Below are 57,671 nucleotides of genomic sequence, written 5' to 3'. Positions count from 1 at the left end.
GCGACGATCGGGGTCTCCGGGTCGGCGGTGGCGGCACCGATCGCGGCCGGGATGGTCCAGCCGAGCGGGCCGGCCTGGCCGCAGTTGATCCAGTTGCGCGGCTTGTAGACGTGCAGCATCTGCGCGCCGGCGATCTGGGAGAGGCCGATGGTGGTGACGTAGCGCGTCTCCGGGCCGAAGGCCTTGTTCATCTCCTCGTACACGCGCTGCGGCTTCATCGGGATGTTCTCGAAGTGCGTGCGGCGCTGCAGGGTGGCCTTGCGCGCCTGGGCGGAGTCGGCCCAGGCGCTGAAGTCGGGCAGCTTGCCCTCGGCCTTGAGGTCCTTGGCGACCTCGATGAAGAGCTCCAGCGCGGCCTTGGCGTCGGAGGCGATGCCGAAGTCCGGGGCGAAGATCTTGCCGATCTGGGTGGGCTCGATGTCGACGTGAACGAACTTGCGGCCCTTGGTGTAGGCGTCCAGGTTGTAACCGGTGTGACGGTTGGCCCAGCGGTTGCCGATGCCGAGGACGAAGTCCGACTCCAGGAAGGTCGCGTTGCCGTAGCGGTGCGAGGTCTGGACGCCGACCATGCCCGCGCTCAGCTCGTGGTCGTCCGGGATGGTGCCCCAGCCCATGAGGGTGGAGATGACCGGGACGCCGGTCAGCTCGGCGAACTCGACCAGCAGGTCGGAGGCGTCGGCGTTGATGATGCCGCCGCCGGAGACGATCAGCGGGCGCTCGGACTCCAGCAGGAACCGGATGGCCTTCTCGGCCTGGGCGCGGGTGGCGCGCGGCTTGTAGACCGGCAGCGGCGCGTAGGTCTCCGGGTCGAACTCGATCTCGGTCAGCTGGACGTCGATCGGGAGGTCGATCAGGACCGGGCCGGGGCGGCCGGAGCGCATCAGGTGGAAGGCCTCCTGGAACACGCCCGGAACCTGGGCGGCTTCCAGGACGGTGGTGGCCTTCTTCGTGACCGGCTTGGCGATCGAGGCGATGTCGACGGCCTGGAAGTCCTCCTTGTGGAGCTTCGCGACCGGAGCCTGACCGGTGATGCACAGGATCGGGATCGAGTCCGCGATCGCGGAGTACAGGCCGGTGATCATGTCGGTGCCGGCCGGGCCCGAGGTGCCGATGCAGACACCGATGTTGCCCGCCTTGGCACGCGTGTAGCCCTCGGCCATGTGCGATGCGCCCTCGACGTGGCGGGCCAGCGTGTGCTTGACGCCGCCCACGTTCTTGAGCTCGCGGTAGAACGGGTTGATCGCAGCACCGGGCACGCCGAACGCTTGTTCGACACCCTCGAGCTTGAGGATCTCTACTGCGGCGGCGGCGGCTGTCATACGAGGCATCAGGTTCTCCTGCGGGTCTGGCGGTCAGGCTTTTCCGTAATCCGGAAGTATTGTTCTGCTATACGGAACAAGCTAAGCGGCGGCTCCGCACACGTCAAGGCGGTACGGGACCCCGGAAGCCACCAAAAGCCGCGTCTCACTCGGTGTGTTGTACAAAAACCGGGATCCTCGACGGGATTCGCCGGGCGCTCTCGCCCGTACGGTCGCCGGTGGTGGAGCATGGACCCACGCACAGCGACGGAGGGGGTCGGTGTCCATGGCCGAAGCGGTACCGGTGCGCTGCCCGGTGTGCCTGCGGGAGAACGGCTTCACCGCCCCGGTCTTCCCCTGCGCCTGCGGGAGCCCGGTCACCCCGCCCCTCGATCTGACGGCTCCGCCCGAGCCGCTGGCCCACCGCACCTGGGCGGACAGCTGGGTGACGGTGCGGTGCGCGGCCTGCGGGCGGGAGGGCGAGTGGCCGCGGCCCGAGCTGGGGTGCTGCTCGTGCGGCACGGTGGTCCGGATCCCCGTGATCCCCGTACGTCCGCCGCGGGCGGCGGACACCAGCGGCCCGGCCGGTACCGGCGGCCCGGCCGGTCAGCCGGGGCCCGGGGCGCGGCGGGATCCGCGACGCGACGGGCGCCCGGCGCACATACCGCTGCCGCCGACCGCCCCGCTGCCGCGGCCCGCGTTCCGCCCGGTGACCATCCGTACGGCCCGCGACGCGGTGGCCACGGCCGCGCTGTACCTGCGCTGGCTCGGCTTCCAGGACGTACGGCAGCCCGACGCGCGGCCCGTACCGGCGGTGGCGGTGGACCTGCGGGCTCCGGGGCTGGTCGCGCAGGTGGACCCGACCACGGCGCCGGCCGGGCTGCGGGCGGTGGAGTGCGTCTGGCTGACCGGCCTCACGGCCTCGGCGACCAGCGTCTACTTCTCGCTCGCCGGGTACACGGAGGACGCCCGCAGCCGCGCGGACGACCTCGGGATCCCGCTGTTCGTGATGGACCTCACCGGCGTACCGCAGCCGGTCAACGACCCGGCGGACGAACTGATCGGCACGGGGGCCTAGGCTCGGAGGCGTTGACCATCACGTGCCAGCCTTCCCGCCGAGGAGTGCCAGATGAGCCTGTACGACATCCCGCTGACGACCCTGTCCGACGAGCCCACGAGCCTCGCGGCCCACAAGGGCAAGGCGATCCTGCTGGTGAACACGGCCTCGCAGTGCGGGCTCACCCCGCAGTACTCGGGGCTGGCCCGCCTGCAGTTCGCGTACGAGGCGAAGGGCTTCACCGTCGTCGGCGTGCCCTGCAACCAGTTCGGCGGCCAGGAGCCCGGTAACGCCGAGGACATCCAGACGTTCTGCGCGGCCGGCTTCGGCGTCACCTTCCCCATGATGGAGAAGTCCGACGTCAACGGCGAGAACCGGCACCCCCTCTACCAGGAGCTGGTGAAGACCCCGGACGCCGAGGGAGAGGCCGGCGACGTCCAGTGGAACTTCGAGAAGTTCCTCATCTCCCCCGCCGGCGAGGTCGTGGCCCGCTTCCGCCCGCGCACCGAGCCCGAGGCTCCCGAGGTCGTGGCGGCGATCGAGGCGCACCTGCCGGCGTAACGACGGCGGTGCCCGTACGGCGGCCCGTACGGCGGCCGAGCCCGAACGGCGGGGGAGCCGTACGGCGTCCCGTACGGGCCCGCGGCTCAGGTGGTCGGCCCGTACGGGCCCGCGCGGCTCAGGTCAGGTCGGCCTCGTCGTACTCCCCCGCCGAGCCGGCCGCCGTCAGCTCCCGCAGCTCCACCCGGCGGATCTTGCCTGAGACCGTCTTGGGGAGCTCCCCGAACTCGATCCGGCGGATCCTCTTGTACGGGGACAGCACCGCGCGGGAGTGCTCGAACAGCGCCCGGGCCGTATCCGGCCCGGCCTCCCAGCCGGCGGCGAGCGTGACGTACGCCTTCGGCACGGCCAGGCGCAGCGCGTCCGGGGCCGGCACGACGGCCGCCTCGGCGACGGCATCGTGCTCCAGCAGGGCGCTCTCCAGCTCGAACGGGCTGATCTTGTAGTCGGAGGCCTTGAAGACGTCGTCGGAACGCCCGATGTAGGTGAGGTACCCGTCGGCGTCGCGCGCGGCGATGTCCCCCGTGCGGTAGAGCCCGTCCGCCATCGCCTCGGCGGTGCGCTCCGGGTCGTCGCGGTAGCCGGTCGTCACCCCGGCGGGCCGGGTCCGCAGGTCGACGCACAGCTCGCCCTCGTCGGGGGACTCCTTGCCGGTGACCGGGTCCAGCAGCACGATCGTGTATCCGGGCGCCGGGCGGCCCATGGAGCCGGGCTTGACCGGGACCCCGGGGAAGTTGCCGACCTGGAGGGTGGTCTCGGTCTGGCCGAACCCGTCGCGGATGGTGACGCCCCAGGCCTCGCGGACCTTCTCGATGACCTCCGGGTTGAGCGGCTCGCCGGCGGCGACGGCCTCGCGCGGGGGCCGGGCCAGCCCGGTCAGATCGGACTGGATCAACATCCGCCACACCGTGGGCGGGGCGCAGAAGGTGGTCACGCCGTGCCGGTCCATCTCGCCCATCAGCCGCTCGGCGTCGAAGCGGGCGTAGTTGTGGACGAAGACGGTCGCGCCGGCGTTCCAGGGGGCGAAGAGGTTGGACCAGGCGTGCTTGGCCCAGCCGGGCGAGGCGATGTTGAGGTGGACGTCGCCGGGGCGCAGGCCGAGCCAGTACATGGTGGAGAGGTGCCCGATGGGGTACGAGGCGTGCGTGTGCTCGACGAGCTTGGGGCGGTCGGTGGTGCCGGAGGTGAAGTACAGCATCAGCGGGTCGGTGGCGAGGGTCTCGCCGTCGGGGGTGAAGGGGTCCCGGGAGGCGTACATGTCCGCGAGCCGGCGCCAGCCGGCCGGGGCGTCCGGGCCGGCTGCGATCCGGGTGTAGGTGCCGGGCACCGCGTCGAACTTGGCCGTGTCCTCGGTGCGCGCGACGACGTGCCGCACGCGGCCCCGCTCGATCCGGTCGTGCAGGTCGGCCGCGCCGAGCAGCGGGGTGGCGGGGATGACCACGGCGCGCAGCTTCATCGCGCCGAGCATGACCTCCCACAGCTCGCGCTGGTTGCCGAGCATGACCAGCAGCCGGTCGCCCGGGGCTACGCCCTGGTCGCGGAGCCAGTTGGCGGCGGCGTCGGACCGTACGGCCAGTTCCGCGAAGGAGAGGGCTTCGCTGCTGCCGTCCTCCTCGACGATGCGCAGGGCGTCGGCGTCGTTGCCCGCGGCGATGTGGTCGAACCAGTCCAGGGCCCAGTTGAAGCGGTGGGGGCGGGGCCAGGTGAAGCCGGTGCGGGCGGCCTCGTAGTCCCCCCGGCGCTCGAGCAGGAAGTCCCGCGCGGCCAGGAACTGGGCGGTGGCGCTGTTCTGCCTACGGTCCGTGCTGTCGCTCGTCATGAAGGCATCGTGCCGCGTTCGCCGTGGGGACCACCAGAGCAGCGTCAGCCGTGGATTGACCCGAAGCGCACGGAGGCGCTCCCGCCCTCCCCCATGGCGGCGACCAGCAGCTCCGCTTCGGCGGCGATCTCCACCTTCTCCGCGGCCGAGGCCTTCCGGAAGAGTTCGACGGTGACGGCGGCCCCCTCCGTCTTCCCCTCCGCCCCCCTCTCCATCTTCCACAGCCCGGCCAGGAACCCGTCGACGAGCAGGGTGCAGTGGGCCTGGTTGCCGGTCCACGTACGCCCCTTGATCGCGGGGTCGACGACGCGGGAGCGGTCGGCGTGCGAGAGGAGGAGGTTGTCGAACTCCGGGAGGAAGCGGGGCGGCGCCGGGGTGCCGGGGTCGGGGCGGGGTGCGTCGGGCAGGTCGAACAGCTCCACGCCGTTCTCGTCCTGGAACACGTCCAGTTCCGGCCGCAGCCGCTCGAAGGCGTCCTTCAGGCGGGTCAGGCCGGCCCAGAGCTGCATGTCCTTGCCGGAGGCGGGCCCGAAGGCGGCGAGGTAGCGCCGTACGACGTCGTCCACGGGCTGCGCCGGGGCGGCGGGCCTGCCGAGCCAGCTCTCGACGGTGGTGAGCCGCACCTGGCCGCTGCGCCCCCATACCCCGCGGGGCGTGACCTGGACCAGGGGCAGCAGGCACCGGGCGGCGACGGACAGCGACTGCGGGTCGGCGTCCGGCCAGTGCCGGAGCAGTTCCCCCCGGATCTCCCCCATCGTGCGGGGCTCGGCCTCGACGAAGACCCGGGAGCGCTCGGCGAGGGAGTCGAGGTCGACCCCGACGAGGCCCTTGCGGAAGTACGCGACCTCCCGGTCCCGGGCGGGCTGGACGAGGGGCCGCAGCGTCAGGGCGTCGTGCGCGGTGTGCGTGTGGATCGTGGAGCGCATGGTGACCATGCGGACCACGTCGCGGGACTCCATCAGCCCGGCCAGCTCGGCGGGGCGGAACCCGGCGAGGCGGGCGTGGAGCTGGAAGTAGGGGGGCTTCACGTTCTGCGCCTGAAGCCCGAGGAGGTGACCGACCGCGTCCCGCGCGGACATCTCGGCGCGGCTCAGCAGCAACTGACGGGCGAGCGTGGCACGGTTCAGTGCGCGGGTGTCGAGCACGGGGTGCGTCGTCCTGGAGGCCATGCCCTCACGCTAACCCTGCTTGCGGACAGCATCTGTCCGCAAGCTGACGATCTAGAAGGCGGGGGCGGGAACGGATACGGGCACGACTACGACTACGACCACGAGCACGAACAGCCAGAACCAGATTCCAGAAACACCAGAGACCGAAAAGCCGACAAGGGAGCGGGCCCCGAAACCGAACACCAACAGACACGGACAAACCCAAATGCACGCTTCCCCCAGATATCCTGCCCCTTGCCTGTAAACACACGTTCGACCGGGAGCTGACCTGCGATGCCGGAGCGCCCAGACCACGGCCCGACCCCGTCCGACGCCAAGCGCACGGGCTGGCGCCGCACCGCCGCACCACCGGCCACGCCCCCGGCGAACCCGCCGGCAGCCCCCCGGCCGGCGCCCCCGGCCCCACCGCCCGCGGATCACCGCAGCGTGGTCGACTCGGCCGTCTACCGCGACGGCCGCCGCATCGCCTCCCCCATCACCCTGGCCGACACCTTCCGCCAGCTGCGCGAGGAACCCGACGGCATGGCCTGGATCGGCCTGCACCGTCCCACCGAATCCGAACTGCACTCCCTGGCGGCCGAGTTCAACCTTCACGAACTCGCCGTCGAGGACGCCTTGGAGGCCCACCAACGCCCCAAGCTGGAGCGCTACGGCAGCACCCTCTTCGTCGTCCTGAGGGCCGCCCGCTACCTCGACGCCCAGGAAGAGGTCGAGTTCGGCGAACTCCACGTCTTCGTCGGCCCGGACTTCCTGATCACCGTCCGCCACGGCGCCGCCCCGGACCTCTCCCGGGTCCGCCGCCGCATGGAGCAGACCCCGGAACTCCTCTCCCTCGGCCCAGAGGCCGCCCTGTACGCCATCCTCGACGCGGTCGTGGACGGCTACGCCCCGGTCGTCGAGGGCGTCCAGACGGACATCGACGAGATCGAGACGGAGGTCTTCCGAGGCGACCCGTCGGTCTCCCGCCGGATCTACGAACTCTCCCGCGAGACAGTCGAGTTCCAACGGGCGACCCGCCCCCTGGTCGGCATGCTCCACAGCCTGATGGCAGGCTTCGCGAAGTACCGCACGGACGAGGAACTCCAGCGCTACCTCCGCGACGTGGCGGACCACGTCACCCACACCAGCGAGCGCGTCGACGGCTTCCGCCAGGCCCTCACCGAGATCCTCACGGTGAACGCGACCCTGGTCTCCCAACAGCAGAACGCAGAAATGCGAGCCCTGGCCGAAGCCGGCTTCGAACAGAACGAGGAGATCAAGAAGATCTCCTCCTGGGCCGCCATTTTGTTTGCTCCCACACTCGTCGGAACCATCTACGGCATGAACTTCGAGTCCATGCCCGAGTTGGGGTGGACCTTCGGATACCCCCTTGCGATCTGCCTCATGGGGATGGTTTGCATCAGTTTGTACGTAATTTTCAAGCGCCGGGACTGGCTCTAAGCCTCTCGCATCACGCTCAGTCATCCTTCGCACTTCGCTTTCGCATCACTCACAGATCGACCCAGAAGCGGCCGTGGGGGGTCCCTGGGGGGAATGGATGCGGGTGATCTCCTCGCCCTGCCCCGGCAAGCCTGTGACCAGCCCGCGCGCAGGCGTCGGCGACCTCGGCGACCAGCCGCCAGTAGACGTACATGAACTCCACCAGGCCGCGGTGATCCAGGAACTCGTCCCGGAACAGCAAATCGACCATCGCCGCGGCGGGCATCGCACCGTGCTCGGCCAAGGCCTGGCGCATCTCCTCTACTTCGCGCGCCCGTCGCTTCGCCCCGTCCAGCGACATGATCCGATCGCACACGTACTGCGCCAGCTCCATCAGCACGCCGACGGGGTCGATGACGAAGGTGACTGTCGGCTTGCCGTCCGTCTCGTAAGCAGGCTCACCGAAGCGCACAGAGCCGGCGCACACCTTCCCCCGGCGCGTTTCGAAGACCAGCGCGCCGAGCGGATCATCTGTGGCAGGCAGCACGTGGGACACGACCAGCATGACCGAGCCCGAGGCCTCCGCCGCCTCCCGCCACCCTGGCGGCCTTTCCGGGTCGAGGTCGTGCACGAAGTGGGCACCGTCAGGGTCGAGGACGGACAGCACACCTTCTTCGTCTTGCATGACACACCAACGGGGTGCGAGAGGGTGACTGAACGGCAATTCGTCCAGTGACAGGAGCGCTGGGAGGCCCCGCGCGTACGCGCGGGTGAACAGGCTGCCTCCCACCCCGCCACCCGTGGTGAACGGGCTGATGCCGGCCAGACCGACGGCCAGGCCGGCATGCCGGACACCCTCCACATCGGCGATGAACGCCCACCCGGTGACCTCCCGTGACAGTCGCACGCCATCCCCCTTCGCGCCGCCGGTCATCGACAGGCTCAACGGTGGCACAGACAACGGCTGGACCAGCCCGCTTCCCGGGCACGGGAAGGTGATCTCAAGGGCGACAACGTGCGCGCCACGCTGTGCGCTCGTCCTTACCGCCGGCCTCCCGGGCGTCAGGCCGGACGCAACGCCCCACGGGCGGGCCGACCGTGGCGGTGGCGGTCGCGCGTTGCTTTCGGGAAGCGGGGCACGTCAGCATCGGTCCGTGAGTGACAACGGGGATGACATATCAGGGCCTGAACGGGTGTCGAGGCTTCTGGAGTTGACCGATTGGCCCGCTTCGGAGGAGGCGGCCGCACCGAACGCGGCCTCCGTACCGGCGGGAGAGCCGTCGGCGGATGACACGTTGGCTACCGCGAGGCGTGGGTTCGCCCGGCTGCTGGGCGAATTCCGGCGCACGGCGGTGCTCGTTCCGTTCGACCCTTACGGAAGTCTGTGGACGGCCGACCGGGACGGTGTGCGCTGGATTTGCGCGTTCTCGGACGAGGCGGCCCTGGCCCGCTTCGCCCGTGCGCAAGGCGACGGCGCGCGGGAGTGGACCTACCGGACGGTTCTGGGCGCACGGCTGCTGGACGTGATGGTGCCGATGGCGCCGGTACCGGCAGGCGTGGCGCTCGACGCCGGCAGCGAGGACGGCATGTTGTTCCCGCCGGTCGAGGGCATCGTTCCCGACGCGGCGGCAGTGGATCTCGGGGAGACGCGATGAGCGGGAACGAGCCCGGCCTGGAAGCGCCGGCGTGGGCGCTGGTCGCGATCGCACGGGGCATCAACAAGGCTCACGCCGAGCTGAAGGAGCTCGGCACGATCGGTGAGGCGTCGACCGGACGTGGTTTCTCCGACCTCGCGCTGTCGGGGCTGGAGTTGGGGCACGACGGCCTGACGTCCGAGTTCGAGCAGTTCTGCAAGCGGTGGGAGTGGGGCGTGCGGGCGCTCACCCTGCGCGGAAACGTCTTCGCGCAGGGCGTGGGTCTGTCGGCGGGTTCGTTCGCCGAACAGGACCAGTACGTCAAGGACTCGTTCAAGATCGGCGTCAACTCCCTCAACGGCAATCCCCACCTGTCGGAGGACGAGGTCAAGGAGATGAGCTGGTCCAAGGTCCGGGACCAGCACATGTGGGACGGTGCCGACTGGAGCGGGGAATCGTTCTCCGAAGCCCACACGGAGGTCGAGCAGACCTGGAAGAACACGACGTACGACGTCATGGACGCGCAGATGGACTCCATGGAGCGCTCCGGCCTCATCGACCCGGCTGTCCGGGACCGGCTGGACGAACAGCTGAAGGACGACCTGGATCCCTCCCGGCAGATCATCGAGCAGGCCGAGCAGCCTCGCTGGGGGGAGAACCGCTGATGGTGGACTTCGGTGGCCTGACCGACAGGTTGATCGACAAAGTCGACAGCGGGATCGACAAGGGCAAGGAACTGCTGGGTGAGGGAGTCGACTGGGCCACCGACAAGGCCGGCGACGCCCTGGAAACGGTCGGCGCGGACGACTGGGCGGACGCGGTCGAGGACTGGGGCGACGAGACCGCCTCTTCGCTCGGCGCGAAGGTGGGCGAGCAGCAGCTCGGGCAGACCGAGGAGGCCAATGAGCTGATCCATGGAAACCCGGCGAGGATCGCCTCGACCGTGAGCCACCTTCGGGACTTCCAGGCGGCGTTTGACCTGGTCGGCGACGGTATGAAGCAGCTCGATGCCAGCAACTGGCAGGGCGCGGCCGCCAATGCCTTCCGGGAGGAGTTCGCCACGCTGCCGACGGACTGGCTCCGGGCGGCCGACGCGTTCGAGGACGCGGCCAAGACCCTGGAGGCGTACTCCAAGGCGATCACCACCGCACAGGGGAAGGCCAAGGAGGCCGTCGCCCTGTACAAGGAAGGTGACAGCGACTCCAAGACGGCCGCCGACGCGTACAACAAGAAGGTCCATGCCTACAACGCCGCTCGGACCGGCCCCAGCCCGCTACCGGACCCGGGCGAGTTCACCGACCCGGGCCAGTCCAAGCGCGCCCATGCCCGCGAGATCCTGACCGACGCCCGGCGCGCGCGCAACGAGGCCGCCGAATCGGCGAAGAGCGCTGTCGCGGCGGCGATGACGTACGCGCCGAAGGAACCCACAGGCCGCGACAAGCTCAAGAACGAGTTCATCGACCAGAGCCTGAGCGTGGGCGTGGAAGGCCTTCACCTGGCCGGCGGAATCGTCAAGGGAGGCGCCGGCCTGGTCAACTTCGTCCGGTCGGTCAATCCCCTGGACCCTTACAACCTGACCCACCCGGCCGAGTTCTACAAGGGCATCAACACGACACTCGCCGGCCTCGTCTCCACCGCGGCCAACCCCGACCGCGCGCTGAAGAACGCCTGGGAGGCCGCAAAGGGCGACCCGATGGAGTTTTTCGGGCGCCTCATCCCCGAGGCCATCGGCACCAAGGGGGCAGGCGTCGTGCGAGGCGGCTTGCGGGCCGGCTTGCGGCCCGGGCAGTTGGCCGACGGTGACAGGCCGTCAGGCTCGCGCGGAGATCACGAGAAGAATCCCGACAGCAACGGCAAGCGGTGCGGCGACACGGTCTGCAAGAAGGACCCGATCGACATCGCCACCGGACGCATGCTTCTGCCCCAGACGGACGTCACCCTCCCGGGCTCCATGCCCTTGGTGTTCCGGCGGACCTTCGACTCCGCCCGTCGCTCCGGCCGTTGGTTCGGCCCGACGTGGTCGTCCACGGTCGATCAGCGTCTGGACATCGACTCCGAGGGGGTCGTCTTCAGCTGCGACGAGGGCAGCCTGCTCGCTTACCCCCATCCCGCGCCCGGTGTACCGGTCGTGCCCACCCACGGACGGTTGTGGCCACTCGACCGGGTCGACGCCGGGTACACGATCACCGACCCCGACACGGGCACGGTCCGGCACTTCGCCGACCACGGTGACACCTGCGCGCTCCTGACGCAGATCGACGACCGCAACGGCCGCTGGATCACCTTCGAGTACGACGAGCACGGCGCACCGACATCGATCGTTCACCACGGCGGCTACCACCTGAAGCTGGAAACCGCCGACGGCAGGGTCACCGCTCTTCGTCTGGCGGGTGCGTCCCCTGACGGCAAGGACGCGGAGATCGTGCGCTACGGATACGTCGAGGGGAGGCTGGGCGAGGTCTTCGACTCCGTCGGCCGCCCGTTGCTCCACGGCTACGACGACCACGGCCGCATCACCTCATGGACCGACTCCAACGGCAGCCGTTTCGTCTACGAGTACGACGACCAGGACCGCTGCACGTACCAGGCGGGTGTGAACGGCCACCTCGAAACCCGTTTCACCTGGGACGGCACCGATCCCGAAACCGGCCTTCGCGTCACCGCGCTCACGGACGGCCTGGGCAACACCGAACGTTTCGTCGTCAACGGCCGGTCCCAGGTCGTCGCCGAGATCGACGCCCTGGGAGCGGTCACCCGCTTCGAGTACGACCGGCGTGACCGCCTACTCGCCCGCACCGACCCCCTCGGCCAGGTCAGCCGGTACACCTACGACGCACACGGGCGGCTCACGGCGGTCGAACGACCGGACGGCCGGCAGTCGCGTGCCGAGTACGACGCGCTGGGAATGCCGGTGCGCATCATCGGCACGGACGGCAACGTGACGCGCCAGACCTTCGACGCGCGGGGAAACCGGACGTCCGTCACCGATCCGTCAGGGGCGACGACCCGCTTCGGCTACGACGAGGCGGGCAACCTCGAAGTGATCACGGACGCCCTCGGCCGGAGCACCACCGTGTGGCGGGACAAGGCGGGGCTGCCCGTCACCGTCACCGATCCACTGGGGGCGATTACGCGGTACGAACGCGATGCCTTCAACCGCCCCGTCGCGATAACCGACCCGCTCGGAGCGACCGTCCACCTGCGATGGGGAGCGGAGAACAGGCTGTCGACCCGTACGGAAGCCGACGGTACCCAGCAGTCGTGGACCTATGACGGCGAGGGAAACTGCGTCGGTCACAGGGACGCGATGGGAGGCGTCTCGACCTACGAGTACACCGACTTCGACCTCCTGATTGCGCGCACCGGGCCGGACGGCGTGCGCTACGAGTTCACCCACGACACGAACCTGCGACTCACCCAGGTCACCAACCCGCAGGGCCTGACGTGGAACTACGCGTACGATCCGGTCGGCCGACTCATATCCGAGACGGACTTCGATGGCCGGACGCTCTCCTATTCCTACGACGCTGCCGGCCGTCTCGTCACCCGGACGAACGGACTCGGCCAGCGCGTCCGGTACGAACACAACGAACTCGGCCAGGTCCTTCGCAAGGACGCCGCGGGTGCGGTCACCACGTACGAGTACGACATCTTCGACGAACTCGCCGTGGCCGCGGCTCCCGACGCCGTGACGACCCGGTTGCGCGACCGCTTCGGGCGGGTCGTATCCGAGACGGTGAACGGCCGCACACTCGATTTCACCCACGACGCCCTGGGGCGCCGGACCGGCAGGACGACCCCGAGCGGGGTACGCAGCACCTGGGCGTACGACGCGGCCGGTCGACGGTCGGAGCTCACCACCTCCGGCCGCACCTTGACGTTCGAGCACGACGCGGCCGGCCGTGAACTCACGCGCCACATCGGCCAGACCCTCACTCTCCGGCACCAGTTCGACGTGCGGGGGCGGCTCGCCGATCAGCAGATCAGTGGTGGGGGCGGCGTCCTTCAGCGCCGCGCGTACACCTATCGCGCGGACGGCAACCTGTCCGCAGTCGACGACCGGCTCTCCGGCAGCCGCAGCTTCGACCTCGACGAGGCGGGGCGGGTCACCGCGGTCCACGCGGCGAACTGGACCGAGCGCTACGCCTACGACGAAGCCGGCAACCAGACCGAGGCCTCCTGGCCCCGCACCCACCCGGTCCAAGAGGCAACCGGAAGCCGGTCCTACACCGGTACTCGGATCACCCGGGCCGGGAACGTGCGCTACGAGCACGATGCGCAAGGGCGCGTCGTCCTGCGCCAGAAGACCCGGCTGTCACGCAAGCCGGACACGTGGCGCTACGAGTGGGACGCCCAGGACCGGCTCGTCATGGTGACGACACCGGACGGTGCGGTATGGCGCTACTTGTACGACGGACTGGGCCGCCGCATCGCGAAGCGACGCCTCGCCGCCGACGGCCGGAGCGTTCTGGAGCAGGTGTCCTTCACCTGGGACGCCACCATCCTCTGCGAACAGACGACCGAATCGCAGGACCTGCCGCATGCCGTGACACTCACCTGGGACCACAGCGGCCTCCGGCCGCTGGCCCAGACGGTGCGGCTCTTCCGGGCGGACGCCCCGCAGGAGGCTATCGACGAGCGTTTCTTCGCGATAGTCACCGATCTCGTCGGCACACCGCGCGAACTCATCGATGAGTCGGGAACACTTGCCTGGCGGGCCCGCGGCACGCTGTGGGGAACGACGGCCTGGGCGGCGTCGAGCACGACCTACACCCCCCTTCGATTCCCCGGTCAGTACTTCGATCCGGAAACCGGCCTGCACTACAACTTCCACCGCCACTACGACCCGGAGGCGTGCCGCTACCTCAGTGTGGACCCGCTCGGTCTGGGTCCGGCGCCCAATGCCACGGCCTATGTCCACAACCCACTGACATGGGCGGACCCGCTGGGGCTTTCCCCCTGCCCGCAGGTCGACCCCATCTCCCAGAACATCGCGGACCATTCCCGGAAGCGGTTCAACGATCCGGGCGGCTTCGAACACTACGTGAAGGACGTCGACCCGAAGGCCTTGGAGTTCTACGTCGACGGGGTCATCAACGGGGACGTGCCCACGGTGCTGCAACCGAAGTTCCTGGAACGGGGCCGAGTGGCGTACTGGGACACGGACAAGAACGCCGTGGTCATCGAGGAGGGGGACAAGGGTACGGTCTTCACACCGAAGGAAGGGAAGACGTACTTCGATGAGCTGGAATGACGGGATGAGGCATCAGGAAGTGCGCAGCAGTACGCCCGACGTGACGATGACCGCGCAGCAGTTCAAAATCGTCTTCCAGGTGACGAAGGAGTTCGGCAGCATCCCCGAGGAGCGACTGGCGGCGGCCGGGATCCCGCCGCACTGCTCCGTCGACGTCCTGGAGTTGGCACGCGACATCAAGAAGAGCGTTGCCGTCGGCCCGGTGGATGTGCGCATCGTCTCGCCGGACTTCCCGGACGGGCGAACCCTGCGCGTTTCGGGCCCAGCGGAAGCGGGAGACGGGACGGAAGCCCGCAGGGAATTCCCTGCCGCGACCGCGAGGTGCTGGCGGCCATTGATCGGCTTGGCGGTCGAATCGCTGGGCGCGGAGGAGTTGCGGTTCAGGACCGGGTACAGCGGGGACGAGGTCGATTCGGCCTCGGCGCTGCTCGACGGCCTGTTCGCCACCTGATCGGCCCGGTCGTCGGAGGTTTGATCACGGCGGTGGAGACACCCGGGGCGCGAGAACGCCTCAACCGGGCCGTGGAGGAGCTCCGCGCGTGCCTGCGCCTAGGCTGCGCCACAGCCCTGGGCGTCGGGGAGCGCAGCGGTTGTCCCCTGTGAACGAGCAGCCGTACCCAGTCAGGAGCTACCGCCAAGCGATTGACGGCCACCTACTCCTGCCTCGCTGCCGCTACGTCGCGCAGCCGGTCACGCCAGGCGGTTCGCGGTCCCGACCAGAGGCGATCCGTCTTCAGAGGCAGTCGCGGCTGGGGAGAACCTGGGGAGAACGAAGCCCCGTTGGGGAGCGGCTGGGGAGGATCGGCCGTACAAACGGGCAGCACGGTGAAAGGGACGGAAAGGCTGATCGCCGCAGATCAGAGGGCCTCTCCGGGCGATTTCCGCAGGTCAGCGGTGTGAGGGTGGCGACTTCAAGAAGATCTCCTCGTGGGCTGCCATTTTGTTTGCTCCCACACTCGTCGGAACCATCTACGGCATGAACTTCGAGTCCATGCCTGAGTTGGGTTGGAGCTTCGGATACCCCCTTGCGATCTGCCTCATGGGGATGGTTTGCCTCAGTTTGTACGTAATTTTCAAGCGGCGCGACTGGCTCTAAGCCCCCTCTCATCACACTCAGTCATCATTCGCACTTCACTTTCGCATCGCTCACAGATCGCCCCAGAAGCGGCCGTGGGGAGTCCCTGGGGGGAATAGATGCTGAAATCGTTGCCGGTCGCAAGCGACCACCGTCCGTCTCGCGGCCGCATCGGAGATCCCGTATCGCACGTCTACTGTCCCTGTCGGCGTCAGGTGGGGCCACGACCGCCGGAGCCGTCGACGGTGTCCGGATCCAAAGACAAGCCCTCAGGCGCGTACTCGGGCAGCGTTGCCCACACCGGGCATCACCAACTCAAGATGTCGATGGGAGTCCACTCGTGCTCCAGGATCGAGTCTCGCCAGGCTCCGTGAACGAAGACGTGATCGCGGATCCGCCCGTCCGCGGTCATGCCCGCTCGCAGGAGGGTGCGCGCGGGTGCCTCGTTGAGCGGCGAGCGCGCAGCCCCTATGCGGTGCAGACCCAGGCTCGGGGCCGTGCCGGCCCGGAACTCCGGTCCGTTCACGCCGCAGGAGCGCGAGTTGCTCCGACTGCTGTGGCAGAGGACGACTACGACGACATCAGTGGGCCGCTGTTCGGATCCGTCTTCCTGGCAGCCGTCTCCGGACAGGCAGTCTCCTACTGCGTCCGCGGGTTGCCCTTCTTCGGACCGGTCCGACTCCCGAACTGGCCACGAGGTTCTTGGCCTGAGCACACCCAGGGGACGTAGAGGGAAGCTCACTCGTCCAGGCGTTGCAGCGCGATGGCAATTGGATGCTGCGCGAGAGCGAGACCGTCCACCACCGCCTAGCAGTGCGGCTGGACCTCGGCAGTCAATTGCGGGTGCAGGTCCTGGAGCCATTACGTCAGGGAGAGCCCGGCGCCGTCGAGCCGGTGCTATCGACACACAGCTCTCGCACCCACCGCAGGCCGGGATCGACCCGTTCATGGACGGGCTGGGACGGACAGAACTTCGCCAATTGGTCGACACCTCACACAACGAGGAGCCCCGACTCTATGGCCCGAACAACCGCAAGAGTCCGATTTGGGCAGTTGAGCTTGGCCAAAATAATGCCGACCATGCGTTTAACTCCATGTTCAGAGATGCTCAGCGATCCAGCGACTTGCCGGTTACTTTGCCCCTCGGCAATCAGGCGCAGCACCTGGTGTTCACGTGCCGTCAGTGCAATCATCGACGCGCGCTTCGAGGTGGTGTCATCGCCTGCTTGGTCGGGTGCCATTACGGATCGTCGCACCAGAGTCGCCGACACATGAAATCGTCCAGCCTCCACGTCGACGATCGCTTCGCGCAGTGTCTCGGGACGGAGATCCGCCCAGTCCAGGAAACCGTTTGCATGATCGACCCAGGATTGCTCAACAACGTCTGCCGAATCCACCAGGACCAGTACATGCATGTTATGGATACGCAGCTTTTCAGCGATCTCGGCAGGTACAGGCTCCAAAGCGTCGCTGGATGAAATGATCAGCTGGCCGTTGCGGAATGTCGAGAGATCTTCGACAGCCGCGCTGAATTGCACTGTCCACCCGATGTCAATTGAACGAAGCATTCCCTCGATACTGTATCGACGAATGTCGTCTTGGATTATCAGCATGATCTGGAGTTTGGTATCGAGGGTGCCGGTCGGCACCGCGATCTCAGTTTGCAACGGGGATCGCCCAACCCACGGGGAAGCTCGGCCGTCACGTGTATCGACACTGCTCAAGCTCGGTTGCCACGTCAACCTGTCGTTCACGCTACCCATATAAGCGATCCCCCATTTCCCCACGTAAAATCTCAAGGGTCCGACCCCTGCAGGTGAAAGGCCCGACCCAGATAGATGAGCATGGCACCGAGTTGCGGGGACTGTCCACCCCGGAATAGGGCCTGTCCCGTAATCCCACGAGGCTGAGGGTCACGCCGGGTCCGGGCCGGTTCCGATGCACCGGCCGAACGAAGCGAACGCCCGAGGTCCCTGGCGAGGATGCGTGGGTGGCGCCGCCACCACCACAGGTCGGGGCCGGGCAGCCTGTGGAACTGATCGAGTGCATGGCCGTCGTCGTCGATGGTCATGGCCTCGTACTGGTCGTCCAGAGCTTTGATCCGCGGTCCAGAGCTGGACGACGTGGTCCAGCAGAAGCCACACCTCGCGCAGCTAGTTCGTCCGCCAGCCACGCCGGTGCAACAGCTCTCGCACCTCGGCTTCAGTACGGGTGTGAGGCTCTGGTCCGTGCCCGCGTCGAGCCGATAGACGAGCGGATCCCGCGACGGCCGAGCCGAGGTAGCTCGGAGATCATTTACGGGACGCCCCTCAGCCTCGCATGTGGCTGGGGAGCGGACCCCTGGCGTACGGAAACGGCATCTGCCGGATCCGTACGAACCGTTCGTCGAGTACGTGACTGCCCGGCTCGCCCGAGGACCGCACTTGGGGGCGCAGACGTTGATGGACGAACTGGAACCGCTGAGGTTTCCCCTTGTCGTATCAGTCGCGACTGGCAGCCGAGCCGTACAACAGCCGTCGATATATGTCGTGTGAGTACGACTACTTCGCCACCGTGAAGCAGTCGGCCGGGTCAAGGGCATTGAGCACGATCCACCGCTGCGGCAATGCCGCGGTGGGGCCACGGGCGGTGAGGCGGCGAAGCCTTGTCCCGTAACTGCCGGTAACGCGTGAGATGATCTTGCGGTGGCTGGTGTGATCACGGCGTCGGAGCCGTCCTGGATAGCCCCGTTCACGGGGCTGAGCCCGCGCTGCTTCGGAAAGCTGGTGACCGTGCTGCGGCGTGAGGGTGCGGACGCGGTCCGCAAGGGCCGGCCGTGGAGCCTTCCTCTGGAGGACCGTGCACTGCTCGTCGCGGCGTACTGGCGGACCGACCTGACCATGCGCCAGCTCGCTCCGCTGTTCGGGGTGTCCAAGTCGGCGGCGGACCGCATCATCGACCACCTCGGGCCGATGCTCGCGCTCCAGCCCCGCAAACGGTTTGCCAAGGACACCGTGCTCATCGTGGACGGCACCCTGGTCCCCACCCCCGACCCCACCCCCGACCACACCATCGCCGCACAGTCGAAGAACTACCGGTCCTCCACCGACCACCAGGTCGTCATCGACGCCGACACCCGCCTGGTCGTCGTGGTCGGCCGATCCCTCGCCGGAAACGGCAACGACTGCAAGGCATCGGAAGAATCCGGCGCCAAAGCCCCTGTCGGCACGACCATGACCATCGCCGACGGCGGCTACCCGGGCACCGGGCTCGTCATGCCGCACCGCCGACGCAAAGGCGAAGAACTGCCCGACTGGAAGCAGGCCCGCAACAAGTCCCACAAGCAAGCACGCGCCCGCGTCGTGCACGTCTTCGCCCGCGTGAAGACCTGGAAGGCCCTCCGCGACTGCCGCCTCAAGCGCGCCGGAGTCCACCACGCCATGCTCGGCATCGCCCGCATGCACGACCTCGCCCTCGCCCTCGCCCTCGCCGGATAAACGACCGGCCCGACCACGACCGCCCGGCCCCCGGCGACTCAGAGATCACTTACGGGACAAGCCTGAGCAGCCCCATGCGCGCGGGCCGGTGTCCGTACCGCGCCGGGTGCGCCCGCGGCGACGACGCGGGCGCCGAGTCTTCAGGCGGGCTGGACGGTGATGGTGCAGAGGCGCTTGGTGGCCCGGGTCAGGGCCACGTACAAGTCCCTTTCTCCACCGGGGCGGGTCGTGATGATTTCCTCGGGGTTCATGACGACGACGCCATCGAATTCCAGGCCGCGTGCTTCGGACGCCGGCACGATGCGTGCGTGGTGAGCGATGCCCTGGGCCGTCAGCTCGCTCACCCTGGTGTCCGCGCAGATCACTCCCAAAAGCTCGCCCGGGTGCGCGGTGCTCTGGGCGCGGAGTTCCTGAACGACGGCGGTGACCAACCCGTCCGGAGGTGTGGTCACGGTGCGAGGGCTCTCACCGCTACGCAGTGACCGGGTGGGCTTCTGGTCCGGAGCGATCCGCGTGAGCAGGTCCCGAACGCTCTCCAGGATCTCCTGCGTGGTGCGGTAACTGACGGTCAGGTTGTGCAGTTTGAACCGCGATCCGACATGCGGGCTCAGTGCTTCCTTCCAGTCGCGTGCTGTCGCGACCGGGCCTGCCTGGGCGAAGTCACCCACCAGCGTCATCGCCCTTGCCGGGCAGCGGCGGACGATCATCCGCCACTGCATGGCGGTCAGTTCCTGCGCCTCGTCGACGACGACATGCCCATACGTCCGCTCGGGGGGGCCGTCGACCAGGCTCGCCGCCTCATCCAGCAACGGCACATCGGCATCGGTCCACGGGTCGTCCGGACCCCGCAGCAGAAGGGACCTCTCCTGCGCGGTCAGGCGGGGCAGGCGCTCGGCGAGAGCGCCGGCGTTCGTCAGGAGCGCCTTCACGAGGTCGGCGGGTACCAGCCGCGGCCACAGCACCTCGACCGCTCGGTCGACGCCGGCGTCGTCGAGGAGATCGGCTCGGATGGCGTCCAGGTCCAGCTCGTGGACCGGACCCGAGTCGGCCGCACCTTCGGCACGGCGCTGGGCGGCTCCCGTGAACCGGTCGAGGTTGATGCCCGTCATCCTTTCGGCATCGGCGTCGATCTGCTCCAGGAGGTCACCCATATCTCGTTGCATCGCGTCGGTGACGGCGTCGACCAAGAGCTCCCTGAACACCTGGCGCGCGGGGTTGTGCCCCGGTGCGGCTGCCACGGCGGCGTCGCGTGCCGTGGCGACTTCTTCGCCGGAGAGGTGAACCAGTTCCTGTCCGACCCGCACGGTGAAGTCACCGGCGGGGGCTTGGTGGACGCGCAGCAGGCCAGCCAAGGCGTCGGCGAGGTCGGAGCTGCCCTTGAGACGCGCCGTATCGAACGGGTCCACCGTGTCCGTGGACGCTCCGGCCAGTTCCCGGCAAGTCGCCAGAACGACATCGTTCTCTCCGAGCGAGGGAAGGACCTGGGAGATGTAGTCGAGGAACCGGCCGTTCGGGCCCACCACCAGGACACCCTCCTCCGCGGCGCGCGGGAACGCGTACAGGACATAGGCCGCCCGGTGCAGGGCAACCACCGTCTTGCCGGTGCCGGGCCCGCCCTGCACAACGGTCACCCCGCGGTGGGCGGAGCGGACGATCTCGTCCTGCTCGGCCTGCAGCGTCGCGACGGCCGCGCGCATCCTGCCCGTGCGCCGTGCCGACAGAGCCTCGGTCAATGGGCCGTCCCCCACGATGTCCTCGTCGGTCGGGGCAGTCCCGTCCAGCAGCTCGTCGCTCACCGAGATGACCGTGCGCTCCTCGAGGCGCAGGTGCCGGCGCCGCCGCAGGTCCATCGGGTGGACCGGTGTCGCCTCGTAGAAGGGCCGCGCCGCGTTCGCGCGCCAGTCCACGAGCAGAGGCAGGTCGTCTTCCTCCGTATGCAGTCCGATCCGCCCGATGCGCAGCGCCGTGCCGTCCGTCCAGTCGATGCGCCCGAAGACCAGCCCCTTTTCGGCGCCCTCCAGCCGACCGATTTCCTTGGCCAGACGCTCGGCGGCGATTTCTCTCTCGTATGCCTCAGCGGCGCTTTCCGCCGGTGCCTTCAGCACACCCGCTCGGTGGACTCGCGCCTCGGAAATCCGCTCGGTGAGCAACTCATACAAGGAGGACACATAATCCCGCTCCGATTCAACCGCACGCACAGCGGGATCATTCTTTTTCGACAACAGAGGGCTCCTTGGTGAAGTTTGCCGCTGCTGCCAAGCGGACCGCCCGGCCCACGGCAGGCAGCTGGAGATCATCGCCGCATGGGTCAAGTTAACGCTCACTCGATACTCGGCGGATCCACATCAGACCTTCATTTGCCCAGTTCGAGGGCGTAGGGACGGCATCATGACCCTACGACTGAATCCATGACGGCTGACCGTATAGCACGTCACGCATTCCGCCGTTGTTCCACCACTGCCCGACCCGTGCCGACGGCCCCGTCTCAGGACCGCAGCACCACGCCGCCGTCGGTCGCGGCCGACCCAGAGAATGCATCGGTGAACTCTCACCCCGTTCGCCGCCGCGACGCCCGGCGGCAGGCCCGTCCGTGCCCGGGGCATCCGACCCGGAACCACCCAACCTGGATCCGCGACAGCCTCTCACGCGGTGGATCGAGGCTCGGAGCTGCGGGCCTCTTCGTAGTCCGGCTCCGCTGTCGGACTCTTCTTCTTTCCGGCAGCAGGCAAGGTAATGAGCAGCACAACCGCTCCGAGGAGTGCGATAGCCGCGATCCAGCCCGCGCCGACGTGCATAGCATGGATAAACGCATTATCAGCAGCCTGAGCAAGACTGGGCCGGTGCATAGTGGCGGCGACGTGGCGGGCTTGTTCGGCGGAAACTCGCGCCTGATCCTGCACCGGACCGGGTACACCCTCCAGCGAAGGTTCGATCGCACGTCGGTACATGATCGACATGATCGTGCCGCCTACTGCGATTCCGATCACACTGCCGGTTTGTCGCACGGTGTTGGTGACGGCCGATCCCGCACCGGCCTGTTCCAACGGCAGGTCGCTAATCAATGCGGCCGTAACGGGGCCGATCACCATGCCGATCGAGAAACCTTGTATCAACAACAGGATCTCGATCCAGACGAGTGGAGTCTGGAGTCCGAGGAACCCGTACCCGCCCATGGTCAGCGCAGCCACGGTTAGCGCGGGCGCGGTGACAAGGCGTAGCGGCAGGCGGCGAACCAGGCGCGAGGCAAGGGGCGCCCCCGCGAGCGCGCCGAATGCGGTCGGGATATTGGCCAAACCCGCCTTCATCGGCGAAAACCCGAGCGCGCCTTGCAGGTAGAACGCGTTATAGAAGGTGATGGCGGCCACACCGAAGAGCAGCAATCCGAGCGCCACATTGCCGCCACCGAAGGTGCGTTGCGCGAACAGTCGCGGGTCAAAGCCGGGCACCTTGACACGCAGTTCGACGAGTACGAAAACGGCCAGCAGAACCAGACCGACAACGATCGGCGCCCAGACGTCGGTACGAGTCCACACCGTCACCTGCCCCGCCCGGATCAGCCCGTAGGCCAACGCCACGAGCCCACTGATCGACAGCAACATTCCAGCGGGGTCCATTGGTCGAACAGTGGGGCTGCGGAAATTCGGAACCAGCACAGCGAGCCCGACCAACGCCAATGCCGCGACCGGGACATTGATCAGAAAGACCGAGCCCCACCAGAAATGATCGAGCAGGAACCCCGCCAGCACCGGGCCGGCAGCCATTCCGACCCCGGCCGACGTCGAGAAAATGCCGATCGCGGCAGCCCGCGCGGGGCCAGTAAAAGTCCACATAAGGATGGCCATCATGGCGGGCGTGATCAGCGCGCTGCCCACCCCCATCGCAGCTCGTGCTGCAATCAGCTGGCCCGCATCGCTTGCGTACGCCGCCCACAGCGAGGACCCCGCGAAGATCACCAAGCCACTGGAAAACACAGTCCGGTGACCGAACCGATCGCCCAGTGCGCCTGCAGCGAACATCAATGTAGCGAAGGCCAGAGTGTACGAACCGGTCGCCCATTGCAGCTGACCGGGATTGGCCCCCAGTCCACGGACCGGGTCTGCAAGGGTCTCCAGCGTAGTGCTCAGGACAGTATTGTCCAGCCAAATCAGCAGCGAACACAACATAAGAATGGCAAGAATCAACTGCTGCCTGGACTTCGGCAACGTTGGCGGCGCGGTCATGAACACCTTCGGATATCGATCGGCAGGAACTTGAACGACTGGACCATAAGCAAACTCCACGACGCTGTCAAGCTTAGAATTTCTCGTTAAGACTGTTGCGACCGAACGGAATATGTGCCCCTCTGCCGCATTTGCGGACCGATTAATTTTGTGCCTCTGTCGAATTTGCGAGTGAGCGGATTTCATGCCCTCCAGTGAGCTGTCGCACCGCGTCCTGCGACGACGCCCGTTCGTGCAGTTTGTTCAGCACGGTTGTGTGGTTGACGCCGCGGTGATCGCCGACTCGCGCCAGGGACCAGCCAGCCGGGGTTGTAGAGGGGGATGGCGTCGTCGACCTGCTCGAGCGAGAGTCCCGCGCATCACAGCCGGCCCCCGACCTTGTGATCAGTGCCCACGCCCCCGCTCGCGGTCCAGGTAGTCACCGACCGCACTGAAGTACTGCGCAGGGACGGGTATCAGGCGCTGGTGCCCGCCCTTGCCCTCGCTGATGAATACCCGACGCTCACCCGGTGAGAGGTCACACGGGCGCAGACCGAGGACTTCGCAGTGGCGCAGTCCGCCCAGCAGCATCGCCAGGACCATTGCCCGGTCGCGCGCGGTGTTCAGCGCGCCGAGGACCAATTCGACCTCGCCCGGTCCGAGGGCCCGCGGGAGAGTTCGGGGTGTGCGCAGGAGCGGTGCCCCGCGATTTCCGCTGCGGCGGAGACGCTGGCGAGTCGGCGCTTGATGGTCCGGGCCGAGAGACCCCTTTCACCGTCTTCGAACCGGACGGCCTTGGGTCATCGGCGGCCCTCCCGGAGTGATCCCGGCCGCCTCCGCCAGCGCCAGCTGCTTCTTGCCGTCCGGTGTGTCCGTCGGCCTCTCGGAGCCGTCGAGGGACCTCGACGGCTCCGAGAGGCCAGAACCCTCAACCCGGGCACCGGCATCAGGCTGGTTCGAGCGTGGCCAACGGCGTGATCAACGCTCAGCGCCCCGCTGGGGGTCGTGACCACAGGGGTGGGGATTTACCTGACCGTCGACACGGGGCCGTGCCCCAAGTAGCGGCGGACCGCGTGAACGTCGTCGAATGCTCGGCGCAGGCGCCCGAGCACGCCGCGCGGGCGACCGGGCTCGTCCAGGGGTGTCATGTGTCCTCGTTCCTTGACTCTGTCGGTTCGGACATCAATGGCCGCTGAGTGAATCGAGCCAGCGCCGGAGGTGCGCGGCGGTCTCTGCCGCCTGTTCCTCGATGATCGAGAAGTGATCTGACTCGATGCGCTCGATCGGTCCGCGGTGTTGCCAGTCGGGGACGGGGTCGGCGTCTCCGAAGCTGCTCAGCGTCTCGGTGGCCCGCAGATTCAGCGTCGGCGCGGCGATCGGCTTGGCCTCGCGCTCGGGATATATCCGCACATAGCCGCCCAAGGCGACCAGGCCGTGGTCGTCGACGGGGGTCAGTGCGTTGTCCCGGGACAAGATCTGCCCCAGCGCGTCGGTGAGCACGAGGCGCTTGAGTTCGAGATCTTCCGGGGAGTAGGTGTCGATCATCGCGACGCCCGCGAGCTCGCCGCCGTCGTCTTCGAGCCGCCGGGCGACCGCATGGGCGAGCGCACCACCGATCGAATAGCCGATGAGCGCCACCGGGCTTCGCTCCAGTTCCGACGCGACGGCCGCGGCGAGGCTCTCGATCGCCGCCGCCCATGTCGCCGGCAGGTCGTCGCTTGCGCGCATGCCGGGCAGCCGCAACGCACTGACCTGCCGCTCGCCGCCCAGTTCGCGGGCCAGGCGGGCGAACTGGTGTGGGCCCGATCCCGGCAGGAACGAGGGGATGCAGATCAGTGCCGGTGCCGCGGCGCCGCGCGCCAGGAGCTGCGCCGCCGGGCGCTGTGCGGCGGCCTGGTCGGCGGGGTACGTGGTCATCAGAGCTGAGCTCGCGATCAGCAGGGGCATCGCCCCTGCCAGCTCACCGCGGCGATGCGCCGCCGACACCAGGTCGGTGATCGTGCCGCGCACGCCGGCCGGTGCCTGCTCGACCACGCCGGTGTCGGATTCCTCGATCAGCGATCGCACCAGTTTCGCCACATCGGTGGCGGTCGGGTGGTCGAAGGCCAGCGTCGATGGCAACGTCAGCCCGGTCAGCTTTGCGAGCCGGTTCCGGAATTCGATGGCACCGAGGGAGTCGAAACCGAGCTCGGTGAACGGCGCGTGCGGGTCGATCGCGTCGCCGGACAGGTGGCCGAGGACCGCCGCGGCGACGTTGCGCACCTCTCGCACGATCGCACCGTCGCGGTCGGCGTCGGGCAGTGCGGCCAGCTGCCGCGCCAGGCTGACACCGGCACTCGCGGCGGCCGGGGGAACCCGGATCATGCCGCGCAGTACCGCGGGTAGTGTGCCGCCGCGCGCCAGGGCGGTGAGCGCCGCCGTGTCCAGCAGTGCCGTCGTCAGTGTCGCCCGATCGGTCGCGAGTGCGTTGTCGAACAGCGCCATCCCGGACTCCGGGTCGATCGGGATCAGGCCCAGCCTGGCCCGGATCTGGCGGGCGTACTGCTCGGCGCCGTCCCCGGTGAGTATCCCTGCCATGCCGACGGTCCACAGTCCCCAGGCCAGTGAGTGCGCGGGCAGGCCCGCGCTGCGCCGCACGCGTGCCAGCGCGTCCAGCACGCTGTTCGCGGCGGCGTAGTTGCCCTGTCCTTGTCCGCCGAGCAACGGCGCCGCGGACGAGAACAGCACGAACGCCGACAGATCCAGGTCCCGGGTCAGCTCGTGCAGGTGCAGTGCCGCATCGACTTTCGGTGCCAGCACCCGTGTCGTCTGCGCGGTGGTGAGGGTGTCGAGCGTGCCGTCGTCCAGGACGCCCGCCGCATGGATGACGGCGGTCAGCGGGGCGTCGGTGTCGATGCCGGCCAGCAGGGCGTGGACCGCGGTGCGTTCGGTGACGTCGCACGCCACGACCCGGACGTGGGCGCCGAGGTCGGTCAGCTCGGCGACCAGTTCGGCGGCGCCGTCCGCGGCGGCACCGCGCCGCGATGCCAGCAGCAGCCGTCGTGCGCCGTGCGCTGCGACCAGATGCCGGGCGACGATCGCGCCGATGCCGCCGGTGCCGCCAGTGATGAGCACCGTGCCGTGGTCGAACGACAGTGGCACGCCCGGTTCGGTGGCGGGCAGCGACTGCAATCGCGGTGCCAGGAGCCGACCCTCGCGAACGGCCATGTGCGGTTCGTCCTGGGCCAGGGCGTCGGCGAGCGACTTGATCGGCAGGGCGTCGCTGTCGTGGTCGATGAGCAGGAACCGGCCCGGGTGCTCGGACTGTGCGCTGCGCACCAGGCCCGCCACGGCGGCTCCGACCAGATCGGGTTCCTCGCCGGGCAGTCCGGCGGCCGTGCGCGTCACGATCGCGAGCCGGCCGGGGTGTTCGGCGCCTATCCAGTCCTGCAACAGTGCAAGCGTCGTCAGAACGCCGGCGTGTATGTCCGCCGCGCCGGCACCGGTTCCGCGGGGCGCCGACCATACCACCGTGTCGGGAACATCCTGTAGCACAGCAAGTTCCGCGAGATCGACACAGCATGTCGGGGGCTCAGGGGCCTCGACGGTCGCCGGGTCGCCGAGCACAACGATGCGCCCGGTGTCCGCCTTGGAGACGGCAGGCACGGCGACCCACTCGAGGTCGAACAACGGTGCCGCGCCGCGCAGCTGGGCCAGCGCCTGCCGCTCCATCGGGCGGGCCCGCACCGACTCCATGCTCAGCACGAGGGCACCGGTCGCGTCGACCGCGTCCACGCGCAAGGTGTTCGGTGCGATGCGGGCGATGCGGACGCGCAAGGCACTCACGCCGGACTGTGCCAGCTGGACACCGTCGAAGGCGAAAGGCAGTGGCACCCGGCCGTCGGGCCCGCCCTCGGCGAGATGGCCGACAGCCGCGTGGAATACCGCGTCCAGCAGTGCCGGATGCAGTCCGAAGGCGGTGGCGCGCGCTGCGGTGTCGGTGTCGAGCGCCAGGTCTGCGAACACTTCCTCCCCACGCGACCACACGGCGCGAACACCCTGGAACACCGGGCCGTACCCGAAGCCGAGGTCGCCGAGCGCGCGGTACACCTGCTGCCCGTCGACCGGATCGCCCACAACGGGAGGCCACACATGGGACCAGCCCGGCGCCGCGGTCGGCGCGGGGGGCGTGAGCAGGCCACGGGCATGCAGCACCCAGGCGTCGGCAGCGCGGCCGTGGATGGCCACGGTCCGGTGCCCATCGGCGTCGGGTTCGCCCACGACGAGCTGAATATCCGCAGCACCATCGCTCGTGAGAATCAGCGGCGTCGCGAGCACCAGTTCCGCCAGGCGCGGCACGCCGAGCCGGGCACCAGCGGCCAGAGCCAGTTCCACGAATCCGGTACCTGGCATCAAGATCGTGCCGAAGACAGCGTGGTCGGCGAGCCATGGGTGCGTGCGCAGCGAGAGCCTGCCGGTGAACAGCCACTCGTCCTTGCCGGCGAGCTGCACCTGGGCGTGCAGCAGCGGATGGTCGGCGGAGTCGCCGCCGGCGTGCGGCGCAGCGGCCTCCGCGGGCAGCAGCCAGAATCGTTCGTGCTGGAAGGGATAGGTGGGCAACGTGATCCGTGGCTGCGGTCGAGCTCCGAAGTAGGCCGCCCACCGCACCGGCTGGCCCGCGCAGTGCGCGGTTGCCAGCGCGGCGACCAGCTGCTCGGGTTCGGCGACTGTGCGACGGGATCCCGCGACCACCGATGCGCGCGCTGCGAGGTCTGTCGCCAGAGTGGCGCGGGTCATGGTCGTCAGCACCGCGTCCGGGCCCAGCTCAACGAACAGGCTCACACCCGAATCGAGCAGTGACTGCACCGCCGGGGCGAAGCGCACCGCCTCGCGCACCTGCCGTACCCAATATTCCGGCGTACCCACCGAATCGCCGGCGAATGCGCCGAAAACCGTGGACCACAAAGGTATTCGTGGCTCGTGATACGTCAGGCCCGCGGCGATCTCTGCGAACTCGGTCAGCATCGGATCCATCAAGGCGGAGTGGAACGCGTGGCTCACCCGCAGCATGCTGGTCTTGACGCCTTCGGCCACCAACCTCGACTCGAGCGCCGATACCGCCTCGGTGCTTCCGGAGAAGACCACCGCATCGGGAGCGTTCACAGCGGCCAGCGAGACCGCGGCGACTGCCGGATCGGCATCACCCGCCGCCAGCAGCTCCACGGCCCGCCCCTCCGGAACCGCGGCGGCCAGCATGCTCCCACCTGTCGGCAGCGCCCCCATCAATCGACCCCGGGCCACAACGAGTCTGCACGCATCCGACAACGACCACACACCGGCCACATACGCTGCGGCCAGCTCGCCGATCGAATGCCCGGCCACCGCATCCGGCGTCACGCCCAACGACTCGACAAGGCGATACATCGCCACCTCGAACGCGAACAACGCCGGCTGGGTGTACTCGGTGCGGTCCAGCAAAGTCTCGGCAGTCGCGCCGCTCGCAGCGGCTGGCGCGTCGAGCTCACTCGCTTCCTGCCCGATGCCGGTGCGCTGCGCGCCGAACATCACATCCTGCAGCGAATGCCCCAGGTGTGCATCAAATTCCGCGCACACCTCGTCGAGCGCGGCCGCGAAAGCCGGGAACGCCCGGTACAGCCCAGCGCCCATCCCGATCCGCTGTGCGCCCTGACCGGTGAACAGGAACGCTGTCTTGCCTGTCTGACCAGCGCCGTTGGCGATACCCGGTCCCGGCTCGTCGGCTGCCAGGCGCGCCAAGGCCGCCAGCAGCGTCTCCCGGTCCGAGCCCACGACGGCGGCGCGCTGCTCTAGCCGCGCGCGGTGCAACGCCAGCGTCACCGCGACGTCGGTCAGGTCGAGCTCCGGACGTTCGCGCAGCGCGTCGTGCAGACGGCGCGCCTGGGTCCGCAGCGCGGCAGTCGTCCGCGCGGACAGCAGCAACGGCATGGCCGCCGGGCGCGGTAGATCGACCGGCCGCGGCGGAACCGCGGGCGCCTCTTCGAGGATCACGTGCGCGTTGGTCCCGCTGATCCCGAACGACGACACTCCCGCCCGACGCGGACGTTCCCCGACCGGCCACGGCTCGGCCTCGGTCAGGATCCGTACCTCGCCCGCCGACCACTCCACGTGCGGCGACGGCGCGTCAACATGCAAGGTGGGCGGCAACATCTCGTGCCGCAGCGCCTGCACCATCTTGATCACACCGCCGACACCGGCAGCCGCCTGCGCGTGCCCGATGTTCGACTTCAACGACCCGATCCACAGCGGTTCGGCGCGATCCTGTCCGTAGGCGTTGATCAGCGCCTGCGCCTCGATCGGGTCACCCAGCGTGGTGCCGGTGCCGTGCGCCTCCACCGCGTCCACCTCGGCCGCGGCCACCCCTGCGTTGACCAGTGCCTGCGCGATCACCCGCTCCTGGGACGGACCGTTCGGTGCGGTCAAGCCGTTGCTCGCACCGTCCTGATTGATTGCGCTACCGCGGATCACGGCCAGCACCGGGCGCCCGTTGCGCTGCGCGTCGGACAACCGTTCGAGGGCGAGCACGCCGACGCCCTCTGACCACGAGACACCGTCCGCAGCACTTGAGAACGCCTTGCAGCGCCCATCCGGTGACAGTGCCCGCTGCCGGGAGAACTCCACGAACAGCAGCGGAGTCGACATGACCGTCACCCCGCTGGCCAGGACCAGCGACGTCTCCCCGGCGCGCAATGCCTGCACCGCCAGATGCAAGGCCACCAGCGACGACGAACATGCCGTGTCCACCGTCACCGCGGGTCCTTCCAGACCGAGGGTGTAGGACACCCGGCCGGAGACGACGCTGCCGGCCGATCCGGTCGCCAGATAGCCTTCCGCGGCACCGTCGGCGGCCTCGCGCGCGTTGTAGCCGTAGTCCTGGTACATGACGCCCGCGTACACCCCGGTGTCGCTGCCCCTCAGTGAGGTCGGATCGATACCGGCGTCTTCGAGCGCTTCCCAGGACGCCTCGAGCAGCAATCGCTGCTGCGGGTCCATCGCCGCTGCCTCACGGGGTCCGATTCCGAAGAAGGCGGCATCGAAATCACCTGCGGCATGCAGGAATCCGCCTTCTCGGGTGTAGATCTTGCCAGGTTTGCCCGGGTCGGTGTCGTACAGGTGGTCGAGGTCCCAGCCGCGGTCGCCCGGGATCGGGGTGATCGCGTCGACGCGCCCGGCGATCAGTTCCCAGAGCTGGTCGGGATTCTCGACGCCGCCGGGATACCGGCAGCTCATGCCGACGATCGCGATCGGCTCGTCGGCCCTTGCTTTAACCCTGGTCGAGGCGGGGCGCGGTCGCGTCGGCGCCGAACCGTCGACCCGGGTACGCAGGAAGCCCGCAACAGCGGCGGCGGTCGGATAGTCGAACACCAGCGTGGAAGGAAGCTGAACACCTGTGGCGGCGGTCACCCGGTTGCGGAACTCGACTCCGGCGAGCGAGTCGAAGCCCAGTGCTGTGAACGGTGTTTCGGGGTCGATGGCGTCGGCCGACTCGTGGCCGAGGACCGCGGCGGCGATCGCGCGGACCTCATTGCGGATCAGCGCCTCCCACTGATCGGCGGGGGCGTCGAGCAACCGCTGGCGCAAGGGGCTGTCGGCGATCCGGCCGCGCGGCGGTACATGAATCAGGCCGCGCAGCACCGCAGGTAGCGTGCCGAGCCGGCCCAGCGCGGTGAGGGCGGGTGTATCGAGCAGCGCGGTCATCAGCATCGGTTCGCCGGTGGTCAACGCATCGTCGAACATCTGCATGCCTGTGTCCGGCTCGATCGGGGACAAACCGAGACGCGTGCGGATCTGACGCGCCAGATGTTCGGCACCCGGGTCGTTCAATGCCTCGGCCATGCCGCGCTTCCACAGCCCCCAGGCCAGCGAATGCGCGGGCAGGCCGGCGCTGCGGCGCGCCTGGGCGAGCGCATCCATCGCCGCGTTCGCGGCCGCGTAGTTGCCCTGGCCCTGCCCACCGAGCAGCGGCCCGGCGGAGGAGAACAGCACGAACGCCGACAGGTCCATGTCGCGGGTGAGCTCGTGCAGATGCCAGGCGGCATCGACCTTCGGGGCGAGCACCCGATCCACCTGCTCGGCGGTCAAGGTTTCGATGGTGCCGTCGTCGACCACGCCCGCCGTGTGCACGACAGCGGTCACCGATTCGTGCGCCGGTACGGATTCCAGCAGCGCCGCGACCGCGGCGCGATCGCTGACGTCGCACGCGGCGACGCGTACGTCGGCGCCCAGCGCGGTCAGCTCGGTGACCAGCTCCGCCACGCCCGGCGCGGCGAAGCCGCGGCGCGAGGCGAGCAGCAGTCTGCGCACCCCGTGCCGGGTGACCAGATGGCGTGCGGTGACGGCGCCCAATCCGCCTGCGCCGCCGGTGATCAGGACCGTGCCATCGCCGAAGGGCTCGCCGGTCGATTCGACGGTGGTCGTACGAATCAGCCGCGGTGCCACCGTGGCGCCGTCACGGATCGCGAGCTGTGGTTCGTCCGTGGCGGCTGCGGCGGCGATCCGCTGGTGTAGGTCCGCGAGGTCGTTGTCGTCGAGGTCGACCTGCACGATGCGCCCCGGATGTTCCGATTGCGCACTGCGTACGAGGCCCCGGACGGCCGCTGCCGCGGGGTCCGGCGTCTCACCGGGCAGACCTGCTCCATTGTGGGTCAGCACGATCAGCGTCGAGTCCGCGCAGCCCGGTTCGGCGAGCCAGTCGCGCAGCACCGCGAGGGCGTTGTGCACGGCGGTGCGGATAGTCGCGGGGGCGTCGTCACCGTCCGCCGACGCCGTTTCGGGCGACCAGACGACAGCGGCGCCCGTGTGGCCCCCTGTCGCGAACGCCGCGACATCCCCGAACGTCTCGGCGCAACCCGCGACGGGTCGACCCAGTGCGACCAGTTGCTGGTCCGACTTCGCAGGTGCCGTCACCGGCGTCCAGTCGAGAGCGTAGAGCGGGCTGCGGGCACCGGCGAGAGCGCGCGCGTCCGCGGGGCGGGCGAGCACGGCGTCGATCGACAGCACCGCGGCGCCGGTGGCGTCGCAGGCGTCGATGCGCACCTTCTCGGGACCCGAACGGATGATGCGGGCGCGGACCGCGGTGGCGCCGCGCCGGAACACACGGACGCCGCCAAAGGAGAACGGAAGCGGCAGCCTGCCGTCGGGCAGGTCGTCGGCGAGTCCATCGATGGCAGCGTGGAAGGTCGCGTCCAGTAGCGCCGGATGCACCCCGAAGCCCGCCGCCCGGCCCGCTGTCGTCTCGTCCAGGGTCACCTCGGCGAACACGTCGTCACCACTGGTCCAGGCCGCGCGCACGCCTTGGAAATTCGGGCCGTAGCCGAACCCTAGGTCGGCGAGCCGGTCGTACAGACGCGTTCCGTCGATCGGCGTGCCGTCGGCCGGCGGCCAGTCGGGGTCGATCCAGGCCGGCGTCACGCCGTCGGCGGGGGCGAGGGTGCCGGTGGCGTGCAGCGTCCAGTCCGGCTCGCCCGGGTTGGACCGCGCGGTGCCGGTGACGGCACGCGAGTGGATCGACAGGCGTCGACGGCCGGTGTGGTCGGGCTCGGTCACCGAGACCTGCACGTCCACGGCAGCGGCACCGTCGAACAGCAGCGGGGTCGACAGGACAAGTTCGTCCACGACGGGCAGTTCCAGGCTGCTACCCACGGCCAACGCGAGATCCACGAACCCGGTGCCGGGCAGAAGCACCGCTCCGAAGGCCGTGTGGTCGGCGATCCACGGCTGTTCGGTGGTGGAAAGCCTGCCGCTGAACAGCCATTCGTCGCGACCGGCAAGCGGCGCGGCGACGCGCAGCATCGGATGATCGAGCGCGGCGAGACCAGCGCGGCCCATGTCACCGAGCGCACCGTCGTCGGGCTGCACCCAGTAACGGCGATGCTGGAAAGCGTAGGCAGGCAGGTCGAGGTGGGTGACCGGCCTTCCTGGCGACAGCGTCGCCCAGTCGACGGTAACGCCCGAGCAATGGGCGGCGGCGAGCAACCGCAGAAACTGATCGACCTCATCGACGCCGCGCCGTGACGCCGCCGCGACCAGCGAGCGGGACGCCACCTCGTCGATCAGTGTCTGGCGGGTCAGCGCCGCCAGCACCGCATCCGGACCCACCTCGACGAACCGGCGCACGCCGACGTCGACGAGTGACTGCACCGCCGGGGCGAACCGCACGGCCTCGCGCACCTGCCGCACCCAATACTGCGGCGTCAGCAGTTCGGGACCGATCGGTGCTCCGGACACCGTGGAGCACACACCGATTCGTGGCGCCTGATACGCCACCGACCTGGCGACCTGCTCGTACTCGGCAAGCATCGGCTCCATCAACGCCGAATGGAAGGCGTGACTGACCGTCAGCCGGGTCGTCTTCACACCTTCGTCCACCAGCCGGTCCTCCAGTGCGACGATCGCCGCCGTGTCGCCCGAGAACACCGTCGCCGCAGGCGCATTCACGGCCGCCAACGAGACCGTCCCGGCCGCGAGCAGTTCCAGCGCCCGCTCCTCCGACACCGCGGCGGCGAGCATCGCTCCATCGGTCGGCAGCGCGCCCATCAATCGACCACGGGCGGCAACGAGCCGACACGCGTCGGCCAGCGACCACACTTCGGCCACATAGGCCGCGGCCAGCTCACCGATCGAATGCCCGACCACCACATCCGGGGTCACGCCGAACGACTCCAAGAGGCGATACAGCGCTACCTCGAACGCGAACAGCGCAGGCTGCGTGAATTCCGTCCGGTCAAGCGGGGCCATGCGCTCGGTGTCGCCGACGCTGTTCCCGGCACCACCGGTCTCGCCGAACATGACCTCGCGCAGCGATACCCCTAGCAGGGCATCGAATTCCGCGCACACCTCGTCGAGGGCAGCGGCGAACACCGGGAACGCCGCGGCCAACCCCGCGCCCATACCGACACGTTGCGCGCCCTGACCGGTGAACAGGAAGGCCGTATCGCCGGTGGTGGCGACACCTGACACCACATGCGGGGATGCCGAACCCGCGGCCAGGGCCGTGAGGCCGGCGAGCAGACCGGCCCGGTCGGCGCCGAGCACCGCGCCGCGCCGATCCAGCTGAGCACGCGCAGCGGTCAGGACGGCAGCGACATCGGCGTCATCTACCTCGGGGTGGTTGGCGAGCCAGGCCAGCAGCCGGCTCGCCTGTGCCCGGAGCGCGGTCTCCGACTTGGCCGAAAGCAACCACGGTGCCCGCAGCGTCGGTGGGCCCGACTCCGACTGTTGTACAACAGGGTTCGGTCCTGTCACCGGATCGACGGCACGGTCGCGCGGCGCCTCTTCGAGGATCACGTGAGCGTTGGTCCCGCTGATCCCGAAGGACGACACACCCGTCCGACGCGGACGGTCGAGCTCCGGCCACTGCTGAGCCTGCGTCAGCAGTTTCACCGTGCCCGCCGACCAATCGACCTCGGAAGTCGGCTCGTCCACGTGCAAAGTCGAGGGCATGACCCCCTTACGCATCGCCATAACCATCTTGATCACGCCCGCGACACCCGCCGCGGCCTGCGTGTGACCAATATTCGACTTGACAGAACCCAGCCACAACGGGTTGTCGTCTCCACGGGCCTGGCCGTAAGTAGACACCAGCGCCTGCGCTTCGATCGGATCACCCAGCCGCGTACCCGTACCGTGCGCCTCCACGACATCCACCTCGGACGCCGACAGCCGCGCGTTGGCCAACGCAGCCCGAATGACCCGCTCCTGTGAAGGTCCATTCGGCGCAGTCAGCCGGCTGCTCGCACCGTCCTGATTCACCGCGGAACCACGAATCACCGCCAGCACCCGATGCCCACTGCGCTCCGCGTCCGACAGCCGCTCCAACACCAGCACACCCACGCCCTCGGCCCAACCCGTGCCATCCGCCGACGACGAGAACGCCTTGCACCGCCCATCCGGCGACAACCCACGCTGCCGGGAAAACTCCACGAACGTGCCCGGTGTCGCCATCACCGTCACACCACCAGCAAGCGCCATCGAACACTCACCCTGACGCAGCGACTGAGCAGCAAGATGAAGCGCGACCAGCGAGGACGAACACGCGGTGTCGACCGTCACCGCCGGCCCCTCCAACCCGAAGGTATAGGCCAAACGACCCGACGCGACGCTGCCCGCGCTTCCGGTCAGCAGATAGCCCTCGAAGTCCTCGGGCGCAGCGGGGATCCGGGAGCCGTAGTCGTCGTACATGACGCCCACGTACACCCCGGTACGGGTGCTCCTCAGCGCGGCCGGGGCGATGCCTGCGTGCTCGAAAGCCTCCCAACCCGTCTCCAGCAGCAATCGCTGCTGGGGATCCATCGCCGCCGCCTCGCGAGGACTGATGCCGAAGAACTCGGCATCGAACCGGTCCGCCTCGTACAGGAAGCCGCCTTCGCGGGTGTACGAGGTCCCGAGGTGGTCGGGGTCTGGGTGGTACAGGTTTTCCAGGTCCCAGCCGCGGCCCTCCGGGAAGGGACCGACCGCGTCACGTTCGGCGCTCAGCAGCTCCCACAGGTCTTCCGGGGAGGCGATACCGCCCGGGAGTCGGCATGCCATGCCCACGATCGCGATCGGCTCGTGTGCGCGCTCCTCCAGATCCTGCACACGCTGACGGCTCCCCCGCAGGTCGACCATTGCCCGCTTGAGGTAGTCGCGAAGTTTCTGCTCGTTGTCCATGTCTACCTGCCGAGTTCGTTGTCAATTGCTGCGAAGAGTTCGTCGTCGGTTGCCAGGCCGAGGTCGGCGCCGTCGGGGCCGCCGTCCACCGTCCGAAGCAGGCCGCGCAGCCGCGCGGCGTACGTTCCTGCCGGTCCGTCCCCGTCCGACGGGGCGGCGGCCGAGAGAGCGGCCTCAAGTGCGTCCAGGGCTGCCTGGACCGGGTCTGCCACTTCGCCGACCAGCTCGCCCCGCAGGTATTCGGCGACGGCTTGGGTGGTCGGGTGGTCGAAGACGAGCGTGCTTGGCAACCGCAGTCCGGTGGTGGTGTTCAGCCTGTTGCGCAGTTCGACCGCGGTGAGGGAGTCGAAGCCCAGGTCCAGCAGTCCGCGCTGGACGTCGATCGTCCGCGGGGCCGGGTGGGCCAAGACGATGCCGACCTGTTCCCTGACGAAGTCGAGCAGCAGCTGCTGCTGCTCTTCGACGTCCAGGCCCGTGAGCCGCTGCGCCAGCGGGATCTCCGCCGGAGCGGAGGTACGCCGGCCGGCTCGGCGCTCGGTGCGCACCAGGCCCCGGTAAAGCTCGGGCAGTGCGTCCCCGAGGCTCCGCAGTACCGCGAGGTCGAGTGCCACCGGCGCGAGCACCGGTCGGGTCCCCGCCTCGCCGTCGGCTTGTGGCGCCTTGGCTCCGGCCAGGGCCGTGTCGAGGGCCGCGAGTGCCCGGTCGGTCGGCATCGGCAGGATCCCGTTGCGTGCGAGCCTGGCCCGGTCGGCACGGTCGAGGTCGCTCGCCATGCCGTCCTGCCACATACCCCAGGCGAGGGACACAGCGGGCAGGCCCTCGGCGCGCCGGTGTTCGGCGAGCGCGTCCAGGAAGGTGTTGCCGGCTGCGTAGTTGGCCTGTCCGGCGTTGCCCACCAGGCCGGCGACGGAAGAGAAGAGGACGAAGTCCGTCAGCTCCAGTCCGGCGGTCAGCTCGTGCAGGTTCCAGGCGGCTTCCACCTTCGGCCGCAGGACCCGGGAGAGGCTCTCCGGGCTCATGGCCTCCAGCGTGGCGTCCTCGACGACTCCGGCCGCGTGCACGACCGCGGCGAGCGGGTACTCGTCCGGGATCGAGGCGAGCAGCCCGGCCAGCGCGTCGCGGTCGGCCGCGTCGCATGCCGCGACCCGTACGTCCGCACCGAGCGCCGTCAGTTCGGCGACCAGGTCCTCCGCCCCGCCTCGCCGACTGGTGAGCAGCAGGCGCCGGGCGCCGCGGCCGGTCACCAGGTGCCGGGCGACCTGGGCTCCGAGTGCGCCCGTGCCACCGGTGATCAGCACCGTACGCTCCGGGTCGAACGCGTCGTCGACGTCCGGGGTCCGGACCGGGTACGGGATTTTGGCGAGCCGGGTCACGTAAGCCTGTCCCTCGTGCAGTTCGAGCTGCGGTCGGGGGTCGGCCAGGGCCGCGGCCAGCAGCTCGCGGCTGGCCGGCAGGCCGTCCGTGATCACGTACTGGAAACGTCCCGGGTGTTCCGACTCGGCGGTCCGCATCAGCCCGGTGAGTGCGCTGTGCGCCAGTTCCCCGGTGCTGACCACGGCGAGCCGCGCTCCGGCCAGCGCGTCGGTGGCGAGCCACTGCCGCAGTACCGCCAGCACCTCCTCGGTGACCCGGCCGGTCTCCTGCGGGGTGGCCGGGCGTACCGGAAGGACGACCACGTCGGGTGCGGCCGCGCCGTGCGCCGTCGAGGCTGCCAGGTCGGCGTGGTGCTCGGCGACGAGTCCGAGGTCGGCCTCGCCGAGAACCACGATGGTCGTGCCGCCGCCGGTGGGGAGTTCCACACCGGTCCGCTCCACCGCGTACACGTGCTGGTCGGAGCGGGTCGGCGCGGTCCCCGCCGACAGGGCCCGCAGGGCGAGCGATGCGACGGTGGCGACCGGCGCGCCCGTCTCGTCGGCGATGCTGACCGCGACCGTTCCGTCCGGGCCGGCCGACAGCTTGACCCGCAGGTTGCCGGTCCGGGACCTGGTCAGCTGGACGCCGCCGAAGGAGAAGGGCAGCCGTAGTTCGGCCGACTCCTCCAGGAGCAGTGCGTGCAGCGCGGCGTCGAACAGTGCCGGGTGCAGGGCGAATCCATCAGGGTCGACGGACAGCCGTACCTCGGCGTAGAGGTCCTCGCCCGAGCGCCATGCCGCCTGGAGGCCCTGGAAGGCGGGGCCGTAGCCGTAGCCCTGGTCGGCGAGGCGGTCGTACAGGTCCTCGACCGACTGGGGTTCGGCGCCGGCCGGAGGCCAGGACGCGAGGTCGGGTTCGGGGCCGCCGGGAACGGCGGCCACCACGGTTCCGGTGGCGTGCCGGTTCCAGAAGTCGCCTTCCTGGTCCCCGCGCGAGTGGACGGTGACGGGCCTGCGGCCGTCTCCATCGGGGCCGCCGACGGTGATCTGGAGCTGGAGGGCACCCTCGTCGGGAAGGACCAGGGGTGCCTGGAGGGCGAGTTCCTCCAGCCGCTCGCAGCCGAGTGCGGCGCCCGCGTGGAGCGCGACCTCCACCAGGGCCGTGCCCGGGACCAGCAGGGTGCCGGCGACGGCATGGTCGGCGAACCAGGGGTGGCTGCGGGCCGAGATCCGGCCGGTGAACAGGACACCGTCGGAGTCGGCGAGCGGAACCGCGGCCCCGAGCAGCGGGTGCCGTGCGGAGTCGAGTCCGGCCGAGGTGACGTCGCCACCGCCGGGCCCCTCCGTGAGCCAGTAGCGCTGGCGCTGGAAGGGGTAGGTCGGCAGGTCCGCGGCCGGTCCGGCGTTCTCGCCGAACAGTGCGCGCCAGTCCACCGGCACGCCCCGTACGTGGGCGTGGGCCAGGGCGGTGACGGCGGTGTACGGCTCGTGGCGCCCACCGCGCAGCACCGGGACCAGGAGCGATCGCGCGTCGAGGAAGTCCTGCGCCATCGCGCTGAGCACGCCGTCCGGGCCGAGCTCCAGGAAGGTCCGTACGCCTTCGGCCTCCAGGGCGCGTGCCGCGTCCAGGAAGCGCACGGGCCGGCGGACGTGCCGAACCCAGTACTCGGGCGTGGTCAGTTCCTCGGCGCCGACCAGCTGCCCGGTCAGTGTGGAGACAATCGGGATGATGGGCGCGGCGAACGTGAGCCCCTTCGCGACCATTTGGAATTCGTCCAGCATCGCGTCCACGTGCGGGGAGTGGAAGGCGTGGCTGACGCGCAGTCGCTTGGTCTTGCGTCCCTGGGCGGAGAGTTCGGCTCCGATGGCCTCGACGGCTTCCGCGTCGCCCGAGAGCACCAGGGAGGCGGGGCCGTTGACGGCGGCGATGCCCAGGAGGTGCTCCCGTCCGGCGAGCAGCGGCAGCACCTCCTGCTCCTCGGCCTGCACGGCGAGCATCGCGCCGTCGCCGGGCAGTTCCTGCATCAGCCTGCCGCGGGCCGCGACGAGCTGCGCCGCGTCCGCCAGCGAGAGGACGCCGGCGACGTGAGCGGCGGCCAGCTCACCGATGGAGTGGCCCGCGAGGAAGTCCGGCCGTACGCCCCAGTCTTCGAGGAGCCGGAACAGCGCGACCTCGGTTGCGAACAGGGCGGCCTGCGTGAAGCCTGTCTGGTCCAGCGGCGCCGGGTCCTCACCGAAGAGGACGTCGAGCAGCGGTGTTTCCAGCCACCGGTCGAGTTCTTCGCATACGGCGTTCAGGGCCTCGGCGTAGGCGGGGTAGGTGGTGTACAGCTCCCGGCCCATGCCGAGTCGCTGGCTGCCCTGACCGGTGAAGAGGAAGGCCGTACGGCCGTCCACGGGTGTACCCCGCACGGTCAGTGCCGCGAGTCCGTCGACCGCTTCGGTGGCGGTGGAGGCCACTACCACGGCGCGGTGCGGCAGTCCGGCCCGTCCGACGGCCAGGGTCCGGCCCGTCGAGGCCAGGTCCTGCTGCCCGGTGCCGACGAGGGTCGCGCCCACCTGGTCGGCCTGCGCCAGCAGGGCCGCGTCGTTGTGCGCGGACAGCAGCAGCGGCACGACCGGCATCGGCTCGGCCGGCGGGACCGTCCCCTCGGCCGGCGGCTGCTCCACGATGACGTGGGCATTGGTACCGCTGATGCCGAAGGAGGACACGCCTGCCCGGCGCGGCCGCTCGGACTCGGGCCACGGCACCGCCTCGGTGAGCAGTTCCACCTCGCCGGCGGACCAGTCGACGTGCGCGCTGGGCTCGTCGATGTGGAGGCTCTTGGGGAGCACCCCGTGCTGCATCGCCATGACCATCTTGATGACGCCGGCCACACCGGCGGCGGCCTGGGAGTGTCCGATGTTGGACTTCAGGGAGCCCATCAGGAGGGGCGACGGGCGCTCCTGCCCGTAGGTGGCGAGTACGGCCTGGGCCTCGATCGGGTCGCCCAGCGTGGTGCCGGTGCCGTGGGCCTCCAGCGCGTCGACGTCCGCGGTGGTCAGGCCCGCGTTGGTCAGGGCTTGGCGGATCACCCGCTCCTGGGAGGGGCCGTTGGGGGCGGTGAGGCCGTTGCTCGCACCATCCTGGTTGACGGCGGTTCCGCGGATCACGCCGAGGATCCGGCGGCCGTTGCGCTGGGCATCGGAGAGCCGCTCCAGCAGGAGGATTCCGGCGCCTTCGGCCCAGGCCGCCCCGTCCGCCCGCGCGGAGAAGGACTTGCACCTGCCGTCCGGTGCCAGGCCGCGCTGACGGCTGAACTCGACGAACAGAGTGGGCGCGGCCATTACGGTCACACCGCCGGCCAGGGCCAGCCCGCATTCGCCGTTCCGCAGCGCCTGCGCGGCGAGGTGGATGGAGACGAGCGAGGAGGAGCAGGCGGTGTCGACGGTGATTGCCGGTCCCTGCAGGCCGAAGGTGTAGGCGACGCGGCCGGAGGCGACACTGACCGTGCTGCCGACCGACAGGTAGCCCTCCAGGGCCTCGGGCGCATTCTTCAGGCGTGCCGCGTAGTCGTTGGCCATGACACCGGCGAACACACCGGTCTGGCTGCCCTTGAGAGAGGTCGGGTCGATGCCCGCGCGCTCGAAGGCCTCCCAGCAGATTTCCAGCAGGAGGCGCTGCTGCGGGTCGATGGCGGTGGCCTCCCGGGCGCTCACCCCGAACAGCTCGGGGTCGAACTGCGGAGCCTCGTGGAGGAACCCGCCGTGCCGGGTGTACGAGGTGCCCACGTGGTCGGGGTCCGTGTCGTACAGGCCGTCCAGGTCCCAGCCGCGGTCGTTCGGGAACGGGCCGATGGCGTCCCGCTCGTCGGACAGCAGCGCCCACAGCTCTTCCGGGGAGCTGACCTCGCCCGGGTAGCGGCAGGCCATCGCGACGATCGCGATCGGCTCGTCGGAGGCGCCGACGACCGGTTCGGCCGCCACGGCCACCGCGGCGGCCGAGCCGAGCAGTTCGGTCCGCAGGAAGCCAGCCAGCTCGACCGTGTTCGGGTAGTCGAACACCAGCGTCGCGGGCAGCTTCAGACCTGCGGCCGCGTTCAGCCGGTTGCGCAGTTCCACTGCCTTGAGCGAGTCGAAGCCCAGCTCGTTGAAGGCCCGGCCGGGCGCGACCTGGTCGGCGTCGCTGTGCCCCAGTACGGAGGCCACCACGCCGCGGACCAGTTCCAGCAGCGCGCGCTCCTGGTCCTGGAGGGCCAGGGGCGCCAGGCGTTCCTGGAGGGAGTTCCCGCCCGCCCGCTCGCCGACGGCGGCGCGTCGCGCCGGGCGCACCAGGCCGTGGAAGAGCGCGGGCAGGGTGCCGTCCTCGCTCTGTGCCCGCAGTCCGGTGTAGTCCAGCAGCGCCGGAACGAGCACCGGCCGACGGGTCGCGAGGGCCGCGTCGAACAGCGCCAGCCCCTGCTCGCTGCCGATGGGGGCGATGCCGCCCCGGGACATGCGGGCGAGGTCGGCGTCGGTCAGGTGACCGGTCATCCCGCTGCCCTCGGCCCACAGGCCCCAGGCCAGCGACGTACCGGGCAGGGCCAGGGCCTGGCGGTGGTGCGCGAGGGCGTCCAGATAGGTGTTGGCCGCGGCGTAGTTGGCCTGTCCCGCGGTGCCGACCGTACCGGCCAGCGAGGAGAACAGGACGAACGCGTCCAGTTCCAGGTCGGCCGTCAGCTCGTGCAGGTGCCGGGCGGCATCGACCTTGGGGCGCAGTACGGTGTCGAGCTGCTCGGCCGTGAGGGCGTGCAGCGTGCCGTCGTCGAGGACGCCGGCGGTGTGCAGGACCGCGGTGAGCGGGTGCTCCGCGGGGATCGCCCCCAGCATCGCGGCGACCGCGGCGCGGTCGGCCGTGTCACAGGCGACCACGGACACGTCGGCTCCGTGGGCCGTGAGTTCGGCCTCCAGCTCGAGCATGCCCGCGGCGTCCCGGCCGCGGCGGCTCGCCAGCAGCAGTTGCCGTACGCCGTGTTCGGCGACGAGGTGGCGGGCGAACAACTGGCCCAGGGTGCCGGTGGCGCCCGTGATGAGGACGGTGCCCTCGGGGTTCAGGGCGGGCACGGTGTCGCCCGTCGTGGGCGACTTGACCAGCCGCGGTACGAGCAGTGCCCCGTCCCGCAGGCTCACCTGCGCTTCCGGTACGGCCAGCGCACGGCCGAGCTCGGCCTCGGAGAGGTCCCAGTCTGTCAGGTCCAGCAGGCCGAACCGGTCGGGGTTCTCGGCCATGGCGGTACGCACCAGCCCCCAGACGGGAGCCGAGCCGAGGCCGGCCTCCGTGCGGGCGGTGGTCGCGTCACGGGTCACGAAGACCAGGCGCGAGTCGGCGAACCGCTCCTCGGCGAGCCATGCCTGGGCCAGCCGCAGGGCGCGGTGTGCCACGGCGCCGGGGCCGTCCTCGCCGGGGAAGGGGACCACGACGAGCGGCGGGGTTCCGACGATGCCGGCGAGGTCCGAGTAGCAGCCCAGGGGGGCGGGCAGACCGTGGCCGGTCTCGTCGAGGACGGCCCAGTCGGCGACCGGGGCCGCCTCCGGGGCGGTGGTCCACTCGACCTGGAGCAGCGGCTGGCGGGGGGTGACCGAGCCGGCCAGCTGCGCGGGGTCGACGGCCCGCAGGCTGAGCGTCCGCACCGAGGCGATCGGCGCACCGCTCGCATCGGCGAGGGACAGGGCGGTGCCCGAGCCCTCGGGGGTGATCCGTACGCGCAGCACGCTGGCGTTCACCGCGTGCAGGCGTACTCCGGTCCAGGCGAACGGCAGCACCAGGCGGCCGTCCTCCGCGAGCGCCAGCGGGTGCAGGGCGGCGTCGAGGAGGGCCGGATGGATCCCGAAGTCGCCCAGGGGGACGTCCTTCGGGAGGGCGACCTCGGCGAACATCTCCTGTCCGGCGCGCCACAGCGCCCGCAGGCCCTGGAAGGTGGGTCCGTACTGGAAGCCCCGCTCGGCGAGTGTGTCGTACGCCACCGTCAGGTCGACCGGCTCGGCGCCGGCCGGGGGCCAGGCCGTGTCGGCCGGTACGCCCGCCCGTCCTTCCGCGTGGCCCAGTACACCGGTGGCGTGCAGGGTCCACTGGTGGATGGGGGCGTCGTCGGACTCGGGCTCCGGGCGGGAGTGGACCGACAGGGCGCGCCGGCCCTCCTCGTCCGGAGCGTCGACCACGACCTGGAGCTGTACTCCACCCCGGCCTGCCAGCACCAGCGGTGCCTGCAGGGTCAGCTCGTCGAGCTGGTCGAGGCCCGTGTGGTCACCCGCACGGATGGCGAGGTCCACGAAGGCGGTACCGGGGAGCAGTACGGTGCCGGCCACGGCGTGGTCGGCCAGCCACGGCTGCGTGTTCAGGGCGATCCGGCCGCTGAGGACAAGCTTGTCCTCGTCGGCCATCCAGAGCGCGGCGCCGATGAGCGGGTGCCGCTCGGCGGCCATGCCGAGCCCGCCCGCGTCCCCGGCGAGCGCCGGGCCCTCCAGCCAGTGCCGCCGGCGCTGGAAGGGGTAGGTCGGCAGGTCGACGACCGCGCCGGGTCCGCCGACCACGGCGGCCCAGTCGAGCGGGGCGCCCGAGACGTGGGCCTGCGCCGCGGAGGCGAGGAAGTCGTCGAGTCCACCCTCGTCACGGTGGAGCGAGGGCACGGTGACGGCGCTCTCGTACGAGCTGTCGTCGATGGTCTCCTGGAGTGCGACGGTCAGCACCGGGTGGGCGCTGGCCTCGATGAAGACGCGGTGGCCCTGGTCGAGCAGGGTCCGGGTGGCCTCCTCCAGCTGGACGGTCTGGCGGAGGTTGCGGAACCAGTACGAGCCGTCGAGCTCCGTGCCGTCCAGCGGCTGCCCGGTGACGGTGGAGAGGAAGGGCACCTTGACGGCGCGCGGGGTGAGCGAGGACAAGGCGTCCAGGAGCTCGTCCCGCAGGCTTTCGACGTGCGCGGAGTGGGAGGCGTAGTCGACCGGGATGCGCTTGGCGCGCATCTTGTTGTCCTTGCAGTAGGCGACCATCTCCTCAAGAGCGGTCACCTCTCCGGCGACCACCACGGAACGCGGGCCGTTGTGTGCGGCGATGTCGATGGCGCCGTCCCAGCGGGCGATGAGCGCACGGACCTCGTCGGCCGGCAGGGCCACCGAGACCATGCCACCCGTACCAGCCAGCTTCACGATCGCCCGGCTGCGCAACGCCACGACCTTCGCCGCGTCGACCAGCGACAGCGCCCCCGACACCGCGGCCGCCGCGATCTCACCCTGCGAGTGACCGATCACCGCATCCGGCTCGATACCCACCGAACGCCACAACGCGGCCAGGGACACCATCACCGCCCACAGCGCCGGCTGCACCACCTCCACCCGATCGAAACCGGGCGCCCCCTCCACACCGCGCAGAACGTCCAGCAGCGACCAGTCCGTGAACGGCGCCAACGCCCGCTCACACTCCACCAGCCGGGCGGCGAACACCGGCGAGGAGTCGAAGAGTTCCAGAGCCATGCCCTGCCACTGCGAACCCTGACCCGGGAACACGAACACCGTCTTGCCCGAGCCCGTGACCACACCCTGCACCAGGTTCGCCGCGGACCCACCCGAGGCCAGCGCCTCAAGACCCGCCAACAGCTCATCCCGGCCGGCGCCCGAAACCGTCGCCCGGAAGGGGAGGTGCGGGACCCGGGTCGCGAGAGCCGAAGCCACCCGCGCCGAATCGACGATCTCCGAGGCCAGCAGCTCACGCACCTGGCCGGCACGCGCCGCCAGGGCCGCCTCGCTCTTCGCCGAGACCACCAGCGGAAGCCCCGCCACCACCAGCTCACCGGCCACGACCGGCTCCGGGCCCTGCTCCAGGACCACATGCGCGTTCGTACCACTGATACCGAACGAGGACACGGCCGCGCGACGCGGACGCGCCACCTCCGGCCACGCCCGACGCTCGGTGACCAGCTCCACCGCACCCGTCGACCAGTCGACGTGCGGCGTCGGCTCTTCCACGTGCAGCGTCGCCGGAAGCTCCCCGTTACGCATCGCCATCAGCATCTTGATGATGCCCGCGACACCCGCGGCAGCCTGCGTGTGACCGATGTTCGACTTGATCGATCCCAGACGCAGCGGCTCTTCGCGGTCCTGACCGTAGGTGGCCAGCAGCGCGTTGGCCTCGATCGGGTCACCGAGCCGGGTGCCGGTGCCGTGCGCCTCGACCGCGTCCACCTCGTGCGGAGCGAGGCGGGCGTTGGCGAGGGCCTGGCGGATGACGCGTTCCTGCGAGGGCCCGTTGGGGGCGGTGAGGCCGTTGCTCGCACCGTCCTGGTTGACCGCGGAACCGCGTATCACACCAAGGATGTTGTGCCCGAGCCGCTGAGCGTCCGACAGACGCTCCAGGACCAGCATGCCCGCGCCCTCGGCCCAACCCGTACCGTCCGCCGAAGCCGCGAACGACTTGCAGGTCCCGTCCGGCGACAGACCACGCTGACGCGAGAACTCGACAAAGGTCGTTGGCGTGGACATCACGGTGACACCGCCGGCGAGTGCCATCGAGCACTCGCCCTGGCGCAGCGCCTGAGCGGCCAGGTGCACCGCTACCAGCGACGAGGAACACGCCGTGTCCAGCGTCACCGCCGGCCCTTCAAGGCCGAACGTGTAAGCCACCCGACCCGACAGGACGCTCCCGATCGTGCCCGTCAGCAAATGCCCCTCGAAGCCCTCCGGAGCACTCCCCAGCCGCGACCCGTAGTCGTTGTACATCACACCCGCGTAGACACCGGTCGAGGAACCGCGCAGCGAGGCGGGATCGATTCCCGCACGCTCCAGCGCCTCCCACGCGACCTCCAGCAGCACACGCTGCTGCGGGTCGGTCGCGATCGCCTCACGCGGACTCAGACCGAAGAACTCGGCATCGAACTCCGCGGCCTCGTGGAGGAATCCGCCCTTGCGGGTGTACGACTTGCCGATCTTCTCGGGGTCCGGGTCGAAGAGGCCTTCCACGTCCCAGCCGCGGTCGGACGGGAACTCGTCGATCGCGTCCCGGCCCTCCGCCACGAGCCGCCACAGGTCCTCCGGCGAGGAGACCCCGCCCGGGTAGCGGCAACCCATACCGACCACGGCGATCGGCTCGTCCCGTCCCGGGGCGTGGGCGGCCACCGACGGGACGACGGCCGTTCCGGTCGCGTCGAGCCGGTCCAGCAGGAAGTCCGCCACCGCCTGGGGCGACGGGTGGTCGAACACGAGGGTGGTGGGCAGTCGCAGACCGGTCACCGAGTTGAGCCGGTTGCGCAATTCGACACCCGTGAGGGAGTCGAAGCCGGTGTCGTTGAAGGCCTTGGCCGCGTCGATGTCGGCGTTGGCCCCGTGCCCGAGGACCAGCCCCACGGTCTCCCGTACGGTCTGGAGCACGGCCTGCGCCCGCTCCTCCGCGGCCAGCTCGATCAGCCGCTGGACCCACGACGAGTCGGCGCCGCGGGCGGCGCCGGCCGCCTGCCGGCGGCGGACGCGGACCAGGCCGGTGAACAGCTCGGGGAGCGCGTTCTCCTCGGCCCGGGCGCGCAGGGCGCCCAGGTCGAGTTCGGCGGGGACCAGCAGCGGCTCCGCCGAGGCGAGCGCCGCGTCGAACAGATCGAGACCCAGTTCCGGGGTCAGCGGGACGATTCCGCTCCGCTTCCACCGCGCGACGTCGGCGTCGGCGAGGGTTCCGGCCATGCCGTCGGCGCTGTCCCACAGGCTCCACGCGAGGGAGGTGGCGGGCAGCTTCTTAGCGCGGCGGTGCTGCGCGAGGGCGTCGAGGAAGGTGTTCGCGGCCGCGTAGTTGGCCTGGCCGGCGTTGCCCATGAGACCCGCGATGGACGAGAACATGACGAACGAGGCGAGGCCGAGGGACTCGGTGAGGCGGTGGAGGTTCCAGGCCGCGTCCACCTTCGGACGCATCACCCGCTCCAGATGACCGGCCGACAGCGACTCGACCGTCCCATCGTCCAAGACACCCGCCGTATGCACCACGGCAGTCAGCGGACGCTCGACCGCGACCTCGTCCAACAGACCCGCCAGCGCGTCGAAGTCCGACACGTCACACGCCGCCACCCAAGCCCGCGCACCCAACTCCGCCAGCTCCGCCACGAACTCGGCAGCACCCGGAGTCTCACCACCACGGCGCGACACCAACAGCAGGTGCCTCGCACCGTGATGCGTCACCAACCGACGCGCCACCAGACGGCCCAGCGTACCCAGAGCACCGGTCACCAGGACCGTACCCTCCGGATCCAGACCCTCCACCACACCCGCCACGACACCCGCAGCACGCGTCAGACGCGGCAGGAACAAGCCGCCGCCCCGCACCGCCACCTCAGGCTCACCGGAAGCCAACACGGCAGGCAGCAGCTCCAGACCACCCTCATCCACGTGGGCGAGGACCAGTCGGTCGGGCTGCTCGGTCTGCGCGGTACGGATCAGGCCCACGAGCGGGGCTGTGTGCAGCGCGTCGTCCGGCACGACGAGGACGAGGCGGCTCTCCGCGAACTGCGGGGCGGCCAGCCATTCCCGCACCGCTTCCAGCCCGCGCGCCGCCGTGGCGTGGGTCTGGTCGAGTACATCGCCGGTGGTGCCGGCGACGAGCTCCTGCTCGCCGATCACCACGAACTCCGGTACGGCAGATCCGGCGTCGACCGCGGCGCTGAGCGCGGCGAGGTCGGCGTAGGGCGCCTCGCCCAGCCGGACCCACCGCTGGTCGGCGACCGGCTCGGCCGCCGGGACGGCCTCCCAGGCCACCCGGTACAGGGACTCCACGGCCGGGCCGGCAACGGCGAGCTGATCGCGGGCGATCGGCCGCAGGGCGACCGACTCGATCGCCGCCACCGGAGCGCCGGCGCCGTCGGCGAGAGCGAGACGGGCCGTGTCCTGGCCGGTACGGGTCCAGCGGACGCGCAGCACCGTGGCACCGACCGCGTGCAGCACGAAGCCCGAGAACGAGAACGGCAGACGGATCGTGCTGTCGTCCTGCTCCGAGGCCGCGGCCTCCAGCACGAGCGGGTGCAGAACCGCGTCGAGGAGGGCGGGGTGCACACCGAAGCGCGCGGCTTCGGTCTGGAGCTGGTCGGGCAGGGCGACCTCGGCGAAGAGGTCGTCACCGGCGCGCCAGGCGGCGCGCAGACCGTGGAAGGCCGGCCCGTAGCCGTAGCCCAAGTCGTCGAGGCGGTCGTAAACGCCGTCCAGCGGGATGGGGGTGCCATCGGCCGGGGGCCACTGGTCCATGGAAACGCCCGGCGAGGGGACGGAGAACGTGAGCAAGCCGGCCGCGTGGGCGGTCCACTGCTCTTCGCCGGTCCGCGAGTACACGGTGAACTGACGATCGCCGCGCGCGTCGGCCCGGTCGACGGTCAGCCGCAGCTGAGCGCCCGTCTTCTCCGAGAGGATCAGGGGTGCCTGGAGGGTGAGTTCCTCGACGGTGGCGTAACCCAGCTGCTCGGCCGCGGTGCCCGCGAGCTCCAGGAACACCGTCCCCGGAACCAGGACCGTCCCACCCATCGCGTGATCAGCCAGCCACGGATGCGAAGACAACGACACCGAAGCCGAGAACTGCACCGCATCACCATCAGGCTCCGTGATCATCGCAGCCAACAACGGATGATCCACAGCCGTCAGACCCAGACCCGCCGCATCACCGGAACGCGGCGCATCCAACCAAAAACGCTCACGCTGGAAGGCGTACGTGGGGAGCTCGACGCATGCGGAACCCGGAAAGAACCCCTCCCAGTCCACACCGACACCGTGCGTGTGGACGGAAGCCAGGGCGGTGAGGAGGGAACGCTTCTCCTCACGGTCCTTGCGGAGCACCGGGACCACGACCACACCCGTGGCTTCGGCCAGGCATTCGTTCGTCAGGCCCGCCAGGGTGCCGTCCGGGCCGAGCTCCACGAACGCCGTCACACCAAGACCCGCCAGGGTCTCGATGCCGTCGGCGAAACGGACGGCCGAGCGGGCCTGAACGGCCCAGTGGTCGGCGGTGAACTCCTCGATCAGCTGCCCGGTGACATTCGAGACCACCGGGATCTGCGGAGCCGAATACGTCAGGGACCGGGCGACCTCGGTGAGTTCGTCCAGCACTCCGTCCAGGTGCGCGGAGTGGAAAGCGTGGCTCACCTTCAGCCGAGTCGCCTTCACACCCTCCGCGCGGGCCATCTCAAGGACTTCGAGAACTTCCGTCTCGTCACCCGAAATCACGGTGCTGCCAGGGCTGTTGAACCCGGCCACATCCACACCGGCACGACCCTCAAGCCAACCGGAAACCTTCTCCTCACCAGCGTTGAGGGCGACCATCGCTCCCCCCTCGGCAACGCCGTCCATCAGACGCGCACGCGCACACACCAGCCGCGCACCATCCTCAAGAGACAGCACACCCGCAACATGCGCGGCGGCCAGCTCGCCCACCGAGTGACCCACCAGATAGTCCGGCGTCACGCCGTAGTGGGAGAGGAGACGGAAGAGGGAGACCTCGATCGCGAACAGTGCTGGCTGGGTGAACACGGTCCGCTGAAGCAGCTCCGGCTCACCCTCAATCACCCCCGCAAGAGAACGGTCGAGGTGGACGTCCAGCGCTGCGACGACCTCGTCATACGCGGCCGCGAACATCGGCTCGCTCACGTACAGCTCACGGCCCATACCCACACGCTGACTGCCCTGCCCGGAGAACAGGAACGCAACCGAACCCGCCGAGACGGCCTCGTCCGGGGTCAGCGCCCGCAGAGCGTCCAGGAGCTCCTCACGGGTCTCCCCCACGACCACCGCACGGTGATCGAAACGAGCACGCGATACAGCCAGCGAACGGCCCACAGCCACGACATCCAGCTCCGGCCGCTCCTCCACGAACGACACCAGCCGATCCGCCTGCTCCGACAGAGCAGCGCCCGACTTGCCCGACACCACCCACGGCACCGGACCCGACACCGAAAGCTCCTCCACCGGAGCTTCGGTCTCCGTGACCTGCTCGACGATGAGGTGTGCGTTGGTACCGCTGATGCCGAAGGACGAGATGCCGGCCCGGCGCGGACGGTCGAGCTCCGGCCACTCCTGGGCCTGCGTCAGCAGCTCCACCGCGCCGGCCGACCAATCGACGTGCGAGGTCGGCTCGTCCACGTGCAGCGTCGCCGGGAGAACCCCGTTACGCATGGCCATGACCATCTTGATCACGCCCGCGGCACCGGCCGCGGCCTGCGGGTGACCGATGTTCGACTTCAGCGAGCCGAGTCGAAGCGGCTCTTCGCGGTCCTGGCCGTAGGTGGCCAGCAGCGCCTGCGCCTCGATCGGGTCGCCGAGCTTGGTGCCCGTGCCGTGCGCCTCCACCGCGTCCACCTCGGACGCCGACAGGCGGGCGTTGGCCAGCGCGGCGCGGATGACCCGCTCCTGCGAAGGCCCGTTCGGGGCCGTCAGACCGTTGCTCGCACCATCCTGGTTCACGGCGGAACCACGGATCACCGCGAGCACCTGGTGCCCGTTGCGCTCCGCGTCCGACAGCCGCTCCAGCACCAGCAGACCCACACCCTCGGCCCAGCCCGTACCGTCCGCCGACGAGGAGAACGCCTTGCAACGCCCGTCCGGCGACAGCCCGCGCTGCCGGGAGAACTCCACGAACATGCCGGGCGTGGCCATGACGGACACACCGCCGGCGATGGCCACGGAGGACTCGCCCTGGCGCAGCGACTGCGCGGCGAGGTGGAGCGCGACGAGCGAGGACGAGCAGGCGGTGTCGACCGTCACCGCCGGGCCCTCAAGCCCGAAGGTGTAGGCCAGCCGGCCCGAGGCCACACTGACGGTGTTGCCCGTCAGCAGGTAACCGTCGTATCCGCCGGACGGCTCGTGCAGCCGCGGCCCGTACTCCTGCGCCACCGCGCCCACGTACACACCGGTGCGGGTGCCCCGCAGCGCGGCGGGGTCGATGCCCGCCTGCTCGAAAGCCTCCCAGGCCGTCTCCAGCAGCAGCCGCTGCTGGGGCTCCATCGCCGCCGCCTCGCGGGGACTGATGCCGAAGAACTCGGCATCAAACCGGTCCGCATCGTGCAGGAAACCACCTTTGGTGGCGTAGGTCTTGCCGGGGCTGCCCGGATCGGGGGCGAAGAGTGAATCAAGGTCCCAGCCCCGGTTGGTCGGGAATCCGTCGACCGCATCGACCTCGCCGCTCACCAAACGCCACAGGTCCTCCGGAGAGGCGACCCCTCCCGGCAGCCGACATGCCATGCCCACGATCGCGATCGGCTCGTCAGGGGCTATGGCCTCGTACGCATCGTCATCCTGGCCCTGGCTTTGGTCCAGGCCTAGGAGCTGACCACCGAGGTGTTCGGCGAGTACGGCCGGGGTCGGGTGGTTGAAAAGGAGGCCGGAGGGCAGCGAGAGCCCGGTGGCCCTGTTCAGCGCGTTCCGAAGCTCGACGGCCGAGACGGAGTCGAAGCCCAGGTCCTTGAAGGTCGTGTCGATGTCCACGTCGCGCGCCGATCCGTGGCCGAGCACTGCTGCCACGTGCGCACGCACCAGCTCCAGCTCATCGCCTCGCGGTGCGGACCGCTTCGGACCGCTTCGCCTTGCCGCAACGGTCCGGACCTGGACCGGCCCGATCGCCGAACCATCCAGCCAGAAACGCTGACGCTGGAAGGCGTACGTGGGCAGATCCACCAAACCCGAACCCGGCAGGAACCGCTCCCACTCCACCCCCACACCGTTGACGTGCGCCTCTGCGACCGAGGCCAGGAAACGATCCCGTCCACCGTCGTCGCGCCGCAGCGATCCGACAACAATAGTGCCGCCGACGCCGGCCTCGTCGGCCGTGTCACTGAGGGCCGAGGTAAGCACCGGGTGGGCACTGACCTCGATGAAGACGCGGTGCCCGTCGCCGAGCAGAGCACGGGTGGCCTCTTCCAACTGGACGGTCTGGCGGAGGTTGCGGAACCAATACTCGCCGTCGAGCTCCTCACCGTTCAGCGGCTGCCCGGTGACAGTGGAGAAGAACCTGATGTCACCGGCACGCGGCGTGACGCCGGCCAACAGCTCCCGCAGCTCATCCTCCAACAAGTCGACGTGGGCGGAGTGAGAGGCGTAGTCGACCGGAACAGTGCGGGCACGGTATCCCTTGACCTCACTTTGAGCGACGAGGTCGGCCAGGGCCTCCGGGGCGCCGGAGACGACCGTGCTCATGGGGCCGTTGTGTGCGGCGATATCGATCGCGCCGCCCCAAGGGGCGATGAGCTCGCGAACCTCGTCGGCCGGTAGAGCTACCGACACCATCCCACCCGTACCGGCCAGCTTCACGATGGCCCGGCTGCGCAACGCGACGATCTTCGCCGCATCCTCGAGCGACAACGCACCAGCGACCACAGCCGCCGCGATCTCACCCTGCGAGTGACCGACCACCGCATCCGGCTCGATGCCCACCGAACGCCACAACGCCGCCAACGACACCATCACCGCCCACAACGCGGGCTGCACCACATCCACCCGGTCAGAATCAGGCGCACCCTCCACACCGCGCAGCACGTCCAGCAGCGACCAGTCCGTGAACGGCGCCAGAGCCTGCTCACACTCCACCAGCCGCCCTGCAAACACCGGGGAGGAATCGAAAAGCTCTAGCGCCATGCCCTGCCACTGCGAACCCTGACCGGGGAAGACGAACACCGTCTTACCCGCACCACCCGGGACCGCACGACCCGACACCACACCAGCCGCAGGCACACCCGCAGCCAACGCCCGAACACCCGCCACAAGCTCCTCGCGAGTCTCCCCCACAACCACCGCACGATGATCGAAACGAGCACGCGACACCACAAGCGAACGACCCACCGCCGCGACATCCAGCCCCGGACGGTCACCAAGGAACGACACCAGCCGCCCCGCCTGACCAGCCACAGCCTCAGCCGACTTAGCCGACACCACCCACGGCACCACACCCGAGCCGGACTCAGCGCCAGGCAACTCCTGCGCGGCCGACTCAGTGCGCCAGTCCGAAAGCACGACGTGGCAGTTCGTACCGCCCACACCGAACGAGCTGACACCTGCGTAGAGCGGCTCGTCCGGCCGCGGCCATGGCTCGCGGCTTCGCTGTACGGCGAGCTTCAACTCGTCGAACGGAATGTCTGGGTTGGGGGTTTCGTAGTTCAGGCTCGGCACGAGCTCGCGGTGACGGATGCAGAGCGCCGCTTTCAGCAAGCCGACGATGCCGGCGGCACCCTCAAGGTGTCCGACGTTGGTCTTCACCGATCCGACCCGCAGCTCGGCTCCGTCCACGCGGCCGTCACCGAGCACCGCGCCCAGAGCCGACGCTTCGATCGGGTCGCCCAGCTTGGTACCCGTGCCGTGCAATTCGACGTACTGCACCTGCTCCGCGGACACCTTGGCACGCTCGTACGCCTGCCGCAGGACATCCTGCTGGCCGGCCGGACTCGGTACGGTGAGACCCTCGGTCGTCCCGTCGTTGTTCATCGCGCTGCCGCGCAGCACGCAGTAGACCGGGTCGCCGTCTGCTACGGCGGCGTGCAGCGGCTTGAGCACCACGAACGCGCCGCCCTCACCGCGTACATATCCATTCGCCCTCGCGTCGAAAGTGAAGCTGAGACCGTCTGGTGAAAGTGCGCCAAACCGCTCCGCGCCGATGGTGCTGTCCGGCACCAAATTGAGGTTGACACCGCCGGCGATGGCCATGGCGGACTCGCCGCGGCGCAGGCTCTCGACTGCCAGGTGCACAGCGACCAGCGAGGAGGACTGGCCGGTGTCCACGGCCGCACTCGGTCCGTGCAGACCCAGGGTGTAGGAGATCCGGTTGGCAACGACGCCGCGGTTGAGACCGGTCAGGGTGTGGCGGGTAATGCCTTCGGCCCCGTGCTGATGCGTGAGGGCGGCATAGTCGTCGGCGATGACGCCGACGAAGACACCGGTCCGGCTATCGGCAAGATCGGACGGGAGGATCCTGGCGTCCTCCAGTGCCTCCCAGGCGAGCTCAAGCATCAGCCGCTGCTGCGGATCCATCGACGACGCCTCGCTCGGACTGATGCCGAAGAAGCCTGCATCAAATCCGCTGACGTCGTCGAGATAGCCGCCCGGCCGAGAAATCAGTTCGGGGCGGCCTGCTGGGGGCGCGCCAATCGCACTGCGGCCGTCGCGCAGCAGCTGCCACAGCTGGGCGGGATTCTCCGCATGCGGCAGTCGGCAGGATATACCGACGATGGCGATCGCCTCGGTCGATGCCGACGTGTCCGCTTGGAATTCAGCCATGGTCGAGCCGCCCTACCTATTTGTTACGTACGATGCTTGAGCGGAGGCGTAGCACCCACAGCCGTGCCGCGGGTGCTACGTCAATTTAATTCTGTGGCGGCCTGTCAGCCGAATGGAGAACTGGACGATCCAAAGCCGGCTCCGAGAGCGAGGGCTGTTCGTTTGCAGCTACGAGTCGACGGTCGGCTCGTATTTCGACACGAGCATCCGCTTGAGAACTTTTCCGCTGGACCCCAACGGGAGAGCGTCGGTGAACTCGACTCGACGAGGGTACTTATATGCGGCGAGACGCTGCTTGCCCCATTCGATGATCTCTTCATCCGATCCAGAGCTGACGTCCTCCGGCCGGGCAGCCACGACGATCGCCCAGACCTCCTCACCGAGCACAGGGTGCGGAACACCGATAACCGCCACCTGCGCCACGGCCGGATGCCTGACGAGGATCTCCTCGATTTCGCGCGGATAAACGTTGTAGCCGCCACGCAGAATCAAGTCCTTCTTACGGCCCACGACCGAAAGATATCCGTCGCCATCCAGCCTGCCGAGATCGCCGGTGAGGAACCAGCCGTCGATCAAAACCTCAGCGGTGATCTCCGGGCGACCGAGATATCCGGCCATGACGTTCGGACCGCGCACCAGGATCTCGCCCACCTCACCGACGGGCAGGAGATCGATCCTGTCGACATTCGGCCGAGCTATACCGACAGTGATGCCAGTGATCGGAGCACCGACTGTTCCGGGTCGAAAAGTCAGGCCGGGATAGTGATAGGCAACGCTGCAGGAGGTCTCGGTCATCCCGTAGCCCTCGTACACAGGACATCCGAACACGCTTCGGACATCGTCGAGGGTCTTGACTGGAAGCGCCGATCCCCCGCTGTACACGCGGTCGAGCCGAGGAACCTGCTCGCCCTGGGCCACCGCATCGAGCAACCCGAAATACATGGTCGGCACGCCCATGAACACCGTGCATCGGTGTTTCGTCATCAGCGCGAGGGCCTCCCGCCCGGAGAACCGCGGCATCATGACCATGGATATACCGGCGCGGAAGCCAGTCAGCATGCCGCAAATCTGACCGAAACCGTGCGACAGCGGCAAACACCCGAGCAGTACGTCGTCACTCCGGAACATGTACGGAGTGGTGACCATCCTCTCGACGTTGTGCAGAATGTTCCGGTGGGTGAGCATCACCCCTTTCGGCTTACCCGTCGTGCCGGACGTGTAGAACACGACCGCGACATCGTCGGGTTCCCGCACCGCGGAATCGTCGATCGGCGCCGTGTCCTGTGCCGCGTTCTCCAGGTCGACGGTGCCCGCCGGGCCCGGGCCGGCAGTGAGGAGCACGGTGCCGAGCCGCTCCGCCGCCTCCCTCGCCTGGGCGAGCAAGGAGGCGGCGCACACCAGAAAACGGGCGTCGGCATCGGTCAGTACGTGATCGATCTCCGACGCGGTCGACATGACACTCAGCGGGATCGCGACGGCGCCGGCCGCCAGCACGCCGAAGTACACGACGGGAAACTGCGGGGTGTCGGCCAGCAGCATGGCGACCCGGTCGCCTGGCCGCACCCCGTTGGCTCGCAGCACGGACGCGTAGCGACGTGCCTGTTCCCACAGCCACCCGTAGGTGAAGTGCTCGGACTCGTAGATCACGGCCGAGTGGTCGGGTCGCTGCGCCGCTGTGTCGGCCAGCACGCCGGCAACTGACGTGGTCATCGCTACAGCAGTCCGTCTTTCGCGGCGGTGCGGGGGCCGCCACCGCAGAGCTCGGACGTGAACCAGTCTCGGGCAGTCGAGGTCGGGATGTTCAGTTCCTTCCAGATGCCATGAAGGGCCTGGGCGAATTCCTCGACATCGTTCTGATCATGCACGGCAGACGGAGCGATGCGCAGGATCTCCTCGCCCGCGGGCACGCTGGGGGCATTGATGGACTGGACGTAGATCCCGTGCCGTTCGAACATCAGCTGGGACGCCCGCTTGCACGTGTCGTCATCCCCGACGAAGGCCGCAACGATATGCGAGTCCGTCGAAATGAACGGGATGTCGGCCGAGATCAGAAGGCTGTGCAGAAGCCGCGCATTCTCCGAGAGAAGCTTTCGCTCGACATCGGAGGACCGCAGGTACTGCACCGACGCCAGCGCACCGGCCGCGATCGCCGGCGGCAGCGAGGTGGTGAAGACGAACGAGCGCGAATAGGTCCGAACCGCGTCCACGAGCGCCGCCGGTCCCGCAATGTAGCCGCCGACCGTTCCGTAACCCTTTGCCAAGGTACCCATCACGACCGTGAACCGATCGGCGATGTCTTCCCGCGCGGCTATGCCAGCGCCCTGCGGGCCGTACATGCCGACCGCGTGGACCTCGTCGATGAAGGTCGTGGCACCGTACTTGTCCGCAATGTCGGCAATCTCGGCGAGCGGCGCGACGTTGCCCGACATGGAATAGACGGATTCGACAACAATAAGCTTCGGGCAGTCGGCGGGAGCGGCCGCGATCAATTCTTCCAGGTGGGCGACGTCATTGTGCCTGAAGACGTGCTTCTTCGCGCCGCTGTGCCGGAGACCGTCGATGATCGAGGCGTGGTTCTTCGCGTCGGAAAATACGATGGTTTCCTTCGGCAGCCCCGCCAGCACGGAGAGGGATCCCTCGTTGGCCGTGTATCCCGACGTGAAAAGGAGAGCGGATTCCTTGCCGTGAAGATCCGCCAGCTCATTTTCGAGAAGGACGTGATAGTGGTTGGTGCCACCGATATTCCGGGAACCTCCGGAACCTACGCCATAGGCATCGATCGCGGCGTGCACAGCCGCAACGATCTGGCGATTCTGACCCATTCCCAGATAGTCGTTGCTGCACCAGACGCTTACTTCCGAATCCACCCCATCACGCCGCGCACTGGCCATGGGGTAACGGCCGGAACGACGGCCGATCTCTAGGAACTCGCGCTTGCTTTCAGCAAGATCGTCAGCGGTGTTCCCATTCAGGTATGATGCCAGGTGAACGTTCATTCACTCACTTTCTCGACGTAGCGGTTGGATTGATCTGCGAACCGAAAGGTCTACGCTAGGAATATTGCGACTTCAGGAGCACCTTGTCAGGCTTGCCGTTGCTATTCATCGGCAGTGCGCTCAAGACATGCATCTTCTCGGGCACGTGAATCGGGGACAGTTTCTCAGCAATGCTCGCGCGTACGCTTTCCACTTCGACCACCTCAGCCGGATCACATTCGATTGCGGCGTGGATGTGATCGCTTCCATCCTCGTCCTGCACTCCATAGACGGCGGCGTGCCGGACACCTGGGTGGGAAAGAATTTCCGCCTCGAGAACTATGGGATGAACCTTGACGCCACCGACCTTGATGACGTGGGCCACCCGACCCAGGAGAGTCAAATAGCCCCGCTCGTCGAGACGGCCGATATCTCCGGTGAAATACCAGCCGTCACGAAGAACTTGTGCAGTCAATTCCAGGTTGCCGTTATAGCCG

Annotated in this window: 20 protein-coding genes and 2 pseudogenes (2 of these 22 cut by a window edge); 9 read left to right on the top strand and 13 right to left on the bottom strand. The window is 69.2% G+C overall.

Annotated features, from left to right (window positions below):
- Positions 1–1,328, bottom strand: partial view of a glyoxylate carboligase gene (gene gcl, locus OTB16_RS12725; RefSeq protein WP_267720226.1) — the 5' portion only. 460 nt of this gene lie to the left of the window's left edge; the window shows 1,328 of its 1,788 coding nt (coding positions 1–1,328); the start codon lies at positions 1,326–1,328; its stop codon lies off the left edge, out of view.
- Positions 1,329–1,584: 256 nt separating this feature from the next.
- Between gcl and OTB16_RS12720 the strand changes: the two genes are divergently transcribed.
- On the top strand, positions 1,585–2,376 hold the full coding sequence (locus OTB16_RS12720) for a hypothetical protein (protein WP_267720261.1): 792 nt from the start codon (positions 1,585–1,587) through the stop codon (positions 2,374–2,376).
- A gap of 51 nt (positions 2,377–2,427) precedes the next feature.
- Positions 2,428–2,916, top strand: a complete 489-nt coding sequence (locus OTB16_RS12715; RefSeq protein ID WP_267720225.1) for a glutathione peroxidase — start codon at positions 2,428–2,430, stop codon at positions 2,914–2,916.
- Between the two features lie 118 nt (positions 2,917–3,034).
- Here the strand turns inward: OTB16_RS12715 and OTB16_RS12710 are convergent, their stop codons facing one another.
- Both OTB16_RS12710 and OTB16_RS12705 read right to left on the bottom strand, forming a co-directional pair.
- The gene (locus OTB16_RS12710) at positions 3,035–4,735 is read right to left on the bottom strand and encodes an AMP-binding protein (RefSeq protein WP_267720224.1); all 1,701 of its coding nucleotides are present in this window, start codon (positions 4,733–4,735) and stop codon (positions 3,035–3,037) included.
- A gap of 44 nt (positions 4,736–4,779) precedes the next feature.
- Positions 4,780–5,904, bottom strand: a complete 1,125-nt coding sequence (locus OTB16_RS12705; protein WP_267720223.1) for a winged helix DNA-binding domain-containing protein — start codon at positions 5,902–5,904, stop codon at positions 4,780–4,782.
- Positions 5,905–6,177: 273 nt separating this feature from the next.
- Between OTB16_RS12705 and OTB16_RS12700 the strand changes: the two genes are divergently transcribed.
- Positions 6,178–7,344 carry a magnesium and cobalt transport protein CorA gene (locus tag OTB16_RS12700; protein ID WP_267720222.1) on the top strand — a complete coding sequence of 389 codons (1,167 nt, stop codon included), beginning with the start codon at positions 6,178–6,180 and terminating at the stop codon, positions 7,342–7,344.
- A 49-nt stretch (positions 7,345–7,393) separates the two neighbouring features.
- Here the strand turns inward: OTB16_RS12700 and OTB16_RS12695 are convergent, their stop codons facing one another.
- Positions 7,394–8,269 (bottom strand): hypothetical protein, encoded by an 876-nt coding sequence (locus OTB16_RS12695; protein WP_267720221.1) that lies wholly within the window; start codon positions 8,267–8,269, stop codon positions 7,394–7,396.
- A gap of 208 nt (positions 8,270–8,477) precedes the next feature.
- On the opposite strand from OTB16_RS12695, the gene OTB16_RS12690 reads away from it, so the two are divergent.
- From OTB16_RS12690 to OTB16_RS12670, 5 genes and pseudogenes are all read left to right on the top strand, one after another.
- Positions 8,478–8,978, top strand: coding sequence for an SseB family protein (locus OTB16_RS12690; protein ID WP_267720220.1), 501 nt, complete (start codon positions 8,478–8,480; stop codon positions 8,976–8,978).
- A complete protein-coding gene (locus tag OTB16_RS12685) occupies positions 8,975–9,622 on the top strand; it encodes a hypothetical protein (protein ID WP_267720219.1) in 648 nt (215 codons plus the stop codon). The genes OTB16_RS12690 and OTB16_RS12685 overlap by 4 nt, the downstream gene beginning before the upstream one ends.
- Positions 9,622–14,211: a putative T7SS-secreted protein gene (locus tag OTB16_RS12680; protein WP_267720218.1), complete on the top strand. Its 4,590-nt coding sequence runs from the start codon at positions 9,622–9,624 to the stop codon at positions 14,209–14,211. Before OTB16_RS12685 ends, OTB16_RS12680 begins: the two co-directional genes overlap by 1 nt.
- Positions 14,198–14,662 (top strand): hypothetical protein, encoded by a 465-nt coding sequence (locus OTB16_RS12675; RefSeq protein ID WP_267720217.1) that lies wholly within the window; start codon positions 14,198–14,200, stop codon positions 14,660–14,662. The genes OTB16_RS12680 and OTB16_RS12675 overlap by 14 nt, the downstream gene beginning before the upstream one ends.
- A 459-nt stretch (positions 14,663–15,121) precedes the next feature.
- Positions 15,122–15,307 (top strand): annotated as a pseudogene (locus tag OTB16_RS12670) (CorA family divalent cation transporter); the annotation flags it as partial.
- 971 nt (positions 15,308–16,278) lie between these two features.
- On the opposite strand, the gene OTB16_RS12660 reads toward OTB16_RS12670, so the two are convergent.
- Positions 16,279–16,935: a response regulator transcription factor gene (locus OTB16_RS12660; RefSeq protein WP_267720216.1), complete on the bottom strand. Its 657-nt coding sequence runs from the start codon at positions 16,933–16,935 to the stop codon at positions 16,279–16,281.
- A 1,035-nt stretch (positions 16,936–17,970) separates the two neighbouring features.
- Here OTB16_RS12660 and OTB16_RS12655 point away from each other — a divergent pair.
- The gene (locus OTB16_RS12655; protein ID WP_267720215.1) at positions 17,971–18,762 is read left to right on the top strand and encodes a transposase; all 792 of its coding nucleotides are present in this window, start codon (positions 17,971–17,973) and stop codon (positions 18,760–18,762) included.
- 140 nt (positions 18,763–18,902) lie between these two features.
- Here the strand turns inward: OTB16_RS12655 and OTB16_RS12650 are convergent, their stop codons facing one another.
- From OTB16_RS12650 to OTB16_RS12615, 8 genes and pseudogenes are all read right to left on the bottom strand, one after another.
- Entirely contained in the window at positions 18,903–20,930 is a 2,028-nt protein-coding gene (locus OTB16_RS12650) for a HelD family protein (protein WP_267720260.1), read from the bottom strand.
- Positions 20,931–21,404: 474 nt separating this feature from the next.
- Positions 21,405–23,042 carry an MFS transporter gene (locus OTB16_RS12645; RefSeq protein WP_267720214.1) on the bottom strand — a complete coding sequence of 546 codons (1,638 nt, stop codon included), beginning with the start codon at positions 23,040–23,042 and terminating at the stop codon, positions 21,405–21,407.
- 324 nt (positions 23,043–23,366) lie between these two features.
- A complete protein-coding gene (locus tag OTB16_RS12640) occupies positions 23,367–23,564 on the bottom strand; it encodes a site-specific integrase (protein WP_267720259.1) in 198 nt (65 codons plus the stop codon).
- Positions 23,565–24,143: 579 nt separating this feature from the next.
- Positions 24,144–35,606, bottom strand: a pseudogene (locus OTB16_RS12635) (SDR family NAD(P)-dependent oxidoreductase); the annotation flags it as partial.
- Positions 35,607–35,626: 20 nt separating this feature from the next.
- Positions 35,627–54,199 (bottom strand): type I polyketide synthase, encoded by an 18,573-nt coding sequence (locus tag OTB16_RS12630; RefSeq protein ID WP_267720212.1) that lies wholly within the window; start codon positions 54,197–54,199, stop codon positions 35,627–35,629.
- 168 nt (positions 54,200–54,367) lie between these two features.
- Entirely contained in the window at positions 54,368–55,909 is a 1,542-nt protein-coding gene (locus OTB16_RS12625; RefSeq protein ID WP_267720211.1) for a long-chain-fatty-acid--CoA ligase, read from the bottom strand.
- Between the two features lie 2 nt (positions 55,910–55,911).
- The gene (hemA, locus tag OTB16_RS12620; RefSeq protein WP_267720210.1) at positions 55,912–57,195 is read right to left on the bottom strand and encodes a 5-aminolevulinate synthase; all 1,284 of its coding nucleotides are present in this window, start codon (positions 57,193–57,195) and stop codon (positions 55,912–55,914) included.
- A gap of 55 nt (positions 57,196–57,250) precedes the next feature.
- A protein-coding gene (locus OTB16_RS12615; RefSeq protein ID WP_267720209.1) for a class I adenylate-forming enzyme family protein crosses the window boundary here: on the bottom strand, positions 57,251–57,671 show its end. 1,163 nt of this gene lie beyond the right edge of the window; 421 of the gene's 1,584 nt are visible here — the last part of the coding sequence; its start codon lies beyond the right edge, outside the window — the gene reads right to left on this strand; the stop codon is at positions 57,251–57,253.

This window comes from Streptomyces antarcticus, from assembly GCF_026627255.1.
GTDB classification, from domain to species: domain Bacteria; phylum Actinomycetota; class Actinomycetes; order Streptomycetales; family Streptomycetaceae; genus Streptomyces; species Streptomyces antarcticus.
This window is presented reverse-complemented; position numbering and strand designations above follow the sequence as displayed.

Bases quoted from the DNA above. Each gene is read 5' to 3' on its own strand.
- OTB16_RS12715 (WP_267720225.1), top strand. From the start codon at position 2,428: ATGAGCCTGTACGACATCCCGCTGACGACCCTGTCCGACGAGCCCACG.
- OTB16_RS12640 (WP_267720259.1), bottom strand. From the start codon at position 23,564: ATGGTCCTGGCGATGCTGCTGGGCGGACTGCGCCACTGCGAAGTCCTC.
- OTB16_RS12675 (WP_267720217.1), top strand. From the start codon at position 14,198: ATGAGCTGGAATGACGGGATGAGGCATCAGGAAGTGCGCAGCAGTACG.
- OTB16_RS12700 (WP_267720222.1), top strand. From the start codon at position 6,178: ATGCCGGAGCGCCCAGACCACGGCCCGACCCCGTCCGACGCCAAGCGC.
- hemA (WP_267720210.1), bottom strand. From the start codon at position 57,195: ATGAACGTTCACCTGGCATCATACCTGAATGGGAACACCGCTGACGAT.
- OTB16_RS12630 (WP_267720212.1), bottom strand. From the start codon at position 54,199: ATGGCTGAATTCCAAGCGGACACGTCGGCATCGACCGAGGCGATCGCC.
- OTB16_RS12685 (WP_267720219.1), top strand. From the start codon at position 8,975: ATGAGCGGGAACGAGCCCGGCCTGGAAGCGCCGGCGTGGGCGCTGGTC.
- OTB16_RS12705 (WP_267720223.1), bottom strand. From the start codon at position 5,904: ATGGCCTCCAGGACGACGCACCCCGTGCTCGACACCCGCGCACTGAAC.
- OTB16_RS12680 (WP_267720218.1), top strand. From the start codon at position 9,622: ATGGTGGACTTCGGTGGCCTGACCGACAGGTTGATCGACAAAGTCGAC.
- OTB16_RS12720 (WP_267720261.1), top strand. From the start codon at position 1,585: ATGGCCGAAGCGGTACCGGTGCGCTGCCCGGTGTGCCTGCGGGAGAAC.
- OTB16_RS12710 (WP_267720224.1), bottom strand. From the start codon at position 4,735: ATGACGAGCGACAGCACGGACCGTAGGCAGAACAGCGCCACCGCCCAG.
- OTB16_RS12625 (WP_267720211.1), bottom strand. From the start codon at position 55,909: ATGACCACGTCAGTTGCCGGCGTGCTGGCCGACACAGCGGCGCAGCGA.